Annotated in this window: 52 protein-coding genes (1 of these 52 cut by a window edge); 17 read left to right on the top strand and 35 right to left on the bottom strand. The window is 66.8% G+C overall.

Features of this window, described 5'->3' with window-relative positions; genetic code table 11:
• The 5 genes from ACFQ00_RS14220 to ACFQ00_RS14200 all read right to left on the bottom strand — a co-directional run.
• Positions 1-984 carry the 5' portion of a Xaa-Pro dipeptidase gene (locus ACFQ00_RS14220; protein WP_381492153.1) on the bottom strand. The gene continues 279 nt to the left of window position 1, outside the view, so the window shows 984 of its 1263 coding nt (coding positions 1-984); the start codon lies at positions 982-984; its stop codon lies beyond the left edge, outside the window.
• Positions 985-1008: 24 nt separating this feature from the next.
• Positions 1009-3681, bottom strand: a complete 2673-nt coding sequence (gene secA / locus ACFQ00_RS14215) for a preprotein translocase subunit SecA (protein ID WP_381492150.1) — start codon at positions 3679-3681, stop codon at positions 1009-1011.
• An 81-nt stretch (positions 3682-3762) separates the two neighbouring features.
• Positions 3763-4071, bottom strand: a complete 309-nt coding sequence (locus ACFQ00_RS14210; RefSeq protein WP_381492147.1) for an energy transducer TonB — start codon at positions 4069-4071, stop codon at positions 3763-3765.
• A gap of 52 nt (positions 4072-4123) precedes the next feature.
• Entirely contained in the window at positions 4124-4519 is a 396-nt protein-coding gene (gene cueR / locus ACFQ00_RS14205) for a Cu(I)-responsive transcriptional regulator (protein ID WP_381492145.1), read from the bottom strand.
• A complete protein-coding gene (locus ACFQ00_RS14200) occupies positions 4516-6690 on the bottom strand; it encodes a copper-transporting P-type ATPase (RefSeq protein ID WP_381492142.1) in 2175 nt (724 codons plus the stop codon). The genes cueR and ACFQ00_RS14200 overlap by 4 nt, the downstream gene beginning before the upstream one ends.
• A 97-nt stretch (positions 6691-6787) precedes the next feature.
• Here ACFQ00_RS14200 and ACFQ00_RS14195 point away from each other — a divergent pair, with 97 nt between their 5' ends.
• The 4 genes from ACFQ00_RS14195 (at position 6788) to ACFQ00_RS14180 (ending at position 10772) form a co-directional block, all read left to right on the top strand.
• Positions 6788-8488 (top strand): copper resistance system multicopper oxidase, encoded by a 1701-nt coding sequence (locus tag ACFQ00_RS14195; protein WP_381492139.1) that lies wholly within the window; start codon positions 6788-6790, stop codon positions 8486-8488.
• Positions 8485-9498 carry a copper resistance protein B gene (locus ACFQ00_RS14190; RefSeq protein WP_381492136.1) on the top strand — a complete coding sequence of 338 codons (1014 nt, stop codon included), beginning with the start codon at positions 8485-8487 and terminating at the stop codon, positions 9496-9498. Before ACFQ00_RS14195 ends, ACFQ00_RS14190 begins: the two co-directional genes overlap by 4 nt.
• A 148-nt stretch (positions 9499-9646) precedes the next feature.
• A complete protein-coding gene (locus ACFQ00_RS14185) occupies positions 9647-10240 on the top strand; it encodes a PEP-CTERM sorting domain-containing protein (RefSeq protein ID WP_381492133.1) in 594 nt (197 codons plus the stop codon).
• Between the two features lie 130 nt (positions 10241-10370).
• Entirely contained in the window at positions 10371-10772 is a 402-nt protein-coding gene (locus ACFQ00_RS14180) for an acyl-CoA thioesterase (protein ID WP_381492130.1), read from the top strand.
• A gap of 4 nt (positions 10773-10776) precedes the next feature.
• On the opposite strand, the gene ACFQ00_RS14175 is transcribed toward ACFQ00_RS14180, so the two are convergent.
• From ACFQ00_RS14175 to ACFQ00_RS14160, 4 genes are read right to left on the bottom strand one after another with little or no spacing between them, the layout of a single operon-like run.
• Positions 10777-11502: a peptidase gene (locus ACFQ00_RS14175; RefSeq protein ID WP_374596950.1), complete on the bottom strand. Its 726-nt coding sequence runs from the start codon at positions 11500-11502 to the stop codon at positions 10777-10779.
• A gap of 13 nt (positions 11503-11515) precedes the next feature.
• Positions 11516-12334, bottom strand: coding sequence for a transglutaminase family protein (locus ACFQ00_RS14170; RefSeq protein ID WP_381492125.1), 819 nt, complete (start codon positions 12332-12334; stop codon positions 11516-11518).
• On the bottom strand, positions 12334-13293 hold the full coding sequence (locus tag ACFQ00_RS14165; protein ID WP_381492121.1) for an alpha-E domain-containing protein: 960 nt from the start codon (positions 13291-13293) through the stop codon (positions 12334-12336). The genes ACFQ00_RS14170 and ACFQ00_RS14165 overlap by 1 nt, the downstream gene beginning before the upstream one ends.
• Before the next feature lie 2 nt (positions 13294-13295).
• A complete protein-coding gene (locus ACFQ00_RS14160; protein WP_374596944.1) occupies positions 13296-14687 on the bottom strand; it encodes a circularly permuted type 2 ATP-grasp protein in 1392 nt (463 codons plus the stop codon).
• A 187-nt stretch (positions 14688-14874) separates the two neighbouring features.
• Here ACFQ00_RS14160 and argJ point away from each other — a divergent pair, with 187 nt between their 5' ends.
• From argJ to ACFQ00_RS14145, 3 genes are read left to right on the top strand one after another with little or no spacing between them, the layout of a single operon-like run.
• On the top strand, positions 14875-16113 hold the full coding sequence (gene argJ / locus ACFQ00_RS14155; protein ID WP_381492201.1) for a bifunctional glutamate N-acetyltransferase/amino-acid acetyltransferase ArgJ: 1239 nt from the start codon (positions 14875-14877) through the stop codon (positions 16111-16113).
• 11 nt (positions 16114-16124) lie between these two features.
• Positions 16125-16427 (top strand): DNA-binding protein, encoded by a 303-nt coding sequence (locus ACFQ00_RS14150; RefSeq protein ID WP_381492118.1) that lies wholly within the window; start codon positions 16125-16127, stop codon positions 16425-16427.
• A gap of 59 nt (positions 16428-16486) precedes the next feature.
• Positions 16487-17725, top strand: coding sequence for a TCR/Tet family MFS transporter (locus ACFQ00_RS14145; RefSeq protein ID WP_381492116.1), 1239 nt, complete (start codon positions 16487-16489; stop codon positions 17723-17725).
• Here the strand turns inward: ACFQ00_RS14145 and trxA are convergent.
• The 10 genes from trxA to ACFQ00_RS14095 form a co-directional block, all read right to left on the bottom strand.
• Positions 17722-18069 (bottom strand): thioredoxin, encoded by a 348-nt coding sequence (trxA, locus tag ACFQ00_RS14140; protein WP_381492113.1) that lies wholly within the window; start codon positions 18067-18069, stop codon positions 17722-17724. The two genes, ACFQ00_RS14145 and trxA, sit on opposite strands and share 4 nt — an antisense overlap.
• A 112-nt stretch (positions 18070-18181) precedes the next feature.
• Positions 18182-21499: a double-strand break repair helicase AddA gene (gene addA, locus ACFQ00_RS14135; protein WP_381492110.1), complete on the bottom strand. Its 3318-nt coding sequence runs from the start codon at positions 21497-21499 to the stop codon at positions 18182-18184.
• Positions 21496-24393, bottom strand: a complete 2898-nt coding sequence (gene addB / locus ACFQ00_RS14130; RefSeq protein WP_381492107.1) for a double-strand break repair protein AddB — start codon at positions 24391-24393, stop codon at positions 21496-21498. The genes addA and addB overlap by 4 nt, the downstream gene beginning before the upstream one ends.
• Positions 24386-25147, bottom strand: a complete 762-nt coding sequence (locus ACFQ00_RS14125; RefSeq protein WP_381492104.1) for a nucleotidyltransferase family protein — start codon at positions 25145-25147, stop codon at positions 24386-24388. Before ACFQ00_RS14125 ends, addB begins: the two co-directional genes overlap by 8 nt.
• A complete protein-coding gene (locus ACFQ00_RS14120) occupies positions 25144-26160 on the bottom strand; it encodes an aminoglycoside phosphotransferase family protein (RefSeq protein WP_381492101.1) in 1017 nt (338 codons plus the stop codon). Before ACFQ00_RS14120 ends, ACFQ00_RS14125 begins: the two co-directional genes overlap by 4 nt.
• Entirely contained in the window at positions 26148-26588 is a 441-nt protein-coding gene (tsaE, locus tag ACFQ00_RS14115; protein ID WP_381492098.1) for a tRNA (adenosine(37)-N6)-threonylcarbamoyltransferase complex ATPase subunit type 1 TsaE, read from the bottom strand. Before tsaE ends, ACFQ00_RS14120 begins: the two co-directional genes overlap by 13 nt.
• Entirely contained in the window at positions 26585-29020 is a 2436-nt protein-coding gene (locus tag ACFQ00_RS14110) for a sensor histidine kinase (RefSeq protein WP_381492096.1), read from the bottom strand. The genes tsaE and ACFQ00_RS14110 overlap by 4 nt, the downstream gene beginning before the upstream one ends.
• A 51-nt stretch (positions 29021-29071) precedes the next feature.
• Complete coding sequence (gene ahcY / locus ACFQ00_RS14105) at positions 29072-30460, bottom strand: adenosylhomocysteinase (protein WP_381492093.1); 1389 nt, start codon at positions 30458-30460, stop codon at positions 29072-29074.
• 265 nt (positions 30461-30725) lie between these two features.
• The gene (locus tag ACFQ00_RS14100) at positions 30726-31172 is read right to left on the bottom strand and encodes a hypothetical protein (RefSeq protein WP_381492090.1); all 447 of its coding nucleotides are present in this window, start codon (positions 31170-31172) and stop codon (positions 30726-30728) included.
• 140 nt (positions 31173-31312) lie between these two features.
• The gene (locus tag ACFQ00_RS14095) at positions 31313-31873 is read right to left on the bottom strand and encodes a YqgE/AlgH family protein (RefSeq protein ID WP_374596920.1); all 561 of its coding nucleotides are present in this window, start codon (positions 31871-31873) and stop codon (positions 31313-31315) included.
• 108 nt (positions 31874-31981) lie between these two features.
• On the opposite strand from ACFQ00_RS14095, the gene ACFQ00_RS14090 reads away from it, so the two are divergent.
• Positions 31982-32467 (top strand): peroxiredoxin, encoded by a 486-nt coding sequence (locus tag ACFQ00_RS14090; RefSeq protein WP_381492087.1) that lies wholly within the window; start codon positions 31982-31984, stop codon positions 32465-32467.
• A gap of 6 nt (positions 32468-32473) precedes the next feature.
• Positions 32474-33913, top strand: coding sequence for an AMP nucleosidase (locus ACFQ00_RS14085; protein ID WP_381492084.1), 1440 nt, complete (start codon positions 32474-32476; stop codon positions 33911-33913).
• Between the two features lie 3 nt (positions 33914-33916).
• Here ACFQ00_RS14085 and ACFQ00_RS14080 read toward each other — a convergent pair whose 3' ends face one another.
• Genes ACFQ00_RS14080 through ACFQ00_RS14065 form a run of 4 tightly spaced genes read right to left on the bottom strand, consistent with a single transcriptional unit; the run spans position 33917 to position 37605 of the window.
• Positions 33917-35716 (bottom strand): M2 family metallopeptidase, encoded by a 1800-nt coding sequence (locus ACFQ00_RS14080; protein ID WP_381492080.1) that lies wholly within the window; start codon positions 35714-35716, stop codon positions 33917-33919.
• 56 nt (positions 35717-35772) lie between these two features.
• Positions 35773-36537: an alpha/beta fold hydrolase gene (locus ACFQ00_RS14075; RefSeq protein WP_381492077.1), complete on the bottom strand. Its 765-nt coding sequence runs from the start codon at positions 36535-36537 to the stop codon at positions 35773-35775.
• Complete coding sequence (locus tag ACFQ00_RS14070; protein ID WP_381492075.1) at positions 36515-36958, bottom strand: GFA family protein; 444 nt, start codon at positions 36956-36958, stop codon at positions 36515-36517. The genes ACFQ00_RS14075 and ACFQ00_RS14070 overlap by 23 nt, the downstream gene beginning before the upstream one ends.
• Positions 36955-37605, bottom strand: coding sequence for a 2-hydroxychromene-2-carboxylate isomerase (locus ACFQ00_RS14065; protein ID WP_381492072.1), 651 nt, complete (start codon positions 37603-37605; stop codon positions 36955-36957). The genes ACFQ00_RS14070 and ACFQ00_RS14065 overlap by 4 nt, the downstream gene beginning before the upstream one ends.
• A 79-nt stretch (positions 37606-37684) precedes the next feature.
• On the opposite strand from ACFQ00_RS14065, the gene ACFQ00_RS14060 reads away from it, so the two are divergent.
• From ACFQ00_RS14060 to ACFQ00_RS14050, 3 genes are read left to right on the top strand one after another with little or no spacing between them, the layout of a single operon-like run.
• Positions 37685-38128, top strand: coding sequence for a MarR family winged helix-turn-helix transcriptional regulator (locus ACFQ00_RS14060; protein ID WP_381492070.1), 444 nt, complete (start codon positions 37685-37687; stop codon positions 38126-38128).
• On the top strand, positions 38121-39179 hold the full coding sequence (locus ACFQ00_RS14055) for an HlyD family secretion protein (protein ID WP_381492067.1): 1059 nt from the start codon (positions 38121-38123) through the stop codon (positions 39177-39179). The genes ACFQ00_RS14060 and ACFQ00_RS14055 overlap by 8 nt, the downstream gene beginning before the upstream one ends.
• The gene (locus tag ACFQ00_RS14050; RefSeq protein ID WP_381492064.1) at positions 39179-40717 is read left to right on the top strand and encodes a DHA2 family efflux MFS transporter permease subunit; all 1539 of its coding nucleotides are present in this window, start codon (positions 39179-39181) and stop codon (positions 40715-40717) included. The genes ACFQ00_RS14055 and ACFQ00_RS14050 overlap by 1 nt, the downstream gene beginning before the upstream one ends.
• A gap of 4 nt (positions 40718-40721) precedes the next feature.
• Here the strand turns inward: ACFQ00_RS14050 and ACFQ00_RS14045 are convergent, their stop codons facing one another.
• The 11 genes from ACFQ00_RS14045 to ffh all read right to left on the bottom strand — a co-directional run bounded on the left by ACFQ00_RS14045 (position 40722) and on the right by ffh (position 50867).
• Entirely contained in the window at positions 40722-41747 is a 1026-nt protein-coding gene (locus ACFQ00_RS14045; protein ID WP_381492061.1) for an aspartate-semialdehyde dehydrogenase, read from the bottom strand.
• A 71-nt stretch (positions 41748-41818) separates the two neighbouring features.
• Positions 41819-42526, bottom strand: a complete 708-nt coding sequence (locus ACFQ00_RS14040; RefSeq protein WP_381492059.1) for a DUF502 domain-containing protein — start codon at positions 42524-42526, stop codon at positions 41819-41821.
• Between the two features lie 7 nt (positions 42527-42533).
• Entirely contained in the window at positions 42534-43589 is a 1056-nt protein-coding gene (gene leuB / locus ACFQ00_RS14035; RefSeq protein ID WP_381492056.1) for a 3-isopropylmalate dehydrogenase, read from the bottom strand.
• Between the two features lie 33 nt (positions 43590-43622).
• Complete coding sequence (gene leuD, locus ACFQ00_RS14030) at positions 43623-44222, bottom strand: 3-isopropylmalate dehydratase small subunit (RefSeq protein WP_381492054.1); 600 nt, start codon at positions 44220-44222, stop codon at positions 43623-43625.
• Positions 44222-45643, bottom strand: coding sequence for a 3-isopropylmalate dehydratase large subunit (gene leuC / locus ACFQ00_RS14025; protein ID WP_381492051.1), 1422 nt, complete (start codon positions 45641-45643; stop codon positions 44222-44224). Before leuC ends, leuD begins: the two co-directional genes overlap by 1 nt.
• A gap of 135 nt (positions 45644-45778) precedes the next feature.
• Positions 45779-46156 carry a 50S ribosomal protein L19 gene (gene rplS, locus ACFQ00_RS14020; RefSeq protein ID WP_374596891.1) on the bottom strand — a complete coding sequence of 126 codons (378 nt, stop codon included), beginning with the start codon at positions 46154-46156 and terminating at the stop codon, positions 45779-45781.
• A 1-nt stretch (position 46157) separates the two neighbouring features.
• Positions 46158-46898 (bottom strand): tRNA (guanosine(37)-N1)-methyltransferase TrmD, encoded by a 741-nt coding sequence (gene trmD, locus ACFQ00_RS14015; RefSeq protein WP_381492047.1) that lies wholly within the window; start codon positions 46896-46898, stop codon positions 46158-46160.
• A complete protein-coding gene (locus ACFQ00_RS14010; RefSeq protein WP_381492044.1) occupies positions 46895-48412 on the bottom strand; it encodes a serine hydrolase domain-containing protein in 1518 nt (505 codons plus the stop codon). The genes trmD and ACFQ00_RS14010 overlap by 4 nt, the downstream gene beginning before the upstream one ends.
• A 32-nt stretch (positions 48413-48444) precedes the next feature.
• A complete protein-coding gene (gene rimM, locus ACFQ00_RS14005; RefSeq protein WP_381492041.1) occupies positions 48445-48918 on the bottom strand; it encodes a ribosome maturation factor RimM in 474 nt (157 codons plus the stop codon).
• A 3-nt stretch (positions 48919-48921) separates the two neighbouring features.
• Positions 48922-49404, bottom strand: coding sequence for a 30S ribosomal protein S16 (gene rpsP, locus ACFQ00_RS14000; protein ID WP_374596883.1), 483 nt, complete (start codon positions 49402-49404; stop codon positions 48922-48924).
• 29 nt (positions 49405-49433) lie between these two features.
• Positions 49434-50867, bottom strand: a complete 1434-nt coding sequence (gene ffh / locus ACFQ00_RS13995) for a signal recognition particle protein (protein ID WP_381492037.1) — start codon at positions 50865-50867, stop codon at positions 49434-49436.
• A 334-nt stretch (positions 50868-51201) separates the two neighbouring features.
• Between ffh and ACFQ00_RS13990 the strand changes: the two genes are divergently transcribed.
• Positions 51202-51747, top strand: a complete 546-nt coding sequence (locus ACFQ00_RS13990) for an opacity protein (RefSeq protein WP_374596879.1) — start codon at positions 51202-51204, stop codon at positions 51745-51747.
• 34 nt (positions 51748-51781) lie between these two features.
• On the opposite strand, the gene ACFQ00_RS13985 is transcribed toward ACFQ00_RS13990, so the two are convergent.
• Positions 51782-52492, bottom strand: coding sequence for a class I SAM-dependent methyltransferase (locus ACFQ00_RS13985; RefSeq protein WP_381492034.1), 711 nt, complete (start codon positions 52490-52492; stop codon positions 51782-51784).
• A gap of 91 nt (positions 52493-52583) precedes the next feature.
• On the opposite strand from ACFQ00_RS13985, the gene dapF reads away from it, so the two are divergent.
• From dapF to ispZ, 4 genes are read left to right on the top strand one after another with little or no spacing between them, the layout of a single operon-like run.
• Positions 52584-53390: a diaminopimelate epimerase gene (gene dapF, locus ACFQ00_RS13980; protein WP_381492032.1), complete on the top strand. Its 807-nt coding sequence runs from the start codon at positions 52584-52586 to the stop codon at positions 53388-53390.
• Positions 53387-54631, top strand: a complete 1245-nt coding sequence (gene mtaB, locus ACFQ00_RS13975) for a tRNA (N(6)-L-threonylcarbamoyladenosine(37)-C(2))-methylthiotransferase MtaB (RefSeq protein WP_381492030.1) — start codon at positions 53387-53389, stop codon at positions 54629-54631. The genes dapF and mtaB overlap by 4 nt, the downstream gene beginning before the upstream one ends.
• Complete coding sequence (ftsY, locus tag ACFQ00_RS13970) at positions 54624-55589, top strand: signal recognition particle-docking protein FtsY (RefSeq protein ID WP_381492027.1); 966 nt, start codon at positions 54624-54626, stop codon at positions 55587-55589. Before mtaB ends, ftsY begins: the two co-directional genes overlap by 8 nt.
• On the top strand, positions 55589-56191 hold the full coding sequence (gene ispZ / locus ACFQ00_RS13965) for a septation protein IspZ (RefSeq protein ID WP_381492024.1): 603 nt from the start codon (positions 55589-55591) through the stop codon (positions 56189-56191). The genes ftsY and ispZ overlap by 1 nt, the downstream gene beginning before the upstream one ends.
• Positions 56192-56314: the final 123 nt, after the last annotated feature.

Raw genomic sequence — 56314 nt, 5'->3', positions numbered from 1 at the left:
CTTCACGCCCGCCTTGTGCGCGGCACGGAAGCCATCCCGCTGGATCTGGGCGATCTCGCGGTCTTTCCGCAGATTGTCCTCCAGCACGCCGTTCTTGCGGCCCTCAGCCTGCGTATACTCGGTGTTGTAGATATCCATCGCCAGCGCCGCGCCCCGCTCCTTGGCGAGGCGGATGCCCTCGGCGTCGATGAGGCTCGCGTGCTCGATCGTGTCGATGCCGGCACGAATCGCCGCCTTGATGCCGGAGGTGCCGTGCGCGTGCGCGGCGACCTTCAGGCCCCACATGTGCGCCTCGTCGGCGATGGCGCGCAGTTCGGTCTCCGAGAGCTGCTGCTGGCCGGGCTCGGTGTTGCGCGAGAAGACACCGCCCGTGGCGCACACCTTGATGACCTCCGCGCCATACTTCCGCTGCTCGCGCACGCGCAGGCGGAGTTCATCGGGCGAATCGCCGACGGCTTCACCCTTGCGATGGAACGACGGCGGGAAATAGGTCTCGTCGCAGTGGCCGCCGGTGGCGCCGAGCGCATAGGCGGCGGGAACGATTCGCGGCCCCTTCGCGAAGCCCTCCTCGATCGCCTGCTTGATGCCGACGTCCGCGTAACCCGCCGAGCCGACGTTGCGGACGGTGGTGAACCCCGCCTCCAGCATGGCGCGCGCGTTCGCCGCGCCCACCACGGTCCAGAAGCTGTCGGTAAAGACGAGGCTGTTGTAGCCGCCGTAGACGGGCGAGCCGTCGAGGTGGACGTGCATGTCGATGAGGCCGGGCACGAGCGTCATGCCGGGCAGATCGACGCGTTTCGCATCCGCCGGGATGCCCGCGCCGCCGGAGACCGAGACGATCCGCCCGTCGGTGATCACCACCACCGGGTTCGCCACCGTCCTCCCGGCAACGACATCGACCATGCGGTCCGCGGTAACGACGACGGTTTCCGCCTGCGCCACGCCTGAAAGCAGCGCGGCGGCAGCAAGTGCCAGTTTCAGCATTTCACCCCCCTCAGAAGCGAAGGCTCAGTCCTTCGCGCCGTGGCAGTGCTTATACTTCTTGCCCGAGCCGCAGGGACAGGGCTGATTGCGGCCGACGGCGCCCGCCGTCTCCGCGAGCAGATCGGGATCGGCGGCGAGCGAATCGTTTTCGCCCGTGAACGGATCGATGTGCGTCGTCAGGAACTCGGGCGGGGTGCGCGGCAGCGGCGGCGGCGCCATTTCGAACTGCGCGTGGCTGAGCATCCGCGTCACCTCCTCGCGGATGTTGACGAGCATCCGCTCGAAGAGCGCGAAGGCTTCCTGCTTGTATTCGTTGATCGGCTGCTTCTGCGCATAGGCACGCAGGTGGATGACGGCGCGCAGCGCGTCGAGCGTCGCGAGGTGCTCTTTCCAGTGATGGTCGATCGCCTGGAGGAGGAAGCTCTTCTCAATCTGCGTCCACGTTTCCGCAGGGATGTTCGCCGTCTTCGCCTCAAGCGCGTCCTTCGCGGCCGCCTCGATGCGCTCGATGAAGATTTCCTGATCGACCGCCTGCTCGCCGATCCAATCCTCGATCGGCAGGTCGAGCGCGAACAGGCGCCCAAGATCGGCCCTCAGGCCTTCGACGTTCCACTGCTCGGGGTAGCTTCCGGCCGGGCAGTGCAGCGCCACGAGGTCGTTGGCGGTCTCGGAGCGCATGTCTGAAACGACATCGCCGAGCGTTTCGGAATCCATCACGTCGGCGCGCTGCTCGTAGACCACCTTGCGCTGGTCGTTCATCACGTCGTCGTACTGGAGGAGCTGCTTGCGGACGTCGTAGTTGCGGGCCTCGACCTTCCTCTGCGCGGTCTGAATGGCCTTCGATATCCACGGGTGGACGATCGCCTCCCCCTCTTCGAGGCCGGACTGCATCATGCGGTTCAGCATCGATTGCTGGCCGAAGATGCGCAGCAGGTCATCGTCAAGGCTGAGGTAGAAGCGCGAGAAGCCCGGATCGCCCTGACGGCCCGAACGACCGCGCAGCTGGTTGTCGATGCGGCGGCTCTCGTGGCGCTCGGTGCCGAGCACGAACAGGCCGCCCGCTGCCTTCACCGCCTCGCGTTCGGCGGCGATCTCCTGGCGGATGCGTTCGACCTCCTGTTCCTTGTCAGGCCCCTCCGACATGGTCTTCAGCTCGTCGTCGACACGGAACTCGACGTTGCCGCCGAGCTGGATGTCGGTGCCGCGGCCCGCCATGTTGGTGGCGATGGTGACGGCGCCGAGCCGGCCCGCCTGCGCGACGATATGCGCCTCCTGCTCGTGGAAGCGCGCATTGAGCACATTGTGCTCGACGCCTTCCTTCGTCAGGTACTCGGAGAGCATTTCCGACTTTTCGATGGAAACGGTGCCGACGAGCACGGGCTGGCCCTTGAGGCTCGCCTCGCGGATCGCCTTCACGATCGCGCCGTACTTGTCCTGCGCGTTCTTGTAGAACTCGTCGTCCACGTCGATGCGCTTCACGGGCACGTTCGTCGGGATCTCGACCGTGTTCAGCTTGTAGATATCATAGAATTCAGCCGCTTCGGTCGCCGCCGTGCCGGTCATGCCGCCAAGCTTGGGGTACATGCGGAAGTAGTTCTGGAAGGTGATCGAGGCGAGCGTCTGGTTCTCGGGCTGGATTTCGACGCCCTCCTTGGCCTCGACCGCCTGGTGCAAGCCATCTGACCAGCGGCGCCCATCCATCATGCGGCCCGTGAACTCGTCGATGATGACGATCTTGTCGCCCTTCACGATATAGTCGGTGTCGCGGCGGAAGATGATATTGGCCTTCAGCGCCTGATTGAGGTGATGAACCACCTGCGTGTTCTCGAAATCGTAGAGATTCTCGCCAACAAGCAGCCCTGCGGCTTCGAGCGCACGCTCCGCAGCCTCTGTGCCGTCCTCGGTGAGCGTGATCGACTTCTGCTTCTCGTCGACCTCGTAGGCTTCCTTGGGAAGCTGCTTCACCACGGCGTCGACCGAGACGTAAAGGTCGGTCTTGTCCTCGGTGGGGCCGGAGATGATGAGCGGCGTGCGCGCCTCGTCCACGAGGATCGAGTCGACCTCGTCGACGATCGCGAAGTTGAACGGCCGCTGCACCATCGACTCGCGCGAATATTTCATGTTGTCGCGCAGGTAGTCGAAGCCGAACTCGTTGTTGGTACCGTATGTGATGTCCGCGCCATAAGCGGCGCGGCGGGTCGCCTCGTCGATATTCGGGACGATGACGCCCACGGACAGCCCGAGGAAATTGTGGATCTTGCCCATCCAGCCGGAGTCGCGGCGGGCGAGATAGTCGTTCACCGTGACGACGTGGACGCCCTTGCCCTCGATGGCGTTGAGGTACGTGGCAAGCGTCGCCACCAGCGTCTTGCCCTCGCCGGTGCGCATCTCGGCGATCTCGCCGCGGTGGAGCACGATGCCGCCGATGAGCTGCACGTCGAAATGCCGCATTCCGAGCACGCGCTTCGAGGCTTCGCGCACCGTGGCGAAGGCTTCGGGGAGCAGCGCATCCAGCGCCTCGCCGCCCGCGATGCGCTGGCGGAACTCGTCCGTCTTCGCCTTGAGCTGCTCATCGGAGAGCGCCTCGAAGGCAGCTTCAAGATCGTTGACCTTGCGGACGATGGGAGAGAGCGACCGGACGTAGCGATCGTTGGAGGAGCCGAAGATACGCTTCGCGAGCGCGTTAAAACCCAGCATGGAGGACCTTGTGCGCAAAGGGCGGGGCCGCACAGGCGGGCCCCAACATCGCCGCCGACATAGGAACGGTGCGCTTTATAGTCAATGAATGCGGGTCTCGGGAATCTGTGGCGGGGCCACTTCCCGCACGGGCGGCACCTGCCAACGATACGTCTCTACCCGCTCGTGGGGAACGGCCTTGCCCCCGTAACGCCTGACCTCGTAGCGCTTCGTCCGGCGCAGCAGGGAGCACGTTCTGGCATCCAGCGTCGCGTAACCGCTGGAGCGAAGCACCCGGCATTCCGAGACCCGGCCATAAGTGTTGATCTGCAGGCTGACCTCCACGACACCGTCTGCCGCCACCGCCCCTTGAGGCAGAAAGAGCACGCCAAGCAGGATGAGATAGCGCATCGAAGGTCGCTCCGGTCCGAAACATCACCGATACGTCGCGGCACGTCGCCGTTTAGTTAAGCTTCGCCGCGAGCGCGTCGATGATCGGGCAATCGGGACGGGAGTCGCCGTGGCAGCCCTTCGCGAGGTGGATGAGCGTGCTGCGCATCGCCTCGATCGCCTTCATCTTCTCGCCAAGCGCCTCGGCCTGCTGAAGCGCGAGGCGCTTCACGTCGGCGCTGCTGCGCTCGCGGTCGGACCAGAGCGCAAGGAGCGTGCGGATTTCCTCGATGCCGAAGCCGAGATCGCGCGCATTGGCGATGAAGCGCAGGCGATGCACATCGTCCTCGCCATAGTCGCGGTAGCCGGACTCGCGCCGGGGTGGCACGGGGATGAGGCCGATGCCCTCGTAGTGGCGGATCATCCGCTGGCTGACGCCGCTTTTCTTCGATGCACCACCGATGTTCACAGTCTCGCCCCCCTCAGCCGCAGCGCATTGCCGATTACCGTGACCGAACTCAGGGACATCGCCGCGCCTGCGATCATCGGGCTCAAAAGCAACCCGAACACCGGATAGAGCACGCCCGCCGCGATCGGCACGCCCGCCGCGTTGAACACGAACGAGAAGAACAGGTTCTGCCGGATGTTGCGCATCACCGCGCGGCTCAGGCGGCGGGCGCGAACAATCCCGCGAAGATCGCCCTTCACGAGCGTGACAGCGGCGCTTTCCATGGCGACGTCCGTCCCCGTGCCCATCGCGATGCCGACATTCGCGGCGGCGAGCGCGGGGGCATCGTTGATGCCGTCTCCGGCCATCGCGACGACGCGGCCTTCGGCACGCAGGCGCTCGACGGCCTTCTGCTTGTCGGCGGGCAGCACCTCCGCGATCACCGCATCGATGCCGCCGATCTTCTTTGCGACGGCTTCTGCCGTGGCGCGGCTGTCACCGGTGAGCATGACGACGTGCAACCCCTCACGCTTGAGGTCGGCGATGGCCTCCGCCGCGCTTTCTTTCACCGGGTCCGCGACCGCAAGGAAGCCCGCGAAGGCGCCGTCGATCGCGAGGTACATGACACCCTCGCCCGCTGCACGCCGGGCATCCGCCTTCACGTCGAACGCCGATGTGTCGAGCCCCGCCATCATCGCGCGGTTGCCGAGGAGGACTCGGCGGCCATCCACCGTGCCCGAGACGCCCTTGCCGGTTTCGGACGCGAAATCGCTGACGGTCGCGGACGCGAGCCCCCGTTCCTCCGCCGCATCGACGATGGCTGCGGCGAGCGGATGCTCGCTGCCGCGCTCAACGGCAGCAGCGAGGCGCAGCATCGTGTCGGGGTCGTCGCCCTCTATGCCGACCAGGCGCGGTTTGCCGAGCGTCAGCGTGCCGGTCTTGTCGACGACGAGCGTGTCGACCTTTTCCATGCGCTCCAACGCCTCGGCATTGCGGACGAGCACGCCCCCGGCCGCGCCGCGCCCCGTGCCGACCATGATCGACATCGGCGTCGCAAGGCCGAGCGCGCATGGACAGGCGATGATGAGGACAGAAACGCCAGCGACGAGCGCATGGGCGAGGCGCGGTTCCGGCCCCACGAACAGCCACACGGCAAAGGCGAGCGCCGCAACCAGCACCACCGCGGGCACGAACCAGCCGGAAACCGTGTCTGCAAGGCTCTGGATCGGCGCGCGCGAGCGCTGCGCCTCCGCCACCATGCGCACGATCTGCGCGAGCATCGTGTCGCTGCCGACGCGTGCGGCGCGGACGACGAGCATACCGGTGCCGTTCACCGTCGCGCCCGTCACCGCGTCACCGGGCGCCTTTTCGGCGGGCACCGGTTCGCCGGTAAGCATCGATTCGTCGACCGACGAGCGTCCGTCCTCGACGATGCCGTCCACCGGGACCTTCTCGCCGGGGCGCACGCGCAGCCGGTCGCCGACGGCGATGTGGCCGATGTCCACATCCGCCTCGCTGCCGTCCGCCGCGATCCGCCGCGCGTGCTTCGGCGCGAGACCGAGCAGCGCCTTGATCGCCTTGCCGGTCGCGGCGCGGGCACGCAGTTCCAGTACCTGCCCGAGCAGCACGAGCGCGACGATCACCGCCGCCGCTTCGAGATACACGGGCACCTGCCCGTGCATCGTGTGGAGGCTTTCGGGGAACAGGCCGGGCGCGAGCGTTGCGACGACGCTGTAGGCATAAGCGACGCCGACGCCGAGCCCGATAAGCGTGAACATGTTGAGATTGCGCGTGCGCAGCGACTGGATGGCCCGCTCGAAGAACGGCAGCCCTGCCCACAGCACCACCGGCGTCGCGAGCGCGAGCTGGACGAAACTCATCGTGCGCATCGGCAGCAGGTGCCAGCCGAGCATGTCCGTGCCCATCGCCAGCACGAACAGCGGCAGCGCGAGCGCAGCAGCGACCCACAGACGTCGCGTGAAATCGACCAGCTCAGAGTTCGGGGCATCGTCTAGCGACGGCGCCTCCGGCTCCAGCGCCATACCGCAGATCGGGCACGTACCCGGCCCCGCCTGCCGGATCTGCGGGTGCATCGGGCAGGTCCACATGGTGCCGGCCGCGACGTTCGCGGGATCGACCGGCGGGGCGGCGTGGTGGCCGTGATGGTGATCGTGCTTGCAGCAATCGGACACGGTGTTTCTCCTATTGCTGCACAGATTGAACCCTTACACCATGTAAGGGTCAAGACCCCTTGACCTTATCACAGTGTCAAGGTGCAGAAGCCTCGCCATGACCGGACTTCCCCTCTCGCGCCGCGCACTGATCGGCGGCATCGGCGCTTCCGCACTTTTCCCCGCATGGGCGCGCAGCGGCACGCCCGGAGTCACTGGCGGCATCGGCACGGCACTCTCCGGGCCGGAGATTCGGCTGAACGTCGGCCATACGCCGTTCACCGTCGGCGGCCGTACCGGACATGCCGTAACCGTGAACGGCACGCTCCCCGCGCCGCTCATCCGTCTGAAAGAGGGCGAGCGCGCGCGACTGATCGTCACCAATCATCTCGATGAAGACACCTCGATCCACTGGCATGGGCTGCTGCTGCCCTTCCAGATGGACGGCGTGCCCGGCATTAGCTTCCCCGGGATCGCACCGCATTCGAGCTTCACCTACGAATTCCCGGTGATCCAGTCCGGCACCTATTGGTATCACAGCCACTCGAACCTGCAGGAGGCGATGGGCCACTACGGCCCGATTGTCATCGATCCCGCAGAGGCCGACCCGGTCCTCTATGACCGCGAGCACGTGATCGTGCTCTCCGACTGGAGCTTCATGCATCCGCACGCGATCATGAAGAAACTGAAGCAGGACGCCGAATTCTTCCGCCGAGACAACCCCAACTTCGCCGAGCTTGCCGCCGGCAAGGGCCAGACCCTGAAGGAGCGGCTGGAATGGGGCGCGATGCGCATGAGCCCTGCCGACATCTCGGACGTGACCGGCGCCACCTACACCTATCTCGTCAACGGCCACGGCCCGGCTGAGAACTGGACCGGGCTCTTCGATCCCGGCGAACGCGTGCGGCTGCGCATCATCAACGCCTCGGCCATGACCATCTTCAACGTCCGCATCCCCGGCCTTCCGATGACCGTGGTGAACGCGGACGGCGAGAACGTGCGCCCGGTGGAGACGGACGAACTCCAGATCAGCGTCGCGGAGACCTACGACGTGATCGTGACGCCGGGGGACAGCGCTTACACGCTCGCCGCCGAAAGCGTCGACCGCTCCGGCATGGCGCGCGCGACGCTCGCGCCCCGGATGGGCATGAGCGCGCCAGTACCGAAGCTGCGCGAACGCCCGACGCTTTCGATGAAGGACATGGGCCACGGCAGCGGCGGGGCGGATCACGCCGCGATGGGCCATTCCATGAAGATGCGCGATCCCGAGAACGCAGCGCGCGCGGGCGTGAAGCTGAACCCCGGCGTCGACATGATCGCGCCGATGGCGGTCGATCGCGTCGGTGATCGCGGCCTCGGCCTCGAGGACGAGACGCACCGCGTTCTCGTCTACACCGATCTCGTCGCGCTCGCGCCGAACCCGGACACGCGGCCGCCCTCGCGAAATTTCGAAATCCACCTGACGAGCAACATGGAACGCTACATGTGGTCGTTCAACGGCGAGCAGTTCAGCCCGGTGACCGAGCCATTCCGCTTCGAACGCAACGAGCGGGTTCGCGTGACGCTGGTCAACGACACGATGATGGCGCATCCCATCCACCTGCACGGCCACTTCTTCGAGGTGGTGAACGGCCACGACGGCCACCATCCGCGTAAGCACACGGTGAACGTGCTGCCCGGCGGCAAGGTATCCTTCGACCTCACCGCCGACGCGCCCGGCGACTGGGCGTTCCACTGCCACCTGCTGATGCACATGCACCTCGGCATGTTCAACGTGGTGACGGTGCGGCCCCTTGATGGCGAAGGAGGCGCGGCATGAAGCGGCTTCTCACGCTCCTGCTGATCGGTGCCGCAAACCCGGCGCTCGCGCAGGCGCAGCAGGATCATGCCGCGCATCAGGCAGCCCCGGCAGCGACCGAAGCCGACCCCCATGCGGGGCACGTGATGCCGGAAGCGGCCGATCCGCACGCGGGTCACGTCATGCCCGCCGCCCCCGCCGCGGACCCGCACGCCGGACACATGATGCCGCAGGCCGACGACCCCCATGCGGGACACGGCGCTGCGCCCTCCGGCCCAGCCATTCCGAAAAGCCCACCACCCGCCGCCGCAACCAGCGGCGCGACCCACGCCGCCGATGCCGTGTTCGGCGCCGACACCATGGCCGCCGCTCGCGCCGCGCTCTACAAGGAAACGGGCGGCATGACGGTGGCAAAGACCATCGTCGACCGGCTGGAGGCCGGCTTCGGGCAAGGCCACGAGACATACCTGTGGGATGTGCAGGGCTGGATCGGCCGGGACATCGACAAGTTCTGGTGGAAGACCGAAGGCGAAGGCGCGTTCGGTGGCCCGCTCGAATCCGCCGAGGTGCAGGCGCTGTGGAGCCACGCGATCGCCCCGTTCTTCGATGTGCAGGCGGGCGTCCGCTACGATATCCGCCCGGAGCCGGACCGCGCGCACGCAGTGATCGGCATCCAGGGCCTCGCCCCCTACAAGTTCGAGGTCGACGCGGCCGCCTTCGTCTCCACGAAGGGCGACGTGACCGCGCGCATCGAGGCCGAATACGACCAGCGCCTGACGCAGAAGCTGATCCTGCAGCCGCGCATCGAGGTGGAGCTCTCCGCGCAGGACATCCCCGAATACGGCATCGGCGCGGGCCTCTCCGCGATCGAGGCGGGCGCGCGGCTCGGCTATGAATTCGTGCCGCAGTTCCGGCCCTACGTCGGCGTCGAATGGCATAGCAAGATCGGCGACACCGCAGATTTCGCGCGCGCGGCGGGCGAAGACGTGGATGCCGTGCGCTGGCTCGTCGGCGTGCGCACCTGGTTCTGAACCCCGGAACGTCGAAATTCTTAACACTTTTTACGGAGGCGTTACAAAGCGCGACTCCGTATCGCGCGGAACAGCGTAAGTTTTCCGGCATGGCATGTGCATTGCATGGTTAACGCCATCAAACCGTTGCTTTGCTTGGAGAAAAAACTTGAACATTTTGAAAGTCGCCGCTGCGACCGCCCTGCTGGGCATTCCCGCTTTCGCTGCCCCCGCCAATGCCGGCCTCGTTTTCGACGTCGATCACGGCGGCTCCAGCCTCACCGTCGACACGAGCGGCTGCCTCGGCTGGTGCGGTGTTTCCGGCGGGCTCGCGTTCGCCAACGATTTCTCGTTCTCGCTTGAGGAAGGCGAAGGCTACACGTTCACCTTCGGCCAGATCACGCCGAGCGGCATCGGCGCGGGTCACGCGACGTTCACCGCGACGCTCGCCTTCTTCGAGCCGATCGCCGGTTCGGCCTCTTCGGGCGGTGAAGCCTACTACGTGACCGCCGGCGGCATCATCACCGGCGGCTGGCTGATCTGGGACGACATTCCCACGATCGTCACCGCCGACGGTTCCGAATTCTCCGTGGACTTCCACGACCTCGCCGGCATCGATTTCTTCGCGCCGATCGGCGTGAAGGCAACGGTCAAGGCCGTGACGGTCGTCGCGCCCGTGGAAGTGCCGGAACCGGCCGCGCTTGCGCTCTTCGGCCTCGGCCTCGTCGGTATTGGCGCCGCGCGCCGCCGCAAGGCCGCGTAACCGACCGCTTCGTCACGCAAGAGTGCCGCCGGAGACCTCTCCGGCGGCACTTTTCGTTTGCGCCTGCGGCATTCTGTCCGGACCCGCGCGCCGCTCGCAAAACCGCCGCGCGCCTGCTATCTTCAGCGGTATGAGCAGCCCCACCCCTTTCAGCTACGCGATCGAGATCAGCCCCGCCGATATCGATTTCATGGGGCACGTGAACAATGCGAGCTACCTGAAGTGGGTGCAGGACGCGGTGCTCAGCCACTGGCAGCGCTTCGCACCGGCCGAGGCGGTCGCCGCGCACCTGTGGGTGGCACTGAAGCACGAGATCACCTACCGGCGCCCCACCTTCCTCGACGACGAGGTCATCGCCACCGTGCTCCTCGAAAAGGTGCACGGCGCCCGCGCGTTCTACGAAACCATCATCAAGCGCGGCGAGGAGGTGCTCGCCGAGGTGAAATCGAGCTGGTGCTGCGTGGACGCCGAAACGCTGCGCCCCGCGCGCCTCGCGCAGAACGTGATCGACCGCTTCTTCGGGAAACCCTGACCGGTCAGATCTCGATCCGCGAGAAGCCTTCGCGGAGTGTGCGGCTCCATGCATCGGACATCGCAGAGAAGCCCGGGTCGCCAGGCTCGAAACGGTGCGTTTCGGAAACCTTGAGTTCATCCTTGCGCAGCACGGTGAGATCGAGCGGCATCCCGACCGAGAGGTTCGAACGCAGCGTCGAATCCATCGAGAGCAGCAGCGCCTTGCGCGCGTCGTCGATCGGCATGTCCTTCCGCACCACGCGGTCGAGGATGGGCTTGCCGTATTTGTGCTCGCCGATCTGCAGGAACGGCGTGTCTTCCGTGGCCTCGATGAAATTGCCCTCGGGGTAGATCAGGAACATGCGCGGGCCGCCGCCCTTGCGCTGACCGGCAAGGATCATCGAAGCGGTCGCGCCCTGCTTCATGCGTTCGAGCTTTTCCGAAACCTCCGCCGTAACGCGCGAAAGCGTGTCGCCCACGATCTGCGCCACCTCCAGCATCGTCGCCGCCTTCATGATCGATGGCGTTTCGGTCTGGTCCGGATCGTCGATAGCGTCGCGAAGGCGCGCAATCACCGTTTGCGTGACAGACAGGCTGCCCGCCGTCATCAGCGCGATCACGCGCTCGCCGGGCGCCTCGAACACGAACATCTTCTTGTAGCTGGCGATGTTGTCGAAACCGGCATTGGTGCGCGTGTCCGAAAGGAGCACGATGCCATCATTGAGGAGGACGCCGACGCAGTATGTCATGGTGCCGCAACCTTTATTGCTGCACCGCGGTAACCGCAACGGTCACATCGAGATCTTCGTTTGCAAGGCCAAACGAAACACCCCTTATGGGCGCCGCCGCCACGGAATCGACACCTGAGCCGAGGCGGATATAGCGTTCATCCGGCGAGCAGCGGTTGGCGGGATCGAAGCCGACCCAGCCGAGTCCCTCGATATGAAGCTCCGCCCAGGCATGGCTCGCCTCGTGCGGCGCACCATCGCCGCTGGCGAACAGATAACCCGAAACATAGCGCGCCGGGATGCCCACCGACACCGCACAGGCGATGAGCGCGTGCGCGTGGTCCTGACAGACGCCGAGCGCGAGATCGAGCGCTTCAGCCGCCGTCGTATGCGCGTGCGTTTCGCCCGGCGCATACACGATGCCGTCCGAAACGGCGGCGGACATGGCGTGCGCACGGTCGAGGCGCGCGGTTTCCGGAATGCCCGACACCGCCTTCGCGGCAAGCTTCCGGAGCGCCGCGTCGGGCCGCGTCGCGCGCGTGGTGCGCAGATAGACGAGCGGCGAGATGCGCTCGCGGTGGTTTTTCAGCACACCCGCGAGATCGACGGTTTCCACCGTACCCGTCACGTGGATATCGATCGCCTCCACCAGACCGTGCAGCGACATGGTGCGGATGCTGTCCCCCGCCCCGTCGGTGAACGGCTGCGAGAAGCGCCCCCCCTCCACCTCCACTTTCCAGTCGAGCGTGCGCTGACCGGCAAAGCGCGACGGCGTGAGGCGATGGCTCTGCACCACCTGCCGGATCGGCGCGGCATAGCGGTAGCGTGTGACATGCGAGACGGAGAGACGCATCAGCCGCCCCCGAACAGATACGTGTCCGCGATCTCGCTGCCGAGCGCGGCGGTGCGGCCGATATGGCCGGTGAGGAACTCGTGGAGACCGGAAAAGACGACATCGTCGATGTCGGCGTCGGCAAGCTCGGCGAGGATCGTGCGCGCCGTCTGGTGCGGCTTCGTGCGCTGACCATAGGCGCGGGAGAGGCGCGCGAGGTGATAGTTGGTCTGCTCGGCGCAGTGGATGAGCGAGCGCGGGCAGGATTTGTTGAGGATCAGGAAGTGCGCGATCTTCCCCGGCGTATAGTCCCCACCGTAAGCCCAGTGGAACGCACGGAACACCGACATGGCGCGCAGCAGCGTCGTCCACTGGTAGTTGTCGACGCCGCCGCCGACACGGTCCGTCACCGGCAGCAGCACGTAGTATTTCACATCGAGCATCCGCGCCGTGTTGTCGGCGCGCTCGATGTAGTAGCCGAGGTTCATGAAGTCGTAGCCGTCCTGCTGCAGCTGCGTGCTTTCGATGGCGCCGCGCAGCAGCGCGGTCTGCCGCTTGGTCCAGTCGCAGAGCGTCATCAGGTCGGTGCGGCCCGGCCCGCGCCGCTCGAAGCTCTTCAGGTCCTGGAAGGCGCCGTTCAGCGCGTCCCACACCTCGCTGGTGACGGCGGTGCGGACGACCCGCGCGTTGTCGCGCGCGCGGGCAATGCAGTTCGCCACAGACGAGGTGTTTTCGCGGTCGAAGAACAGGAAGGCTTCGACCGTGGCGGGCGTCGTCTCGCCATCGTAGCGCGAGGCGAAATCCGCCGCCCCGCCCGAGGCGGAAAGGATAGAGGCCCAGTCGTTTTGATGCCCAGCGCCGACCGAGGGCATCAGCGCGATCCGGTAGCCGACCTCCAGCAGCCGCGCCATCGTTTCGGCCCGCTCCATGTAGCGGGTCATCCAGAAAAGGTTCTCGGCGGTGCGGCTCAGCATGGTCATCTTCAGTCCGCCAACACCCACGTGTCTTTCACGCCGCCGCCCTGCGAGGAGTTGACGACGAGCGAGCCCTCGCGAAGCGCGACGCGCGTGAGGCCGCCCGCGCACAGGTGGATGCGTTCGCCGACGAGGCAGTAGGGCCGGAGATCGACGTGGCGCGGCGCAAGGCCGCTGTCGACGAAGGTCGGGCTCGTCGAAAGCGCAAGCGTCGGCTGCGCGATGAACTCGCCGGGATTGGCCTTGATGCGCCGGGCGTAGGCCTCGATCTCGTCCTTCGTCGAGGCGGGGCCGACGAGCATCCCGTAGCCGCCCGAGCCGTGCACCTCTTTCACCACCAGCTCGGGCAGATGTTCGAGCACATAAGTGAGTTCATCCGGCTTTCCGCACTGCCACGTCGGCACGTTGGAAAGCACCGGCTCCTCGCCGAGGTAGAAGCGGATCATCTCGGGCACGTAGGTGTAGATCGCCTTGTCGTCCGCGACACCCGCGCCGGGCGCCGAGGCGATGGCGACATTGCCCGCGCGGTACACGTTCATCAGCCCCGGTACGCCGAGCATCGAATCGGGGCGGAAGCAGAGCGGATCGAGGAAATCGTCGTCGATGCGGCGGTAGATCACGTCCACGCGCTTCGGCCCCATCGTGGTGCGCATGTAGACATGGTCGCCGTCCACGAAGAGATCCTGCCCCTCGACAAGCTCGACGCCCATCTGATCGGCGAGGAACGAGTGCTCGTAATAGGCGCTGTTGAGCGAGCCGGGCGTGAGCAGCACAACCGTGGGCTCCCCTTTGCAGCTTCCCGGCGCGACGCTCATCAGCGTGCGCCGGAGCTGGTTCGGATAGTCCTCCACCGGCTCGACGCGGTTCCGCTGGAAGAGGTCCGGGAACATGCGCATCATGATTTCCCGGTTTTCCAGCATGTACGAAACGCCCGACGGCGTGCGGCAATTGTCTTCGAGCACGAAGAAATCGCTCGGGCCGGTACGCACGAGATCGACGCCCACGATGTGGCTGTAGATGCCGCGCGGCGGCTGGATGCCCACGACCGCCGGTTCATAGGCGGCATTCTGGAAAATGCGCTCGGCCGGGATGCGCCCGGCACGGACGATTTCGGCGCGGTCGTAAACGTCGCGGAGGAAGGCATTGAGCGCCTGCGCGCGCTGCTTCACGCCGCGCTCCAGCCGCCGCCATTCGTGCGCGGTGAACACGCGTGGGAAGATGTCGAAAGGGATGAGCCGTTCGGGATCGCCGCCCTCGCCGTAAACCGCGAAGGTGATGCCGATGCGACGGAACAGGGCGTCAGCCTCGGCACGCTTCAGATCGAGGAGGTCGGGCGGCATGTCCGTCACCCAACCCGAAAGGTCGAGATAGGGTCCGCGAACCGTTTCCCCGTCGTACATTTCGTTGAACGTCGAAATGCGTTTCCCCCTTAAAACCTGCGCTCCTTCGTCTCTGCTCGCCGTTTGATCCTTATCGTTGGACATGAGCCTAACGCGGCGGAATCGGGTTGGCGAGTCCCCTCTTGCGGCTCGACCAAAACGCCGCAGTGGCCTAAACGCAGGATCAGTTCCATTCACGAGGACGATGATGCACGACCGTTCGCCGCTGGCCCCCGAGAAATTCCCCAAGCTGCCCGACATCGAAGGCGTACGCCTTGCGACCGCGCGCGCGGGGTACAAGAGCTGGGACCGGGCCGACCTGCTGCTCGGCGAGTTCGCCGAAGGCACCGTGGTGGCGGGGCTGACGACGACATCGAAGTGCCCCTCGCCTGAGGTCGAATGGTGCCGCGGTGCGCTTTCCGGCGGAAAGGCCCGCGCGCTCGTCGTGAACGCAGGCAACTCGAACGCCTTCACCGGGCGCCGCGGCAAGGCCGCGTGCGACACGATCCTCGCAACCGTCGCCGGCGAACTCGGCATCGCGCGCGATGAGATCTTCCTCGCCTCGACAGGCGTGATCGGCGTGCCCCTCCCCGAAGACAAGGCGAAGGACGGCCTCCGGCAGGCGTTCAGCAAGCTCTCCGTAGGCTCCGACGCAAGCTGGCTCCACGCCGCCTCGACGATCATGACGACCGATACGTTTGCGAAGGGCGCCGGCGCCACCGCCATCATCGGCGACCGCACCGTCGCGGTCGTCGGCATCGCCAAGGGCTCGGGCATGATCGCGCCCGACATGGCGACGATGCTCGCCTTCGTCTTCACCGACGCCGCCGTCTCCCCCGCCTACCTGAAGACGATGCTCGCGGCCGCGACCGACCTCAGCTTCCACGCCATCACCGTCGACAGTGACACCTCGACCAGCGACACCCTCCTCGCCTTCGCGACCGGCGCGGCGAAGAACGCCGAGATCACCGGCCCGGACTCTCCGGGCGCCGACGCCCTCCAGGCCGCGTTCACGCAGGTCTGCCGCGACCTCGCGCAGCAGGTGGTGCGCGACGGCGAAGGCGCGCAGAAGCTGATCGCCGTGAACGTCGAAGGCGCGACCGATGACGCCTCCGCCAAACGCATCGCACTCTCCATCGCCAACTCGCCGCTGGTGAAGACAGCTGTGGCCGGCGAGGACGCCAACTGGGGCCGCGTCGTGATGGCGGTCGGCAAGGCCGGCGAACCCGCCGACCGCGACAAACTCTCGGTGCGCTTCGGCGATACGGTCGTCGCGAAAGACGGCATGGTCGTCGACGGCTACGACGAGGCGCCGGTCGCCGCGCACCTCAAAGGCCAGGAAATCGAGATCGGCGTCGACCTCGGCCTTGGGCAAGGCCGCGCCACGGTGTGGACCTGCGACCTGACGCACGGCTACATTTCGATCAACGCCGACTATCGAAGCTAGGGAGACCCGCCGTGACGATCATCGGACCGCAGGCCCGGGCAGCAAGGGCGCTGGTACGCTGGCCTCGCGATCATGTCGCCAGGGCCGCCGGGCTGGACGAAGAGGTCCTGCTCGCGTTCGAGACCGGCGGCACCGACCTTGATCCCGATGCGCGGCACCGCCTGCGGTTGGCGCTGGAAGCGGGCGGCGCCGTGTTCCTGCCGGAGAACCGTGATGGCGGCATGGGCGTCCGCCTCAAGTTCACGACGAAGGATGTGCGCGCCATAGACCGCATGGAAAATGAAGGCGGCGCCTACGGCAGCGACGACGTCTAGACCTCGTCCCTAATCTCCCGCGTGACGCCGCGCCCGCGCGCGGCTATGAGCGCCCGGCCATGTCGTCCGCGTCATCCCGTCCCGCAATCGCTTTCATCCTCGCCGTCGCCGTGCTCGACGTGATGGCGATGGGGATCGTGATTCCCGTTCTGCCCGCCCTCATCGAGGGCTTCGTGGGGTCGGAGGCTGCGGCCGGCTACTGGAACGGCATCATGGTCGCGATCTGGGCGGGGATGCAGTTCCTCTGCTCACCGATCATCGGCTCGATCTCCGACCGCTTCGGGCGGCGGCCGACGATCCTGATTTCGACCGCCGGCCTGACACTCGACTGGATCCTGATGGCGCTGGCGCCAGACCTCTGGTGGCTCGCCGTCGGCCGCATGATCGGCGGCATCACCTCATCGAGCTTCACCGCCGTGTTCGCTTACATGGCCGACATCACCGAGCCCGATCAGCGCGCCCGCGGCTACGGGCTCGTCGGCGCGGCATTCAGCGCGGGGTTCATCGCGGGGCCGCTGATCGGCGGCGTCCTCGGCGAGATCAGCCCCCGCGCGCCCTTCTGGGCAGCGGCGGTGCTCTCCGGCATCACCTTCCTCTACGGTCTGTTCATCCTGCCGGAATCGCTGCCGCAGGAGCGGCGCATGGCGTTTTCGTGGACGCGCGCGAACCCGTTCGGCGCGCTCAAACTGCTGCGCTCGCACCCGGAACTCTCAGGGCTCGCAGTCGTGAACTTCCTGCTCTACTTCGCGCACCACGTGTTCTCCGTGGTGTTCGTGCTCTACGCCGCGCACAAGCACGGCTGGACCCCGATGTACCTCGGCTTTGCGCTCGCACTCGCGGGCATCCTCGAGATGATCGTGCAGGCGGGGCTGGTCGGCCCGGCGGTGAAGCGCTGGGGCGACCGGCGGACGATGGTGACAGGGCTGGTGATGGGGAGCCTCGGCCTTGCGAGCATGGGCCTCGCGCCCACCGGCCTCCTCTTCACGCTGGCGCTGTTCCCGAACGCACTCTGGGCGCTCGCTATGCCGACGCTGCAATCGCTGATGACGCGCCGCGTTTCCGAAAGCGAGCAGGGCCAGCTTCAGGGCGCGAACATGAGCGTCGGCAGCATCGCGGGCATCGCCTCGCCGCTGTTCTTCGGCTGGATGTACGAAATGACCGTGGGCGATGCGCCCGGCGTCAGCTTCCTGATCGCGGCGGGCATTCTTGCGGCAGGCGCCGTGCTGGCGGCGTTCGTTAGCCGCCGCGCAGCACTGGCGGAAACCGCAACGGGAGCGGAAACGCAGACCCCTGCTTAGCCCTGCTGTCTGGACACATCTTCGGCGAGCTCGCCGACCAGCCAGTCCTTGATCATCGATTTCGGCTGCGCGCCCACCTTGGTGGCGGCGGGTTTGCCGTCCTTGAACAGGATCATCGTCGGGATGCCGCGGATGCCGAACTGCGAGGCAAGCTCGGGATGATCGTCGGTGTTGAGCTTGGCGATCGTCACCTGATCGCCGAGTTCCTCCGAAAGCTCCTCGAGCGCCGGGGCGATCTGACGGCACGGCCCGCACCACGGCGCCCAGAAATCGACGAGAACCGGCTTTCCGGCGTTTGCGACCTCGGCCTCGAAATTTTCCGGGGTGATGGCGGTGGAACCCATGACACGTCTCCATAAACGACTTATTCCGCCGCAATCTGGAGACTGAACCGCACCGCTTCAAGGCCAAATATCCCGAGGCTTTTCTGACAGGACGGAAAGCCGGGCTTTCAGATCAATCGACGCGGATCAGGCGCAGGGCGGCCGTATAGAACAGCGCGATTTCGATGCGGCGGCCGGGAAAGATGCGGGCGAGCGCATCGCGGTAGGCGCGCATCTGGCGCAGGTGCGGAGACGGCACACCCGCAAGATCGGAAGGCGGGTTGCGGCCGGTCTTGAAATCGAGTGCACGCACAACGTCTTCGCCCACGATCAGCCGGTCGATCGTGCCGGTGATCACGACGTCCTCCACAACGGCCGATAGCGGCGCCTCCGCATAGGCATCCGCTGCGAACCATGGGCCAAGCGCCGGATCGGCAAGCGCGCCCGCAACTTCGATCGTGATCGCGTCCGCATCCAGATCGGGCGCATTGCGGCGAAGCCACGCACGCATCGCCGCCGCGCGATTCTCAGGCGCCACTCCGCCGATCCGCTCGAAAAGCTGGTGCAGCACCTGCCCGCGTCGCGCCGCAGCGCGCAGCGCCGGGCCGGGCGGCGGCTCCGCCGGATCGTCATCCTGCGGCGCGGAGGGCGCGAGAGGGCGCGGCGGGCGCTCCTCCTCCGGCGGCATCGCGAGCGCCCATGCGGGTATCGCGGTCGCGGCGCGTGGCTCCGCTTTGGCGGGCACCGCAACGGGTACGGGCATGCCGCTGGCATGGCGCAGCACGCCGCCCCACACGGCATCATCGACAGTCTCGGCACCCAATGCCGCGAGCGCATCAGCGACATGGCCGTGCCAACTCTTCGCCTTCGAGGGCCGCTTGCCAAGCGCGCCGCCGACATAGAGCCGGTCCTCGGCGCGGGTAAGCGCCACGTAGAGCAGGCGCATGTGCTCCTCGCCCTCGGCACGCGTCGCGGCCTCGTAAGCCTCGCGCGCGGGGCCGACGAGCATCTTCGAAGAGCCGAAGAACAATGGCGCGGGGCCGAGGCCGGGCAGATCGAGCGGCAGCGGCGCCCTTGCGCCCTTGGGCACGGCGGAGGCCGCGTCGGCGAGGATGACGATAGGCGCCTGCAGCCCCTTCGAGCCGTGCACCGTCATGATGCGGACGGCATCGTGCGCGGCCTCGGCGTCGCGCTTCACCTCCACGTCGTCCGCCTCGATCCACGACAGGAAGCCCTGCAGGGACGGCGTGTTCGCGCCTTCGTAAGCAAGCGCCTGATTGAGCAGTTCCTCGATCGGATCGCGCGCCTCCTCGCCGAGCCGCGCGATCAGGCGCAGACGGCCCTGCGGCTCGCCGGACAGCACGTATTCGAGGAACTCGTAAGGCGCCATGTAATCGGCGCGGGCGAGCACCCTGCCGAGCCAGTTTTCCGCGGCGCGGGCCTTGTCGTCGCCCTCACCCGTGCGATCGCGCAACGTGCGCCAGAGCGTGCCGCGCCGCTTGAACGCGAGGCCATAGAGATCGTCCTGCGACCAGCCGAGGAACGGCGAGACGAGCAGCGCGGCGAGCGAAAGATCGTCGCCCGGCTGGAGCGCGAAACGGACGAGTGCGAGCAGATCCTGCACCGCGAGCGGCTGGGTAAGCCGCAGCCGATCCGCGCCCGCCACCGGCACGCGCGCCGCCATCAGCGCCGAAACGAGCGCGGGCACGAGGCTGCCGCGCGAACGCACGAGCAGCATGATGTCGCCCGCCGCGATCGGCCGGCCCTTCGAGGCCAGTATCTCGCCGCGCTCAAGCCAGCCGGAGACCTGCCGCGCGATGCTCGCCGCAAGCGTGCGCTCGGCATCCTCGGGGACGGCGTCCTCCGCCTCATCCTCCTCAAGCGCGCCGGTCACGGGCGCCCACAGCACCACCTCCCCGGCCGCACCAGCGCGGTGCGCAGTGTGGCGCGGGATGTCACCCTCGATGCCGAAGGCCGCAGGCCCGACGGTTTCCACCACCGTATCGACGACATCGAGCACGGCGGGCGCGGAGCGGAAGCTGAGCGCGAGGTCGATCGTTTCGAAGGGCTTGTCCGCACCTAGCGCCCGGTGCTCGGCAGCGGCCCGCGCCGCCTCGAACGCGCGCGGGTCAGTGCCCTGAAAGCCGAAAATCGCCTGCTTGTAGTCGCCGACCGCGAACTGCGTGCGCGCGAACGTCTCCGCCTCGTCGCGTGTGCCCGTCCCTGCGAAGAACTCGTCCGCGATCGCCTCCACGATCGCCCACTGCGCGGCGTTCGTGTCCTGCCCCTCGTCGACGAGGATGTGGTCGATGCGCTGGTCGAGCTTGTAAAGCACGAACGGCGCGGCGAGCGTCGAGAGCAGCCGCGCGGCCTTGACGATAAGATCGGCGTAGTCGAGCGCGCCCGCGGCTTCCTTGCGCGTCTCGTATGCGGCGGCGAGCGCATGGCCAACGCGCAGGTGCAGCGCCGCCGTCTCGGCAAGGTCGAGTCCGGCGGCGAGATCGCGCACGGCACCGACGGCCGTGCAGAACCGCTCATGCAGATCGCCGAGTCCCTTGGGCGCGGCGCGACGTTCGCCATCCTTGCGGAAACCGGCGCCGACCAGATCTTCGAGGAAATTGGGCCGCACCTCCGCCGCCGCACCCAATACGCGCGCCAGCGCATCTGCGGCCTCAAGGCCTGTCTTCGTGCCCCATGCCGCCATCGCCGCCGCATATTCGCGCACGGTTTCCCAGTCGAAGGCCTCGTCGGCGAGCGCGGCGGCGAGCACCTCGTCTCGGCTGCCGCTGCCCGGAAGGCCAAGCCCCCGCCGCACGAGGCCGCGCCAGTCGACAGCGGTGTTGTAGACATTTTCGAACACCGCGCGCCCGGCGAGCAGCTTCGCGATGACCTCCTGCACGCGCGCCTCTCCACCCTGCACGGAGAGGTCCGCGAGATCGGCGAGCAGCGCCGCGTCGCCGCTGCCGATCCGTTCGGCGAGCGTTTCGGCGTGGATGCGAAGCGCGCTCCGATCGTCGAGCGTTTCGTAGCCGGGCGCGATCCCGGCTTCGAGCGGGAAAGCGGCGAGCAGCGCGCTCGCGAAGCTGTGCAGCGTCTGCACCTTGAGGCCGCCGCGCGTCTCCAGCGCCTCGGCGAACAGCGCGCGGGCGCGGCGGCAGGTGGCTTCGTCGGACGGTGCACCAATCGCGGCGAGTTCGGCAGCAAGCGTTTGATCATCCGCGCGCACCCAGCGCGACAGGGTTTCGAAGATGCGCGTCTGCATCTCCGCCGCCGCCGCCTTGGTGAAGGTGAGCGCGAGCAGCCCGTCCGGCCGCGCGCCCGCGAGCAGGAGACGCAGCACACGCGCGGTCAGCACCTGCGTCTTCCCCGTGCCCGCCGAGGCCGAAACCCATGCGCTGAGTTCAGGATCGGCAGCGCGTTTCTGTTCGGGGAGCAGGGGCCGGATGCTCATTTGCGCCCCCACCATTCAGCGAGGCGCGCGAGGTGATCGTAGTCCTGAAGGTGGACGGCGTATTCCGGCTTCACCTTCGCCTCGAAGGGGCGGCTGCCCGCGAGATATTCGCCCACCGCTTCACGGAAGGCGGCACGGCAGGTTTCGATGAAGGCGGGGAGATCGGCCCACGCGTCCTTGTAATGGCGTGCGCTCGTCGTCTCCCTGCCTGCCTCCCTGCCGCCCGAGAGCTTCCAGTAGGCGACCTCGACGACGCGCGAGGCCGGGCCGTCCAGCGCGCCTTCCTCGGCAAGCCACGCAAGGAGGCCAAGCTGCGAGGCGAGCCCATCCGAAAGCCGCGCCTGCCGGGGAACGGCGCCGGTCTTGAAGTCGGCGATCAGCAGGCCCCCCGGCCCGACTTGCACGATGTCCGCCTTGCCTTTGAGTTTGACACCGGAGACCTCCAAGTCCCCTTCGACTTCCGAGCGGACCTCACCCCAACCCCCGGCGGCACGCGCGGCCATAAGCTCTGAAACCCAATCGAGCATCCGCACGATGCGCGGTTTCCACAGCGCCGCGACCAGCGGCTGGTCGGCGTGCACCGCGATGGCCGCGTCGATCGCGGCTTCGCGCGCGGCGGTGTCATGGAGCGTGCCCGCGCCGAGCAACGCTTCGATGACAGCGTGGACGATGGTGCCGCGCTCCGCCGCCGAGAGATCGGCGTCGAGCGGATCAAGCGGCCGCAGCCGCAGCATCTTCTCGGCATAGAAGCTGTAGGGGTCGATGAGCAGGCGATCGACCTGCGTGACGCTGATCTGCTTCGGGCGATCGGCAGCGGGCGGCGAGGGGCGCGGGCGCTCGGCGGGCGGCACCGTCTCGCGTGCATCGAGCGCGGCAGCAAGCGCAGGTAGGTCCGTTTCCCACGCGACATGATCGCCCGCGAAGGCGAGCAGCCGCAGCCAGAAGCGCGAGGCGACCGTAGGCGCGGACGCATCGCGGCGCGCGCGCGTCAGCAGCACCTGGGGTGCGGCGGCGGCGAGTACGAAGTCGTGCGCGGCGAGGCCGATCGCGCGTTCGGTTTCGGGAAGCCCGAGGCGGCGGCGGATCGCAGGCGGAATCCACGGATCAAACGGATCGCCGCCGGGCCAGACACCTTCATTGAGCCCGCCGAGAATCATCAGGTCGGCTCGCTGCAGCCGGGCTTCGAGAAGGCCGTAGATGGCAAGGCGCGGATGCTTGCCAAAGGGCGGGCGCACGGCGACATCGTCCAGCATCGCGCCGAACAGCGCAGGCAGGTCCATTGGCGGAATGGGGAGGCCGATCCCCCCGTGCTGCACCATCTCCGCAACTGTTTCCGAAGCTGCGCGCCCGGCGGCACCTTCCCACGCGCGGCCTTCGGAGATATCCTCGGAAAAGGCACGGAGACCATCCGCGAAATCGCCGAGCGCACGGGGCTTCGCCATCAGCGCTTCGAGCGCATCGAGCCGAGGCCGAAGCGCCTTCCACCACGCCGCGAGTTGCGTGCGTTCGCTCTCGGGAAGCGTGCCCTGCGGCGGCGATTTGACGCGCGCAGCGATGCCTTTGAGCCCTGCGGCGGGCCGCACTCCGCGCAAGGCGAGATCGAGACGGCGTACCTCATCGAGCCAGTTCAGACGCGCCCTGCCCTCGCCCGGCCCGGCCAGCGGATGCTTCAGAAGCGCGAGCAGCGCGCCCGGCGCGAAACGCTGCGCACCCGCCTCCAGCGCGGCTAGCAACAGCGTGCCCGCAGGCGCGCGCGCGAGCGGTGTGCCCGCCGAATCGTCGACCTCGATCTCCCAGCGCCGAAGCTGCGCGGCGACGCGGCGGGCGAGGCCGCGATCGGGCGTGACGAGCGCGGCGGTGGCCCCCGGCGTGTCGAGTTGGCGCCGCATCGCGAGCGCGATGACACCCGCCTCCTCGGCCGGGTTCGCCGCCTCTGCAAAGCGGAGTCCGGGGAGCGGACCTGCGGGCGGCCAGTGCGCCGTGCTGCCCGCGAGCGAGAGCGCCGCGCCGATGGCCTTGGCGCGCGGCTCCGGGCCATCAAGCGCGCTATCCGCATCCCACAGCCGCACCTCTTCGCGCGCGATGCTCATCCGTTCGAGCAGATGCCACAGGCCGCACTGCGGATGCGCCGGGAAGCCCCCGATCTCGCCCCAATCAGCAGTATCCAAATCGAGCCCGGGCAGTACCACCGCCCCCTGCGGCAGGCCCGCGATGACCGCGAGCACCTCGGCAACCGCCGGATCGGCGCTCGCCATGCCCGCCGCCACGATCGGCCGCGCGGGTGGTGCCCCTCGCCAGCGGCGGGCGATAGCGGCGAGCAGCAACTGCCGCCGCGCCACGCGGTCCATGAGGCCACGCGCCGCAAGCTGCGGCGGCCACGCCTTCACCACGACCTCGACGAACTTCAGCGTCGCCTCCCAATGCGCGCCAAGCTCCGCCATCGTCTCGTGGAGCCGCGCGGGGTCGATGCCTTCGAGCTGGAGCTGGTCAAGCGTACGTGCGAGCGCATCGGCAAGGCGCAGCGTCTCGACACTGCTGCGCGCGCGGCCACCCAGGCTCTGCCAGCGGTGGACGAGCGGCATCAGCAGCATCCGCCGCTCGAACGCCGCGATCGCCGGCTGCACCTCCGCCTCCAGCGCCATCGCCTCGTCGAAAAGGCCGAGCGCCTCGTTCTCGCCGACGTCGCCGATGGGGAGCATCCGGGGCAGCAGCAGCGCACCGCCCGAAGCGCGCACGAACGCCTCCGTCACGGCGCGCACGGCGCGGCGGTTGGGGAGCAGCAGCAGCGCGCGCGGTAGATCATCCCTGCCGATACGGCCGAGCATCCCTGCCGCGAGCGCATCGGCGAAGGCGCGGTGCGCCGGGATCGTGAAGACGGCTTTCCGCTCAGCCATTGCCGAGCAGCGCCTCCGTCTCCTTCACGGCCTCGGGCGTGCCGACGTGGAACCACTGCCCAGTGTGCGCGATGCCATACAGGCGCCCGCTTTCGATCAGCCGATCGTAGATCAGATTGAGCGAGAAAGCGCCGTCCGGCACGTCCTCGAACAGCGAAGCCTTCAGAAGCTGCACGCCCGAGAATACGAACGGCGCCACACGCGCACCGCGCCTGCGTGCAAGCAAGCCCTCGGGCGTCATGTGGAAATCACCGCGCCCCTCATAACCGTGCGCGCGGGCGAGCGGCACCACGAGCAGTAGCGCATCCATGATCTCGGGATCCCAGCGCCGCGCCATCTGCCGCAGCGTGTCGATCGGGCCGTCCACCCACATGTTGTCGCTGTTCACGACGAAGAACGGGTCGGCGCCGATCAGCGGCAGCGCCTTCGCGACACCGCCGCCGGTTTCCAGCAGCGCCTCGCGTTCGTCGGAGACGACAATGTCGAGATCGGCGGCACTCCGCGCGAGGTGCGCCTCCACCTGCCCGGCGAGATAGTGGACGTTGACGACGACACGCCGCACATCCGAACCGCGCAAATTATCGAGCGCGTGATCGAGAAGCGTCTTGCCATGCACGCGCACGAGCGGCTTCGGCCGTGTCGCAGTGAGCGGCCGCATCCGCTTGCCGAGCCCCGCGGCGAGCACCATCGCTGCGGCGGGAAGCGGGCCTTCGGGATTGGGACGGAGCGACAGCGGCGCGCGGTGCGTCTTCATGCCGCCCCCGTGAAATCGCGCCGCGCCGAGCGCGGCAAGTTCGCCTCGAACCACTGCGCGACGGGCGCGAGCGCCGGGTGCGCGAGATTGCGGTCGAGCAGCGACCAGACGCGCGGGATGTGCTTCAGATAGCCGGGCTTGCCGTCGCGTCGCCACAGCCGCACGAACACGCCGAGAATGCGCGCGGCGCGCTGCGCGCCGAGCACGGCGTAGCTCGCAGCGAACGCCTCGCGGTCGAATTCCGGCCGCGCGGCGAGATAGCGCGCGACGAGTTCCGGTTCCAGCGTGGGCGGCACATCGCGGCGCGGGTCCTGGATCAGTGAGACGAGATCGTAGGCGGCGGGGCCCCGCATCGCGTCCTGAAAATCGAGCACGCCGACGCGGGCGAGGCCTTCACGCTCCGGCAGCCACATCAGGTTCGGCGAGTGGTAGTCGAGTTGGACGAGCCGGTCGTCGTGCGCGCGGGCGAGCGGCCAAACCTCTGCCCATGCGGTCGCATAGGCGGCACGCAGAGCATCATCCGCCGCACCCCCCATCAGCTCCGGCCAGTGCCAGTCGAGCACCAGCGCGACCTCGCGCGCCATGCGCTCTTCGGCATAGGGCCCGACCGCATGGCCGCCGACCGCGTCAGCCATCGGCTCGGCATGGAGATGCGCGAGCACGTCCGTCGCCGCGCGGTACAGCGCGGCCTCGTCGGCACCGCCTTCGATGGCGCGCACGAACATCGAATCCCCTAGGTCTTCGAGGAGCGCGAGGCCCTCGTCCGGCGCAGAAGCAAACACGCGCGGCACGCTGATTCCACGCGCGGCGAGATACGCATCGATAGCAACGAACGCCGCGCAGTTCTCATTGGGCGCCGGCGCATCCATCAGCACCGCGCGGCGATCGCCATCGCGTACGCGGAAGTAGCGGCGGAAGGAGGCATCTCCGGCGAGCGGCGCGATTTCCGCACCGCCCCATCCGTTCGCCTTCAGGAAAGCGCTTGCCCCTTCGGGCAGGTTCAGATCGGCCATCGCGCTTCCCAAGCGGGCGGCACGCGTGCTGTCAAGCGGCGGCTGCCTTCACCGCTATCGGTGAGCGTCAGATGCAGAGCCTCCGGCCAGCGTCCGCCCGCGCGTTCGGGCCATTCGATGATGAGCGCGCCATCCGCCAGAATTTCGTCGAGCCCGAGTTCCTCCACCTCGTCCGGGTCTTCGAGCCGATAGAGATCGACATGCCATACGGGGAGGCGCACGCCCGGCACATCGTAGCTCTGCACCAGCGTAAAGGTCGGGCTCGGCACCTCGCCCACATGCCCCAGCCCAGCAAGAATACCGCGCGTAAGCGCCGTTTTCCCCGCGCCGAGATCGCCCGACAGCAGCACGACATCACCCGGTGCAAGGCGCGCCGCAAGGCGGCGTCCGAACATGTCCGTCGCCGCTTCGTCGGCAAACACCGTCACGCCTTGTCCCCATGCCGGCGCGGAATGTGGAGGCTGACCGTCGTGCCCTCACCGAGCCGCGAGTCGAGCACCACCCGGCCGCCGTGCAGATCGATGACATCGCGCACCAGCGACAGGCCGAGCCCGACGCCCTGGCTTGCCGTGGCGTTGGAGCCCTTGCGGAAGCGATCGAACACCAGTTCCTGCTCGTCATCCGGAATCCCGATGCCATTGTCGCTGACACGGATCACGACGCTGTCGGAGAGACTTTCGACATAGATGGCAACGCGCCCCCCGGAAGGCGTGAAGCGGATCGCATTGTTGACGAGGTTGAACAGCGCCTGTTTCAGACGCACCGGATCGCCGTCGATAGCACCGATATCGGCCGGAACGTTGGTCTCGAACGCAAGGCCGCGATCCTCGGCGAACCCGCGCGTCATCGTCGCAACGCTTTCAACGAGTTCACCCACCGCCACCGCGCGGATATCGAGCGCGAGCGCGCCCGCTTCGGTGACGGCAAGGTCGAGGATGTCGTTGATGAGAAGCTGCAGCCGATCCGACGAGATCAGGATCGAACGGATATAGTCTTCCTGCTTCGGCGAGAGCCCGCCGACATAGCCCTGCGCCAGCATCTCGGCGAAGCCGCTGATCGCGGTGAGCGGTGTGCGCAGTTCATAGGACATGTTCTCGACGAACGCCGACTTCTGCCGGTCCGCCGCCTCCAGCGCCTCGTTGCGTTCGCGCAGCGCATTCTCGATGCGCGTCGAATCGGTGATGTCGAGAAACGTGATGAGTGCGTTGCCATCCGGCAACGGCACCGCCGAATACTGGAGCACGCGCGCACCCGTGAAGTCTACGCGGCCCGCCTTCGCCTGCCGCCCTACCGTGGAGGCCTGGATGAGATCGCGCAGCAGGCCGAGATAGGCGTGCTCTTCGCGCGGCGGCGCGACGGGATCTGCGAGTTCGTCGACGTGCGGCTTCATCGCGAGGTGCGCCTCGTCGATGTTCCAGAGATCGGCGAACACGCTGTTGTAGAGCTGCACGCGCCCGTCGGCGGCGAACACGGCAACGGCTTCGTGGAGGTTGTTGAGCGTCGCTTCCTGCACGCGCAGCAGCGTGTCCCGCGAACTCGCGAGGCGAAGCTGCTCGGAACGATCCTCGAAGATCAGTAGCAGCCCGCCGTCGGGGCTCGGTTGCGCGATGACGCGGAGCACGGTTGTGTCGGGGAGAACCCACGTCTCCTCGGCATTGTCCATCTGGCTCGTGAACCACGCGCGGCGCGCGCGGCGCCAGCTCGGGAAATCGCGCTGCTCGGGAAGGCGGTGCTGTTCCTGCATCCGCTCGAACAGCCGGTCGAACTCGGGGCCTTCATCGAGGAACGAGGCATCGAGACGGAAGAGCGCCGCGAACGCCGTGTTCCAGAACACGAGCGCCCTGTCCGCGCCGAAGCGGGCGACCCCGGCGGAGAGACGGTCGAATGTCGCAGTCTGCGCGGCGACGAAGCGTTCAAGCCCCCCCACCGCCTCGTCGCGCTCGCTGATGTCGATCGCGTAACCCGCCACCTCGCCGTTTTCGAGCGACTTGTCGATGATCCGCATCATGCGGCGCTCGCCGCCGACGATCGCCGGCTCCTCGCGCACCTGCGGCACGCCGGTCGCAAGCGCCATGCGCGCCGCCGATTGCGGCGTTGCCGAGAGAGGATTTGAGACGAGCTCGATGCCGAGCCGCACGGCAGCGGCGGGGCTTTCCGCCTCCACCGCGTCGGCATAGGCGCGGTTCACCTGAACGAGGCGCTGATCGGCACCGCGCCGCCAGATCGGGATCGGCGCGGCATCGATCACCGCCGTCGATGCGCCGAGCGTGGCGCGAAGACCGTCGCGGTCCGCCTCCAGCGCCTCCGTCCTGCGGTGTGCGCCGCTCGAATCCGAGAACCACACGACAGTGCCGCGATCGCCCGCAAGCTGCGGCGGAGCGGTCTTGCCCTCCGCTGTCAGCACGCGATCTCCGGCCGCTGAAACGGAAATGCGGAACGGCGCGCCTGAAATGGCGAGCGCCTGGATCGCCGCGCCGAGCGCCGAATAGTCATCCGGGGAAAGGCCGCTTTCGCCGGTGCCGAGCAGGTCGTCGAGCCGTGCCACCTTGCGGTCGAGCCCCAGCCACGAGCGGAGGGTGTCCGAACACGAGGCCGCACCGTCTTCGCCAACGACGAGATAGGCGCCGGGCGTGGTGGTCAGGAGCCCGCGCAGCCGGAGGCCCCATTCCTTCGCCGTTTCCGCCTGCACGCGTGCACGCGCCGAGCGGATCACCGCCCACACGGCGAACGCCAGCCACGCCGCGCCGATAATTGCCGTCGCCGTCACCGGCCAGCCGCGCTGCATCAGCGACACGGCAGCCGATGCCGGCGCCGCGGGCAGCATCAGAAGCGCAGCAAGAGGAGCGAGACGAAGGATCACGGCGGCGACCTTAGACGCAGTCGCCGCCGGTTTGAATCCCTGTTGATCGCGTCAGTAGCGGTATTGGTCGGTCTTGAAGGGACCGGCGGCATCGATGCCGAGGTAAGCGGACTGCTCGCCGGAAAGCTTCGTAAGTTCCACGCCGAGCTTTTCGAGGTGCAGCGCCGCCACTTTCTCGTCGAGGTGCTTCGGCAGCACGTAGACCTCGTTCTTGTAGTCGCCGCCGCGCGTGAACAGTTCGATCTGCGCGAGCACCTGGTTGGAAAAGCTCGCCGACATCACGAAGCTGGGGTGACCGGTGGCGTTGCCGAGGTTGAGCAGGCGCCCCTGCGAGAGCAGCAGGATGCGCTTGCCGTCCGCGAATTCGATCATGTCGACCTGCGGCTTCACCTCGGTCCACTTGTAGTTCTTGAGCGCGCCGACCTGAATCTCGTTGTCGAAGTGGCCGATGTTGCCGACGATCGCCATGTCCTTCATCGCCCGCATGTGATCGAGCGTGATAACGTCCTTATTGCCGGTCGCGGTCACGAAGATGTCGGCGAGCGGCGCCGCCGTCTCCATGGTGACAACCTGGAAGCCGTCCATCGCCGCCTGCAATGCGCAGATCGGGTCGATCTCGGTGACCATGACGCGGGCGCCCGCGCCCCGCAGCGAGGCGGCCGAGCCCTTGCCGACATCGCCGTAACCCGCGACGACGGCGACCTTGCCCGCCATCATCACGTCGGTGCCGCGGCGGATGCCGTCGACGAGGCTTTCCTTGCAGCCGTACTTGTTGTCGAACTTCGACTTGGTGACGCTGTCGTTCACATTGATCGCCGGGAACGGCAGCTTGCCTGCCTTCGCCAGCTCGTAGAGGCGGTGGACGCCGGTGGTCGTCTCTTCCGAGACGCCGCGAATGCTCTTCAGCGTCTTCGTAAAGAAGCCCGGCGAGGCGGCCGCGCGCGCCTTCACGACGCGCTGGAATTCCTCTTCCTCCTCGTTGGTCGGCGCGGGGAAGCTCTCCCCCGCCTCGAGACGTGCGCCCCAGAGGATGAACATCGTGGCGTCACCGCCGTCGTCGAGGATCATGTTGGCGGGCTCACCCGGCCACTGGAAGGTGAGGTCGATGTAGTCCCAGTATTCGGCGAGCGTTTCGCCCTTCACGGCGAACACGGGGATGCCCTGCGCGGCGATGGCAGCGGCGGCATGGTCCTGCGTCGAATAGATGTTGCACGAGGCCCAACGCACCTCGGCGCCGAGCGCGGTCAGCGTCTCGATCAGCGCCGCGGTCTGGATCGTCATGTGCAGCGAGCCGGTGATGCGCGCGCCTTTCAGGGGCTTCGACGCACCATATTCGGCGCGGAGCGACATCAGGCCCGGCATTTCGGTTTCCGCAATGGCAAGTTCCTTGCGGCCCCAATCGGCGAGCGTGATGTCCCGGACGATATAATCCTGCGCCATGATCTTTTTCCTGTCTCTGTGCGCGCGGGCGGCCGCGCGGATATCATGAGGCGGGATTACGAGAGGGCTCGGCTCAAGGCAAGAGAGAATATAAAGAACTCTTTATGTCCACAAAGAAAGGCGGCCGCGCGAGCATGAACCCGCGCAGCCGCAAGAAACCGCCCGCCACCGCCGCAAAAGGGGAGGAAAAACAGCGGCGACGGGTCAGGGGGACTGGGAAAACGGTAAGCGACGCGACGAGACTGAAACGCTTGCAGCGCCCGGCTCAGGAGCAGGTGCGGCCGACACCCTTGGGCGAAACGAACATCCGGTCGGCAATCGCCTCGACCTCGGTGCGGCCGAGTCCGGCGACCTGTTCGGCGAGCGCGGCGGTTTCCCTGCAGAATTCCGGATTGGCGGCGCCGGCCGAATGGCCGTTCGCCATCGCGGTGGTGAAGCGGTCGTAGTCGCGCGCTTTGCCGGCGCGGACGAAGTGCGTTTTCAGCACGTCGTTGTGCGCGGAAATCGTCGTGCGGTGCGCCTTCACGAAGCGATTGTAGTGGCCGAGCACGTCATACTGCGTGGAACGGCATTGCAGCGCGCCGACCATCAGCAGCGTCTGCAGGTCGCGCACCTTGGCGGCCTTCACCGCTGCGCCGTTCCAGCAGTTCTGCGCGGCCGCCGGCGTGGCAAGCGACAGGGACAGCAGCGCGGTGGCGCTGCTGACCAGCATTTTCGAAACTCTTTTCATGACGTGACCCCCAGTTGACACGCTGGGATGGACCCTCTTCTCCCGGCGGCAGGCGAAGAGTGCGACTCGGGTGTAAATCAGGCCTTAAACGGAACGGTTGCCGAACAATTAAGCGCGAATGCCTATGCGTGTCCGGCGCTCGCGCTGAGGAGGCCGACATCGATGCCCGCGCCTGCGAAGGCGGAGGGCCAGCGGCTTTCCATCGGCGCATCGAACAGCAGTTCGGGGGTTCCCGGCACCGCGAACCAGCCGTGGCGCGTCATTTCCTCATCGAGCTGGCCCGGTCCCCAGCCCGCGTAGCCAAGCGCGATGAGCCAGCGTTTCGGCCCCTTTCCGGCGGCGATGTCGCGCAGGATATCGAGCGTTGCGGTCAGCGCCCAGCGCCCGCCCACGGAGAGCGTCGACTGGCCCTCGTATTCCGGGCTGTGCAGCACGAAGCCCCGGCCCGGCTCCACCGGGCCGCCCGCGAACACCGGCACGGCGGGCGCGATGCCGGGATCGACATCGAGCTGTTCGAGCAGGCTGCGCACATCGATGTCGTCGCGGACCTTGTTGACGATCAGCCCCAGCGCCGATTCGGCATCGTGAACGCACATCGCGATCACCACGCGCTCGAATCGCGGATCGGCCATGCCGGGCATCGACAGCAGCAGCTGTCCCGAAAGATAAGGCGCGACGTCCATGGCGGAACTATAGGCAATCCTACTGGCTTATGCCAACGGACGCTTGGCGATCGGCGGGGGACCGGCTACGAAGCGCGTCCAGATTCCCCCGTCCAAGGAGCAAGTGTCATGACGATTTCGGTAGGCGACAAGGTCCCGAGCGCAACGCTGATGACGATGACGGACAGCGGCCCCGCGCCCGTCCACACCGACGAGTTTTTCGCAGGCCGCACCGTCGCGCTCTTCTCGGTCCCCGGCGCGTTCACCCCGACCTGCTCGGCGAAGCACCTGCCGGGCTTCATCGACCATGCCGAAGAGCTGAAGGCGAAGGGCGTCGACGAGATCGCCTGCATCGCCGTGAACGACGCCTTCGTGATGGGCGCGTGGGGCAAGAGCGCCGGCGCCGACAGCAAGGTGACGATGCTCGCCGACGGCAACGGCAGCTTCTCGGAAGCGCTCGGCCTCACCATGGACGCTTCCAAGTTCGGCATGGGCAAGCGCGGCCAGCGCTTCTCGGTGCTCGTGAAGGACGGCGTCGTCAGCGAACTCAACATCGAAGAGCCGGGCGCCTTCCGCGTCTCCAGCGCCGAGCATCTGCTGGGCCAGCTGGCCTAAGCCAATATGCAGGACGCCGCAGCCGTCGTCGCGGAACTCGATCGCCTCTACGAGGCGTCCCGCGAACGGCTGCGAACTGCCCTGCAAGCCTATATCGCAGACGGCACCCGCCCCGACGCGGCAGCGCGCGAGGCGGGTGCCTTTGCATACCCCGAGCTTCGCCTGACTTATGGCGGCGAGCGCGCGGCGCGGCCCGCCTCTCACGCCTGGGGGCGGCTCACCGCACCGGGCACCTACGCCACCAGCATCACGCGGCCCGCGCTGTTCCGCGACTATCTCGCCGAACAGATCAATCTTCTCGTCCGCGACTACGGCGTGACGTTCGAGGCCGCGCCCGGCCGCCAGGAAATTCCCTTCCCCTACGTGCTCGATGCCGGCGGCGTCGATCTCGGCGAGGTGACGGCGGAAGAGCTGGCGCGCTGGTTCCCGGCAACCGAACTTGCCTTTATCGGGGACGAGGTCGCGGACGGCCTCTGGAACCCGGCGCTCAGCCCGGCGCGGCCGCTCGCGCTGTTCGACGCGCTGCGCACCGATTTCAGCCTCGCGCGCCTGCGCCACTATACCGGCACGCCGCCCGAGCACGTGCAGCGCTACGTGCTGTTCACCAACTACCACCGCTACGTCGACGAGTTCGTGCGCTGGGCCTGCGAGCAGCTGACGCCCGGCGGCCGCTACATCGCGCTCTCGGGCGCTGGCGGCGTGGTGATGACCGCGGGCGACGCCGACCCTGAGCGTATGGCTTCCGACGCGGCATGGCGGCGCCACCAGATGCCCGCGTGGCATTTGATGAGCGAGGACGGCACCGGCATCAGCCTCGTCAACATCGGCGTCGGCCCCTCGAACGCCAAGACGATCACCGACCATCTCGCCGTGCTGCGACCGGAGGCGTGGCTGATGATCGGCCACTGCGGCGGCCTTCGCCCCACGCAGACGATCGGCGACTACGTGCTCGCCCACGCATATCTACGCGACGATCACGTGCTCGACGACGTGCTGCCGCCGGAGATTCCCATACCCGCCATCGCCGAGGTACAGCAGGCGCTGCAGCAGGCTGCGCTGGATGTGACCGGCGAGAGCGCCGATGCGCTGAAAAGGCGCCTGCGCACCGGCACCGTCGTCACCACCGACGACCGCAACTGGGAACTGCGCTACTCGCTCTCGGCGCTGCGCTTCTCGCAGTCGCGCGCCGTCGCGATCGACATGGAATCGGCAACGATCGCCGCGCAGGGATACCGCTTCCGCGTCCCCTACGGCACGCTGCTCTGCGTCTCAGACAAGCCACTGCACGGCGAACTCAAGCTGCCGGGGCAGGCGAACCGCTTTTACGAACGCGCCATCCGCGAGCACATCCGCATCGGCATCGCCACTTGCGACCTGCTCCGCGCCGCCGGTTCGCGGCTGCACAGCCGCAAACTCCGGGCCTTCGACGAACCGGCGTTCCGGTAGCGGCTACCAGCCGCAGGTCTTGCCCTTGTTCTGTCGCTGAAGCCACGTCATCAGCGGCTGGAAATAGGCGATCATCGCCTTGCCATCCATCTGCCGCGAACCCGTAAACGCCTGTAGCGCATCCGGCCACGGCTTCGAAGCGCCCATCGCCAGCATGGCGTTCAGCTTCTCGCCCACCTTCTTGTCGCCATAGATCGAGCAGCGATGCAGCGGCCCCTTCCAGCCCGCCTGTTTGCACGCCGCCTGATGGAACTGGAATTGCAGCAGCCGCGCGAGGAAATAGCGCGTGTAGGGCGTATTGCCGGGGATGTGATACTTCGCTCCGGGATCGAAATCCGCCTCGCTGCGCGGCACCGGCGGCACGATGCCCTGATACTGGAGGCGAAGGTCGTTCCACGCCGCGTTGTAGGTGTTGGGTGTGATCTGTCCCGAGAACACGCCCCAGCGCCATTTGTCGATGAGAAGCCCGAAGGGGAGGAACGCCACCTTGTCCATCGCTTGCTTCAAAAGCAGCCCGATGTCCTTGTCCGCGCTCGGCACCGCCTTCGGGTCGAGAAGCCCGATCTTCACGAGGTAATCCGGCGTCACGGAAAGCGCGATGAAATCGCCGACCGCTTCGTGGAAGCCGTCGTTGGCGCTGTTCATGTAGAGATACGACTGCTGGTTATAGGCGCGCTGGTAGTAGTTGTGCCCAAGCTCGTGATGGACGGTGACAAAGTCGTCGCCGTTCACCTTGGTGCACATCTTGATGCGGATATCGTCCTTGTTGTCGACGTCCCACGCGCTCGCATGACACACCACCTCGCGGTCGCGCGGCGCTGTGATCATCGAGCGCTGCCAGAAGCTCTGCGGCAGCGGCGCGAAGCCGACAGACGAGAAGAACGCCTCGCCCGTCTTCACGATCTGCTCCGGCGTATAGCCCTTGGCGGCAAGCAATTCGGTGAGATCGTAGCCGACATCGCCCGCGCCCTTCGGCGCGACGACGTCGTAGATATTGCCCCATTCCTGCGCCCACATGTTGCCGAGCAGGTCGGCACGGATCGGGCCGGTCTTCGGCTGCACGGCATCGCCGTATTTCTCGTTGAGCTTCGTGCGCGTGTAGCAGTGCAGCTGATCGTAGAGCGGCTTCACCTGCTTCCACGTGTCGTCGGTGAGCTTCGCGAACGCGTCCGGGTCCATGTCGTAGCCCGCGCGCCACTGTGCGCCGGTGTCGACATAGCCGAGTTCCTTCGAGCCCGCGTTCGAGATGGAGACGAACTGCGTATAATCATTCCGCATCGGCACGCCGATCTTGTGCCAGGAAATCCACATCTCCTTCAACACCTCGGGATCGCGCTCGGTGCCCATCAGTTCTTCGAGGTCGTTGCCGCTCTTCGCCTCGCCTTTGTAGGTGCCCTTGCCCTTGCCGTACGTGGATTGCAGCCCGGTGAGCAGCGTGGATAGCGTGTCCGCCGCGCCCGGCGTATTCGGCGCGGGCGCGACAAGGCCCTGCCGCAACATGTCAAGCTTGCGCTTTGTGTCGTAAGAGAGGCCCGGCAGCGGCGCATATTTCGCGGCTTCCGACGCGTAGCGCACGGCAGCTTCCGTGTAAGCGGCGCCCGTTCGCGCAGCGAGGATATCAGTGTCGTCGGTAATGTAGGTCGCATTCACCCACGCGGCGCGCGCCGCGAAGATGCCCAGCTCCTCCAGATCCTTTTCCGCCTTTGCGACGAAGGCGTCAGCCTCGGCCGCTGTCGGCGCGGGCGACGCGCCAGTCGCGAGCAGCATGGCGGCAAGTGCGAGCGCGGAAGTCAGGCTTTTCATGGTCGAAATCTCCCCTGAACCGTTATGGCATCAGGGTAGAACAGCCCATCCGGGGGTCAAGCAGCGAAGACGTCCGCGAGCGACGAGCCGAGTTCGGGGCGCGTAACGCTCGACATGTGCGTGCCGGGAATTTCGCACCACGTCGCGTTCGGCAGCGCTTCAGACAGCGCGTGCGCCTCGGCATTGTAGTGATCCTCCGCGCCGCACAGGACGAGCGCAGGCAGCGTGATCGCCTCGACATCGGCAAGCGCCGAGTCGACCTGTGCGTTCAGAAGGTGGATCGCGGCTTCCGGATCGACCTTGTTGGTGCGCATGAACTGGATCGCGAAATAGGCCTCGCTGCCGCGGGCGTGGGTATCGGCATTGCGCACCGTATCGATGAACCAGTTCGTGCTGGGCGCAACATTCACGACCGCGCCGAGCCCCATGCCGATAACGGCGATACGACGCGGCGTCGCCCCGCGGACCACTGCGCGCAGCGTCTGCCGCCCGCCGAGCGAATAGCCACCGAGATCATAGTCGGTGAGGCCGAGATGATCGATGAGCGCAAGCACGTCGCTTGCGAGCACGTCCGGCGGATAGGCGGCAGCGTCCGTGGGCGCCGCACTTTTCCCGTGTGCACGGAAATCCGGCATGATCAGGCGCAGGCCGGTTTCGGCGATGCGGGCCGCCGTTCCGAACTTCAGCCAATTAACGTGAGCGTTCGAAAACAGGCCGTGGAGCAGCACGAGCGGACGCCCGTCTTCCGGCCCTGCCTCCGTCCACGCGATGCGGACGCCATCGAACGATTCGAAATCCCTATCCCGCGTCTGGAGAGACACCCGCTTCCTTCCAACGTTTGTTCAGCGCCTCGTACTCATCACAGCGCTGGCCGGGAAGAGCGGACGTGTCGCTCCATGCGTCATGGCGGCTCTCGATGCCGAAATTGGAGGTCGGGAAAAACGGCGCGGGGTCGTCGAACGTGCCGACGGTGAGGTCCATGTGGTCGCTGTCCGGGAACGCGAAGCCGAGTGGGGTGCCGCAGGCGGAGCAGAACGGCCGCTTCGCGATCGGCGAGGAGGCGTACCAGTCCGGCTCCCGATTCCAATGCACCGCCGCCTTGGGCAGGTTCTTGAACGCGATCGAGACGCCGCCCGTCGCACGCTGGCAGTAGCGGCAATGGCAGAGATAGGCCTCGTAGTTCTCGATCTCCGCCTCGTAGCGGACGCGGCCGCAATGGCAGCCGCCAGTCACCTTTGTCATCGCGCCTCCAATCCCGCCTGCTTCATGCGCCAGACGGCAATGTCGATGCGATCCTGCCCGAAAAACGGCTCGCCGTCGAACACCAGCGTCGGCACGCCCCAGTGCCCGGCCTTTTCCAGCGCCTGCTGGTTCGCGGCGATCTCAGCGTCGAGCGCCTCCGCATCGGCTGCGGCTTCAGCCTCGATCTCCGCGAAATCGAGCCCGGCGCGCGCTGCCGCCCCGGCAAGATGATCGCCTTCGTGCCAGTTCTCCGTGCCACCCCAGATAAGCCGGGAAGCTTCATCCGCGAACGCCAGGCTTGCGCCTCGCCGTGCGGCGGCCTGTCCGAGCCGCGTCAGGCGAAAGATATAGGGCTGCTCGGCGGCAATCTCACGCGTGAACATGTTCTGCACGATAGGATCGGGCCGCGGCGGCGCCACAGGTATCTCCAGATACTGCGCCACGCGCACGAAATCGCGCATCGTGTAGCCAAGCCAGTTCGGGTGGTTCGTCTCGAAGAAGCCCGGCTGGCGGATCGCGAGCGGATAGACGGGCCGGAGGTTGATCCGAAGATCGTATTCCTGCGTCAGCGCGCGATAGCGCCGCGCCGCGAGATACGAATAGGGCGAGCGGAACGACCAGAAGACGTCGGCGGAAAGTGTCGGCATGGGCGACAAATTACACCGCTTGCCCGCGCACGCCACCCTGCCATTGCACATAGTAACTATGCTTACTATATGTACGCTCATGAGCGAATCACTCGGTTTTCTGCTTGCAGACAGCGCCCGTTTGCTGCGGCGCGAATTCGACGCGCGCGTGCGCCCGATGGGCATCACCCGCCCGCAATGGCGTGTTCTCACCATCCTGAAGCGCCGCGAAGGCATCAACCAGGGAGAGCTTGCGGAACGGCTTGAGGTGGAGGCGATCACCGTCGGCCGCATGGTCGACCGGCTTCAGGACGCCGGCTTCGTCGAACGCCACGCCGATCCGCAGGACCGGCGCGCGTGGCGACTGTTCCTCACCCCCCGATCCCACGCGATCATCAAGGAACTGCTGCCGATTTCCGACCGCATGATCGAGGATACGCTGGAAGGCTTCACCGCAGAAGAACGCGCAGCGTTCGTGGGTTATCTGGAACGCGTGTGCGCAAATCTCTCGCGGCGCGTCGAACAGGAGGCCGTCAATGGCTGACCTCGGCTTCGAAGTGAACGACGACACGGCACTGTCGCGCCGCCGTTTCCCCGCGTGGCTGCGCCCGCTGCTGATGCTGTCCGTGCCGCTGCTGCTGATCGTAGGCGGCACGTGGCTCTACATCGCCGGGCAGGCGCATGAATCGACGGACAACGCCTATGTCCGGCAGGACAAGGTTTCGATCGCCCCCGAGGTGAGCGGCCGCGTCGTCGAAGTGACGGTGCGCGAAAACATGCGCGTGCAGGAAGGCCAGCTCCTGTTCCGCATCGATCCCGAGCCCTTCCGCATCGCGCTCAGGCAGGCGGAAGCCGCACTCGCCAAGGCGAACGTCGAGATCGACGAACTCGGCGCCGAAGTGACGGTCGCCGACGTCGACATCGCCGCCGCACGCGACGAGATCGCCTTCGCGAAGGCCGAGTTCGATCGGCAGGCCGAGCTCCTCGACCGCGGCTTCACCACCCGCGCCCGCTATCAGGCAGCGCAGCTCGCGCTCGCCAAGGCGCGCGAGCAGATGAACACCGCCACCTCCGAGGCACGCAAGGCGCGCGTTGCGCTCGGCAGCGGTGCCGCGGCCTCCAGCCGGCCCGCAGCGGTCGAGGCCGCGCTCGCCGCGCGCGAGGAAGCAATGCTCAACCTCTCGCGCACGGAAATCCGCGCGCCCGCCAGCGGCATCATCAGCCAGACCGAGCGGCTGCAGGTCGGCGCGATGCTTCCGGCCGGGCTTCCCACGCTGAGTCTCGTTGCCGACGGCCATTCGTGGGTCGAGGCGAACTTCAAGGAAACGCAGCTTCGCAAGATGCACCCCGGCCAGAAGGCGACGGTCACGATCGATGCCTACGGCAGGGCGCTCAGCGGCCATGTCGAAAGCATCGGCGCGGGCACGGGCAGCGAATTCGCGCTGCTCCCGGCGCAGAACGCCAACGGCAACTGGGTGAAGGTGACGCAGCGCGTGCCCGTGCGCATCGCGATCGATTCGAAAAGCGACCGCCCGCTGATCGCCGGCCTCAGCGCCGAGGCGAGCGTCGACGTGCGCGACACCGACGCACGCTGATGTCCGCCAGCGCCGCAGGCGCGCACGGCCAGCCGGTCGTCGCGGTTCACAACAGACCGCTTCTCATCATCGGCATCATGATGGCGATGATCATGCAGGTGCTCGATTCGACGATCGCCAACGTCGCGCTCCCCCACATGCAGGCCTCGCTCGGCGCAACCTTCGACAGCGTGTCGTGGGTGCTGACGAGCTACATCCTCGCTACCGCCATCGCAATGCCGCTCACCGGCTGGCTCTCCGACCGGTTCGGATCGCGCAAACTGTTCATCGTCTCCGTGGCAGGGTTCATCATCACCTCGATGCTCTGCGGCATCGCAGTGAACCTCCCCGAGATGGTCCTGTTTCGCGTGCTCCAGGGCGCATCCGCGGCGTTCGTGGGGCCGCTGTCGCAAACCGTGATGCTCGATATCACGCCACGCGAGCAACACGCGAAGGCCATGGCGCTGTGGGGCATGGGCATCATGGTGGGGCCGATCATGGGGCCCATCCTCGGCGGCTGGCTCACCGAGAACTACAACTGGCGCTGGATTTTTTACATCAATGTACCGATCGGCGTCGCCACGCTCGCGATCCTGATCGCGCTGCTTCCCTCGCGCCCGGTGCGTCGCCGCGCTTTCGACCTGTTCGGTTTCTCGATGCTCGCCATCGGCCTTGCCGCTCTGCAACTGATGCTCGACCGCGGCCAGCAGGAAGACTGGCTGCAATCCTGGGAAATCCGCATCGAGCTTGGAGTCGCGATCGTCGGCATCTGGCTGTTCCTCGTCCACATGGCAATGGGACGACGGCCGATGTTCGAGCGCGAGATGCTGACCAATCGCAACCTCCTGATCGGCCTCATCTTCATGATCAATATCGGCGTGATCATGATGGCAACGATGGCGCTGCTGCCGCCGATGCTGCAGGCGATCTATGGTTATCCCGTGCTCGACACGGGACTCATGCTGGCCCCGCGCGGGATCGGCGTCCTCATCAGCATGGCGATCGCCGGCCAGCTCGCGGGGCGCGTCGATCCACGTGTGATGATCGGAGGCGGCATGGCGCTTGCCGCAACCTCGCTGTGGTGGATGACGCACTGGTCGCTCGATATGGACTGGCATCCCGTGATCTGGAGCGGCCTGCTGCAGGGCCTCGGCCTCGGCTTCATCTTCTCGTCGATCAACCTCGCGGCGTTCGCAACGCTGCCGCCGCGTTACCGCACGGACGCGGCGAGCCTGCTTTACCTGATGCGCAACCTCGGCGCCTCCGTCGGCATTTCGATCGTCACGGCGCAGCTCGCACGCACCGTGCAGACGAGCCACGAACTCATGGTGGGCAACATCACCGACACATCACTTGCGCCGCTTGACCTGCGCATGATCGAAGGTGCGGGCGGCGCGGGCGCGGGCCTGTATTCGATGATCGACGCGGAGATCACCCGGCAGGCGACGATGATCGGCTACATCAACGATTTCTACCTGCTGATGATCGTGACGCTGCTCTCGATCCCGCTGGTGCTGCTCTTGAAACGGCCGCAACCGACGCCCGGTACGGGGCGCTGAAGCGTTACGCCTTCTTGAGGTGCCGCCGGCCGAGCAGTTCGGCGATCTGCACGGCATTCAGCGCCGCGCCCTTGCGGAGGTTGTCGCTCACGCACCAGAGGCTGAGGCCATTCGCGACGGTCGAATCCTTGCGGACACGGCTCACGTAGGTCGCATATTCGCCGACACATTCGATCGGCGTCACGTAGCCGCCGTCCTCGCGCTTGTCGATGAGCATGATACCCGGTGCCGTACGCAGCGTTTCCTGCGCGGCTTCCACCGAAATCGGGTTCTCGAATTCGATGTTGATCGCTTCCGAATGGCCGACGAACACCGGCACGCGCACACAGGTCGCCGTCACGCCGATATCGGGATCGAGGATCTTGTGCGTCTCCGCGACCATCTTCCACTCTTCCTTGGTGGAGCCGTCCTCAAGGAACACGTCGATGTGCGGAATGACGTTGAAAGCGATCTGCTTGGTGAACTTGCGGGTTTCCTTGGGGTCGCCCACGAAGATCGCGCGGGTCTGCTCGAAAAGCTCGTCCATGCCTTCCTTGCCCGCGCCCGATACCGACTGGTAGGTGGAAACGACGACACGCTTGATCGTCGCAAGGTCGTGCAGCGGCTTCAGCGCGACGACCATCTGCGCGGTCGAGCAGTTCGGGTTCGCGATGATATTGCGCTTCGTATAACCGTCGATCGCGTCCGGGTTCACCTCCGGCACGATGAGCGGCACGTCCGGCTCCATGCGGTAAAGCGACGAATTGTCGATGACGATGCAGCCTGCCGCAGCCGCCTTCGGAGCGTAGATTTTCGTCGGCCCGGAACCCGCCGCGAACAGCGCGATGTCCCAGCCCGTGAAGTCGAAATGCTCGACGTTGCGGACCTTCAGCTCCCGCTCCGTCTCGCCGAAGGGGATCATGTCGCCCGTGGAGCGCGCGCTCGCGAGCGCGGCGATCTCGTCGATCGGAAATTCGCGCTCGGCGAGGATGTTCAGCATTTCGCGGCCGACATTCCCGGTCGCGCCCACAACGGCAACCCTGTAACCCATCTTGCACATCCTGCCTGAAACCGACGCGCGGCGTTCTGCGCCGCCGCGTCCGCGCTGGCAAGGCCGATTTGTCAGGCGGCGGGCAGGGTCGGCGGTTTGGCGCGCAGCCCTTCGGGCGGCAACATGCCGAGCGAGATGTAGTATTTGAACAGCTCATCGACGCTGACGCCCGTCACCTCGATCACCGACGCGGGCGGCACGAGGATCAGTCCCCCGGTCATCGGCAGCGGTGCGGTGGGGATATAGATCATCATGCGCGGCTCGCCGCCCACCATCAGCGGCTCGGGCGAGGCCAGCAGCGCCAGCACATCCGTTCCGCCTTCACCGAAGCGACAGGCGACGACGCGCATCGCGACGAGATCGCTCTCGCTCTTGGTACCGATCATGCGGATCAGCTTGGAGATCGGGCGGTAGACATCGCGCAGCACGGGAATGCGCCCGATGATCGCATCAAGCCGCCGCTCGATACTGCGCCGCGCGCGCTCCTGAAAGGCGAAGCCGATCGCCCAGATCCCGACGACGACGAAGATCAGCAGCAGCCAGAACCCGACCGTGCCGTCGCCGAAGATGAACGCGCCGCCGCTCGTCAGCGCGGAGCCGAGCAGCGTCTCCTCGCCGAACAGCCCCGCGACCTGCCGTACCAGCCAGTCGAGGATCATCAGCGTCAGAATGAAGGGCAGCAGGAACAGGAGCCCCGTGAGGAACTGCGCGACGATTCGGTCGAACACAATGCGCCACGCCGGACGCGGCGGTTCGGGGAGGTCGTCAGCGGGTGTCATGCGCCCCTTATAGCGCCGCGATGATCGCCGCGCCCATCTCCTGCGTCGAAAGCGTGCCGCCGATGTCGCGCGTGCGCGCGCCGCCGGTCAGCGCCTTGTCCACCGCCGCTTCCACACGGTCCGCAGCAGCAGCATCGCCAAGGCTGAATCGCAGCGCCATCGCGAAGCTGAGGATCGCCGCGCAGGGGTTGGCAAGGCCCTGCCCCGCGATGTCCGGCGCCGAGCCGTGGATCGGCTCGTAGAGCCCCGGCTTCCCCGCCTCGCCGATCGCGGCGGAGGGGAGCATACCGAGCGAGCCGGTGAGCATCGCCGCTTCGTCCGAAAGGATGTCGCCGAAGAGATTGTCGGTGACGATCACGTCGAACTGCTTGGGGTTCTTCACGAGTTGCATCGCCATGTTGTCGGCAAGCATGTGGCTGAGCTCCACGTCGGCGTATTCGGCCTTGTGCAGCGCGGTCACCTCTTCCTTCCAGAGCAGACCCGCTTCCATCACGTTCGACTTCTCCGCCGAACAGACCCGATTCGAGCGCCCCCGCGCCAGCTCGAAAGCCGTCCGCGCCACACGGCGAATCTCGGACGACGTATAGACCTGCGTGTTGACCCCGCGCCGCTCGCCGCCACCAATGTCTTCGATGCCCCGCGGCGTGCCGAAATAGACGCCCCCGACAAGCTCGCGCACGAACAATATGTCGAGCCCCTCGACGAACTCGCGCTTCAGGCTGGAGGCATCGGCAAGCGCCGCAAAGCAGCGCGCCGGGCGCAGGTTCGCATAGACGCCCATTTCGGAGCGCAGCCGCAGCAACCCGGCCTCCGGCCGCTTGTCATAGGCCTGTCCAGCCCACTTCGGCCCGCCGACCGCGCCCATCAGCGCTGCGTCCGAGGCAAGCGCGCGCGCGACCGTCTCGTCCGTGATCGGAAGCCCCGTCGCATCGATGGCCGCGCCGCCGAACAGCGCCTCTTCCACCGCGATGTCGAGCGCGAGCACTGCAAGCAACCGCTTCACCTCCCCGATCACCTCCGGGCCGATACCGTCGCCAGGAAGCAGGAGCAGGGATTTCGTCATCGGGCTTGATCCTTTTTTCGGTGTTACGCGGTTTCAGGCGGCCTGCGCGGCGCCTGCTATCCACGGCTGCTCGGCGGCGAGTTTCGCCTCGAACGCGGCGATATCCTTGTCCATCGCCTGCGTCAGGCCGATCTCGTCGAGGCCGTTCAGCAGGCAGTGCTTGCGGAAAGGATCGATTTCGAAGGCGAAGCGGTCCTGATAGGGCGTCGTCACCACCTGGTTTTCGAGGTCGACCGTGATCTCGTCGGTCTCGGCGACCTCCATCAGGCGGTCGATCTGTTCCTGCGGCAGGGCCACCAGCAGCATCCCGTTCTTGAAGGCGTTGCCCGAGAAGATGTCGGCGAACGACGGCGCGATCACGACGCGGAACCCCATGTCGGTGAGCGCCCAGGGCGCGTGCTCGCGGCTCGAACCGCAACCGAAATTGTCGCCCGCGATGAGCACGGGCGCGCCCTTGTGACGCGGCTGATCGAAGATGTTGTCGGGGTTCTCGCGGGTCACCGCGAAGGCGCCCTTGCCGAGGCCTGCACGCTGGATCGTCTTCAGGAAGCGCGCCGGGATGATGACGTCGGTGTCAACGTTCTTCGCGCCAAACGGCACGGCGATGCCGGTCAGGGTCTTGAAGGCATCCATCAGGCGGCTCCCATCAGCTGGCGCACGTCGGTGAGGCGACCGGTGACAGCAGCGGCAGCGGCCATCGCAGGCGACATCAGGTGCGTGCGTGCGCCCGGCCCCTGCCTTCCGACAAAGTTGCGGTTGGAGGTGGAGGCGCAGCGCTCGCCCGCAGGCACCTTGTCCGGGTTCATACCGAGACACATGGAGCAGCCCGGCTCGCGCCAGTCAAAGCCCGCCTCGATGAAGATGCGGTCAAGCCCCTCGGCCTCCGCCTGCCGCTTCACCAGCCCGGAGCCCGGCACGACGAGCGCCTGCTTGATGTGGCCCGCGACATGGCGCCCCTTCGCGACGGCTGCGGCCGCGCGCAGGTCTTCGATGCGACTGTTGGTGCAGCTCCCGATGAAGATATTCTGCACCTCAACATCCTCAAGCCGCGTACCGGGTGTGAGCCCCATGTAGTCGAGGCTCTTCTGCGCCGCGTCCTGTTTGGTGGGATCGGCGAAACTCGCCGGTTCGGGCACGACACCGGTGATCGGCACCACGTCCTCGGGGCTGGTACCCCAGGTGACGAGTGGGGCAATCCTGGTGCCGTCGATCACGATGCTCTTGTCGAAGCGCGCGTCGCGATCGGTGGCGAGCGTGCGCCAATACGCCACGGCCTTTTCCCAGTCAGCGCCCTTCGGGCTGCGCGGGCGATCCTTGAAGTACGCAAACGTTTTCTCATCGGGCGCGATGAGACCCGCGCGCGCGCCGCCTTCGATCGCCATGTTGCACACGGTCATACGGCCTTCGATGGACATCGCCTCGATCACCGGCCCGCGATATTCGATGACATGCCCGGTGCCGCCACCCGTGCCGGTGTGGCCAATCACGGCGAGCGTCACGTCCTTCGGCGTCACGCCGTGGCCGAGGCTGCCCTCGACGCGGACCTCCATGGTCTTCGCGCGGCGGAGCAGCAGCGTCTGCGTGGCGAACACGTGCTCGATCTCGGACGTGCCGATGCCGAAGGCGAGCGCACCGAATGCGCCGTGCGTCGCCGTGTGGCTGTCGCCGCAAACGACCGTGGTGCCCGGCAGCGTGAAGCCCTGCTCCGGTCCGATCACGTGGACGATGCCCTGCCGCGCGTCGTTCATCTCGATGAGTTCGACGCCGAAGTCCTTCGTATTGCGCAGCAGCGCATCGAGCTGCGCGGCACTTTCCGGATCGGTGATCGGCTCGAACCGGTGGTTCGTCGGCACGTTGTGATCCGGCACGGCGAGCGTCAGGTCCGGGCGGCGCAGCCGGCGACCCGCCGTGCGCAGGCCTTCGAAGGCCTGCGGCGTCGTCACTTCGTGGATGAGGTGCCGATCGATGAAGACGAGCGCGGTACCGTCGTCGCGCTCGGCAACGACGTGAGCGTCCCATATCTTCTCGTAAAGCGTGCGCGGAGTCTGTGTCATGCGCGCGGAATTAGGCGATGATGCGCAGGAGCGCAACGGGGCGCCCCTCATATTATTAGAATGCTATGCATTCCCGAAACGGCAAGGGCCGCACCGGTCGCCCGGCACGGCCCTTTCGAACGGCTCGAAACGCTTTTACTGAGCGCTGTCGCGCGTGTCGCGGCGCTCGGCGATGCGCGCCGACTTGCCGCTGCGGCCACGCAGGTAATAGAGCTTCGCGCGGCGGACGGCACCGCGGCGCACCACCTCAATCGAATCAACGTTCGGCGAATAGAGCGGGAAGACGCGCTCGACGCCCTCGCCGAAGCTCACCTTGCGAACGGTGAAATTGGAGCTGACGCCCTTGTTCGAGCGGGCGATGCAAACGCCCTCGAAGTTCTGGACACGTGTGCGCTCGCCTTCGACGACGCGCACACCGATACGGAGCGTGTCGCCCGGGCGGAATTCCGGAATGGTCTTGCCGGCGGCAAGCTTTTCAATCTGCTCGGCTTCGAGCTGCTGGATGAGGTTCATCTCATTCGTCCTTGTTCTCACGCCGCGCGCCAGAGGGCTCACCAACCCGAGCGCCACCATGGCGCTCCCATAGGTCCGGCCGCCTTAGCCGTGTATCGGTCTCCGCCCGACTTTGACGCCAGGCCCCGATCCGCGCATGATCCCCCGATCGCAGCACTTCGGGGATCGTGCGCCCTTCCCAATCATTGGGCCGGGTATATTGCGGATATTCGAGGAGGCCGCTTTCGAAGCTTTCCTCGGTTCCGCTCGAAGCGGCGCCCATTACGCCGGGAACGAGCCGAATGCAAGCATCAAGCAGCGTCAAAGCCGCCATTTCTCCGCCCGAAAGCACATAGTCGCCGATCGAGACCTGTTCGATGGGCCGCCCCTCGAACAACCGCTCGTCGATGCCCTCGAAGCGCCCGCAGAGGATGGAGACGCCAGGCCCCGCCGCAAGCGCCCTGACACGCGGCTGCGTCAGCGGCACGCCGCGCGGCGTCATGGCAAGCAGCGGGACATCCGGGCGGCGCGTCAGCACATCATCCACCGCGCGCGAAAGGACGTCCGCGCGCATAACCATGCCCGCGCCGCCGCCCGCGGGCGTATCGTCAACGGAGCGGTGCTTGTCCGTTGCAAAATCGCGAATCTGCAGGGTTTCCAGCGACCAAAGGCCTTCCGCCAGCGCTCGCCCCGCAAGGCTGTGCCCGAGCGGACCCGGAAACATCTCCGGGTAGAGCGTGAGGACAATGGCGGCGAAGGTCACGGCTGCGGGAGATCGAAACGCAGTGCCTGCAGCGTCGGCGGCAGCGTCGGTGCAAGCAGGATTTGCCCGCCGAGCGCGCCCTTCTCGCACGTCCAGCGGAAGGTCGCCGACAAGGCTCCGGTGGCGCGCAGCGATTCGACTGCCGTGCACGCGCCCGTCAGCGTCTTCAGCCGCGCGAACTCTCGCGCCCAGTTTTCGGCGGACCGATCGAGCGGGAAATTCATGGCGAGCCGCCCTTCGAGCGGCGCCAGCGTGCCGGCGGCATAGGCGGCGCGCGCCGCTTCGTGCATCGCCGCCACCTCGCCGCTCACCGGCGTTTCGGCCGGACGGATCGCACCTGCGCGTGCCATCGCCCACAGCGACTGCCACACCGGCACCGAAGGTGCCTGATAGGTGCGGCTCGCGAAGCCGAACGCCGCCGTCCCCGTTTCCGGCGCAAGCACGACGAAACTGCCGTAGCCCGGATAGCCGCCGGCATGGAAGAGCGCGAGGCCGAGATCGCAGTCCGGCGAAGACCGCAGGCCCATGCCGTAAGCGACCGCGTGCTGGCACTTGTCGTCGGCGGGTGCGCCGGGGCGCGGCATGATCCGCACGAAATTGAGGCCCTGCGCCATCTCGCGCACGGTGGCGCGGCGCACCGGCCCCGTCTCCGCCCCACTGCGCGGCGGCCATGCCGAAAGCAGGAACGATACCCACTTCGCATAGTCGTTCACGGTGGTGTTGAGACCGCCCATTGCACCGAACGTACCGTCGCGCATCGACGGTTCCTCCACCCACTGCTCGTTTTCCCAGCGGTAGCCGACAGCGAGCCGGTCCTTGGGCACGTCGGCGATCTCGTAGCCCGTGTTCGTCATGCCGAGCGGCGTGAGGATCGTCTGCCGGATATAAGCCTGGTAAGGCATCCCCGAGACATTCTTGATGATGCGCCCAAGGAGGGCGTAGCCGAAGTTCGAATATTCGTGCTGCATCTGCCCGGTGCGGCTCCACGGCACGCCCGCGGCGATCATGCGCGTGAAATCGGCTTCGCTCAGCACCTGCTGGCGGTCGCCCCATGGATCGTCGGTGACGAACCCGGCGACGTGCTGGAGGAGGTCGCGCACACGGATGCGCGGCGCGTCCGTGGTCGGGTAGGTCCAGCCCTTCATCTCGGGCACGTGCGTTTCGGCAAGGTCGTCGAGCGAGAGCTTGCCCGCATCGCGCAGCGACAGAATCGCAAGCGCGGTGAACGCCTTGCTCATCGACGCGATGCGGAAATGCGTATCCGCCGTCACCGGCCGCTTGCCGCCGATCGTCTGCACGCCCCAGAGGCCCTGGTGCACGATCTTGCCGTCCTTTACGACAGCATAAGCGAGCCCCGGCACCGGTGTACGTTCACGATAGGCCGCGAAGGCTGCGTCGATCTCGGCGGCGAGCGGCGCAGGGATCGCGGTGGCGGCAGGCACCTCGGCGCGCGCGGTTCCTGAAACAGGAACGGCCAGCATCACGGCGAGTGCGGCAGCTGAAATACGGCGCATGAGTCCCCCTTCGAAAAGACCGAAGCTTCGGATTATGCGACGAAGGCCGCGTTGACCACCAGCCGCTGATCGTCCCAGGCCGGCACGGCATCGGCGTTCATAGGCACCATGAAGCGCTTGCCGCCCGGTCGCTCGATCTCCAGCACGTCTCCCGCGCCGAAGTTTTCCACCGCGACGACATGGCCGAGAGCGGTGCCCTCATCGGTTTCGGCGGGAAGGCCGATCAGATCGAAATGATAGTATTCGCCCGCCTCGAGCGGCGGCAATTCCGAGCGGGGGACGGTAAGCGCAGTACCCCGCAGCGCCTCGGCAGCGTTCCGATCCGCAACCTCAGCGAAGCGCGCGATCGCACCCTTGGGAATGATGCGCAGCGACTTCAGCGTCAGCGCGCCGTCGTTGAAGCGCGTATAACGGCCGAGATCTTCAGCGAAGATCTTCAGCCGCACTTCGCCGGTCACGCCATGCGCACCGGTGACGGCGGCAAGCGTGACGCGGCGTTCGGACATGATTTACGCGGCCGTCTCGTCGGTAGCCGGCGCCTCTTCGGCAACCGCTTCCGGAGCCGCTTCAGCAACAGCTTCCTCGGCGGGAGCTTCGGCAGCCACTTCCGCAGGCGCTTCTTCCTCGGCCGGCGCGTTCGCGGCGGCTTCCGCCTCGGCGGCCTTCGCGGCACGCTCTTCGGCGCGCTCCTTGGCCTTCTCGCCCGGCTCGGCCTTCTTCGGGTTGTTCTTCGCAGTGCGCTTCATGAGGCCCGCGGCATCGAGGAAGCGGGCAACACGGTCAGACGGCTGCGCGCCGACCTTCAGCCAGTGCGCGGCGCGCTCGGTGTCGAGCTTCACGCGCTCGCCCGAATCCTTCGGCAGCAGCGGGTTGTAGGTGCCGAGGCGCTCCAGATATTTGCCGTCGCGCGGGTTGCGCGAATCGGCGACGACGATGCGGTAGACGGGGCGCTTCTTGGCGCCGCCGCGGGCGAGACGGATGGAAATAGCCATTTTCTTTGTTTCCTTGCTTGAACTGAACTCTAACGCTTGTTGAACCTGTCGAAGCCGGGCGGCAGCTGCGGCATCCCGCCTCCCCCCAATCCTCCGAGACCACCAAGGCCGGGGAGACCCCCGCCCATTTTCCCCATGAGACCGGCGAGCCCCTTCATGCCGCCCATCTTCCGGATCTTCTTCATCGCCGTGGACATTTCCTGGTGCATCTTCAGGAGCTTGTTCACCTCCTGCACCGTTGTCCCCGCGCCGTTCGCGATGCGGATTTTGCGCTTCGCGTTCAAAAGTTCGGGCTTGCCGCGCTCCTTCGGCGTCATGGAGAGGATCACCGCCTCCATGCGGCCGAGCAATTTGTCGTCGGCGCCCGCCTTCTCGGCCTGCGCGGCGAGCTTGCCCATGCCGGGAAGCATCCCAATGAGGCCCGCCATGCCGCCCATCTTCTGCATCTGCTGAAGCTGCGCGCGCAGGTCGTTCATGTCGAACTGACCCTTGGCGAGCTTCGCCGCCATGCGCTCGGCGTCTTCCTGCTCGATCGTCGCCGCGGCCTTCTCGACGAGGCTGACGACGTCACCCATGCCAAGGATGCGGCCCGCGACGCGCTGCGGATCGAACGCATCGAGCGCATCGAGCTTTTCGCCGACGCCCACAAACTTGATCGGCTTGCCGGTCACGTGCCGCATCGAAAGCGCAGCACCGCCGCGCGCGTCGCCGTCCATGCGGGTGAGCACGACACCGGTCAGATCGACCTGCTTCGAGAAGCTCTCGGCGACGTTCACGGCGTCCTGACCCGTCAGCGAGTCGACGACGAGCAATATTTCCTGCGGCACCTGCACGGCAGCGACGCTCTGCATCTCCGCCATCAGCGCGGCATCGACGTGCAGACGGCCCGCCGTATCGAGCATCAGCACGTCAAAGCCCTGCAACTTCGCGGCCTGCAAAGCGCGGCGGGCGATATCGACCGGCTGCTGCCCGGCGATCACCGGCAGCGTCGCAACCTCGGTCTGCTCACCGAGCACGCGAAGCTGCTCCTGCGCGGCCGGGCGGTTGACGTCGAGCGACGCCATCAGGACCTTCTTGCGGTCTTTCTCCTTCAGGCGCTTCGCGATCTTCGCGGTCGTCGTCGTCTTGCCCGAGCCCTGGAGGCCGACCATCATGACAACAGCGGGCGGCGTCACATCGAGCTCAAGCCCTTCGGCATCGCCACCGAGCATCGCCGCAAGCTCGTCGTGCACGATCTTGACGACCTGCTGGCCCGGCGTGACCGAACGGGTGACCTCGGCGCCGACGGCCCGTTCCGTGACCTTGTCGATGAAGCTCTTGGCGACGGGGAGCGCGACGTCGGCTTCCAGAAGCGCGACGCGAACCTCGCGCATCGCTGCGCGCACGTCCGCCTCGGTCAGCGCACCGCGACCGCGAAGGCGATCGAAGACACCGCCAAGACGCTCTGAAAGGCTTTCGAACATCCAACTTCCCTATGCCGGACGCCCCAACGCAAAACGCGCCGGTGGGCGAATCTTCGCTGACCGGCGTGCATCCGTGGACGCGTCTCGTACTCGTGCTTTCAAGAAAAAGCGGGGTTCCCCTAGGCCTACGCACACGCGATGTCAATGCAGCAGGCCCGCAATGTGGCCGCCCCGCAACACTACGGGCCGGTTTCGCCCCGCCGATGCAACCGGACACCCAACCCGCCAGTTATGTCCGGGTCGCCGGTTCAACCGGGCAATAGGCCGGCGAGGTGTTCAGCCCCGGGCCATGGGTTTCGCCCCATGGAGCCCCAAGCGTAAGAGGACAAATTCCATGAAAGCCATTCTGATCGCAGCGCTCGCCGCTGCCACCCTTCCTGTTGCCGCCGCGAGCGCTCAGGAAGCGCCGGACGGCAGCCGCGCCTTCGGCATCGAGCCCTATGTCGGCATTGGTGGCGGCTGGCATGATTTCGACACCGGCAACAAGGGCCTGCTGCAAACGCAGGGCAGCGCCAAGGGCGGTCTTGTCACCGGTTTCGCCGGCGTCAACATCCCGCTCGGGCCGTTCGTCACCGGCGTCGAGGGCAACGTCGCCAAGGGCTTCAACGACATCGACTGGGAGTATGGCGTCACTGGCCACCTGGGCATCCGCATCGGCGAGAGCGGCATGTTCTTCGGACGTGCCGGCTATCAGTGGGTCAACACCGATATCGGCGATGATCGCAACGAGTTGTATGGCTTCGGCGTCGAGGTCGGCCCGAAGGACATCGGCCTTGGCGGCGTGACCGGCGAGAGCGGCGTGCGCCTGCGCCTTGCTGTCGATACGTTCGACGTATTCCAGAGCATCCGCCCGACTGCGGCGGTCGTGTTCCACTTCTAACAAGCCTCACGGCGCCGTGGACGCCTCCGGGCGTTTACGGCGCCGACCGGCAGGGCTGGATGTCGATCGGACGTGGACGCGGCTTCGTCGCCGCGTAAATCGCAAGGTACGACTTGCCGTCCAGCTCGTGCAGCGCCTGCCGCTCGAAACCGATCGCCAGCACCTCGCATTCCAGCAGCCACGGCGGCGTGCCGTGGTTCCGTGTCGGCCGGTCGGCGTCGACGATACCCACGAGTGCGCCAGGCTTCAGGCTGGTGCGCAGGTTCCAGAGCAGTTCGTAAGGATTCTCGATCTCGTGATACATGTGCACGAGGAGCGCGCGGTCGAGGCTCTGCGGCGGCAGCTTCGGATCGCCGGGCGTGCCGAGCACCACCGAGACGTTGCTGAACCCCGCAGCGTGCACGCGGCCGCGCAGGTCGTTCACAGTGTTCTCGAAAATGTCCTCGGCATAGACGCGGCCGGCTTCGCCCACACGGCGCGAGAGGTTCACCGTGTAATAGCCCCGCCCGGCACCGATATCGGCGACAATTGAGCCGGGCGCGATACCCATCAGGTCCATCACGCGGCGTGCCTCGCCCGCCTGCTCGCGGCTTTCCTCGTCTGAAAACTGGGCGCTGACGATCTCGGCGACGGGCCGCTCGACGGACGGAAAGCTGTCCTCGCCGGGCGGTGACGGTGGCGCGGGCGGCGCCTTGCAGGCCGCCAGCAGCACGAGCGAAGACAGCAGGAGGACGCGGCGATTCATTGCGCCCTGTCTACCGCGAACGCTGCCGCGCAGGCAATGCGACGGGCACGTGCATGGACTTGCGCGTGTGCAATCCTTACATGCGGGCGCGATGACTCGCCCGTTTCTCAAGATGCACGGCCTTGGCAACGACTTCGTCGTGTTCGATGCGCGTCGCGATCCGCTGTCGCTGACGGCGCAGCAGGTGCGGGCCATCGCGGACCGGTATACGGGCGTCGGCTGCGATCAGCTGATCGTCATCGAACGATCCGACCGAGCCGATGCGTGGATGCGGATCTGGAACGCTGACGGGGGCGAGGTGGAGGCGTGCGGCAACGCATCCCGCTGCGTGGCGCAGGTGATCGGGGCGAATGCCGTGATCGAAACGGCTGCCGGCCTCATCGAGGGCACCGCGACGGCGGACGGCGCCAGCATCGACATGGGCGCGCCGCGCTTCGGCTGGGACGAGATCCCGCTCGCCTACGCGATGGACACGCTGCACATGCCCGTCGGCTGGGAAACGCTGGAGAACCCGGTCGCGGTGAATGTCGGCAACCCGCACGTCGTGTTCTTCGTGCCGGATACGGACGCGATCGACCTCGAACGGCTGGGGCCGATCATCGAGCACGACCCGCTGTTCCCGGCGCGCATCAATGTGAACGCTGCAAGCATCGTTTCGCGCGAACACATCCGCCTGCGGGTGTGGGAGCGCGGCGTCGGCCTGACGCGCGCCTGCGGCACCGGGGCGTGCGCCACCGCGATCGCGGCGATGCGGCGCGGACTCGTCGGCCGCGCTGTGACGGTGACGCTGCCCGGCGGCGATCTCTCGATCGCATGGCGGGACGACAACCACATCGTGATGACCGGCCCCGCGACCACCGCCTTCACCGGCGAGATCGACCTCGAGGCCTACGCTTGAGCGACCATCAGGTCATCAACCTCGGTTGCAGGCTCAACATCTACGAGGGCGAGATCATCCGGCAGCACCTCGCCGCCGCCGGAGACAGCGACACCATCGTCATCAACAGCTGCGCCGTCACCGGCGAGGCGGTGCGGCAGGCGCGGCAGACGATCCGCCGCCTGAAGCGTGAACGCCCGGAGGCGCGTGTGATCGTCACCGGCTGCGCGGCGCAGGTGGAGGCGGCGGGCTTCGCCGCCATGCCCGAAGTTTCCCGCGTCGTCGGCAATGCCGAGAAGCTGGACGCCGCCACGCTGCTGGGCGGAGAGCGCGTGCGCGTCGGCGACATCATGGCGGTGCGCGAAACGGCGCCGCACCTGCTGGACGGCTTTTCCGCCAACACGCGCGCCTTCGTGGAGGTGCAGAACGGCTGCGATCACCGCTGCACCTTCTGCATCATCCCCTACGCGCGCGGCAATTCGCGGAGCGTGCCCGCAGGCCTCGCCATCGACCGCATCAAAAGGCTGGTGGACGGCGGCGCGCAGGAGGTGGTGCTGACCGGGGTCGATCTCACCTCCTACGGCCCCGATCTTCCGGGCAGCCCAACGCTCGGCAGCCTCGTGCAGCGCATCCTCACCCACGTGCCGACATTGCGCCGCCTGCGCCTCTCCTCGATCGATTCGATCGAGGCCGACCCCGCGCTCGTCGAGGCGATCACGGGCGAGGCGCGCGTGATGCCGCACCTGCACCTGTCGCTGCAATCGGGCGACGACATGATCCTGAAGCGCATGAAGCGCCGCCACACGCGCGCCGACGCCGTGCGCTTCGTGGAAGCGGTGAAGACGAAGCGCCCGGAGATCGCCATCGGCGCCGACATCATCGCGGGCTTCCCGACCGAGACCGACGCGATGTTCGAGAACTCGCTGCGCCTGATCGACGACTGCGACATCGTGTTCGGCCACATCTTCCCCTACTCCGCGCGCACCGGCACGCCCGCCGCACGGATGCCGCAGCTTACCGTCCCTGAGCGCAAGGCGCGCGCCGCGCGGCTGCGTGAAGCGGCGGCCCAGAGGCTCGCCGCCCACCTCGCCGCGCAACAAGGCCACGTCATCGACATGCTCGTGGAGAAGGACGGGCGCACTGGCCACGCCGCCGATTTCACGCCCGCCGCACTCGATCAGTCCGCGCTACCGGGCAGCATCGTGCGCGCACGCGTGACTGGCGCGGAGGCGTCGAGGCTGCTAGCGACCCCACGTGAGTGAAGATTTGAGCGAAGAACAGGCAGAACCCAAAGGCTGGCTCGCGCGGCTCCGCGCCGGGCTTCAGCGCACCTCCGGCAAGCTCGGCGACAATCTCGCCGGGCTCGTTTCGAAGCGACCGCTCGACGACGCGATGCTGGAGGAGATCGAGGAGGCGCTGATCGCCTCCGACCTCGGCCCCGCCACCGCCGCGCGCATCACCGCGAAGCTCGCCGCCGACAAGTTCGATCGGCAGGTAAGCGACGACGAAGTGAAAACGGTCGTCGCCGCCGAGGTGGAAGCCGTGCTGGCGAAGGTGGCGCATCCGATCGAGGTGACGGCCTTCCCGCGCCCGCACGTGATCCTCGTCGTCGGCGTCAACGGATCGGGCAAGACCACGACCATCGCCAAGCTCGCGCACCTGTTTCAGGAGCAGGATTATTCGGTGATGCTCGCCGCCGGAGACACGTTCCGCGCGGCGGCCATCGAACAGCTTTCGATCTGGGGCGGGCGGCTCAATATCCCTGTCGTTTCCGGCACCGTGGGCGGCGACGCTGCGGCGCTTTCGTTCGAGGCGCTGACCAAGGCGCGCTCGGCGGGCGCGGACGTGCTGATCATCGACACCGCCGGACGCCTGCAGAACAAGGCGGGGCTGATGGACGAACTCGCCAAGATCAAGCGCGTGCTGAAGCGCCAGATGGAATCCGCGCCGCATGACGTCGTGCTCGTGCTCGACGCCACAACGGGGCAGAACGCGCTCAATCAGATCGACGTTTTCAAGGAAGTCGCCGGTGTGACCGGGCTCGTAATGACGAAGCTGGACGGAACCGCACGCGGCGGCGTTCTCGTCGCGGCGGCGGACCGTTCTAAACTCCCCGTTCACGCGATTGGCGTAGGGGAACAGATCGACGACCTGCGCCCGTTCGATCCGGCGGAGTTCGCCCGCGCGCTTGCGGGCATGGGTTCGAAGAAGGACGCGTAATGGCGGAAGACAAGACAGCGGCTTCGAAGAGCGGGGGTTCGGGCCTGCGCATGGCGCTCGATTTCGGGCCGCTGCTCGTGTTCTTCGCGGTGAACAGCCTCGCCCCCGGCGACGATGTCAATCAGGCGGTGTGGGCGACGGCGGCGTTCATGATCGCCACCGCCATCGCCATGGTCGTCTCCAAGGTGAAGACGGGCCGCATCGGCCCGATGCAGTGGTTCACCGGCATCGTTGTGGCGGTGTTCGGCGGCATGACGATCTACCTGCGCGACGAAAGCTTCTTCCAGATCAAGACGACGATCATCTACGCGATGTTCGCCGCGATCCTGTTCTTCGGCCTCCTGACCGGCCGCCCGCTGCTCAAGCTCGTCATGGAAAGCGGCTTTCCCGAAATGGACGACCATGGCTGGAAGAAACTGACGCGCAACTGGGCGTTCTTCTTCCTCGCGATGGCGATCCTGAACGAAGGCCTGCGCGCGTACCTGACCTTCGACCAGTGGGTCGCCTTCAAGGTGTGGGGCGTGCTCGTGATCTCGATGATCTTCGCCGCCTCTCAGGCGCCGATCCTGATGAAACACGGCAAGGATGGGAGCGCGGATTAGGTTATTTCTGGAAAGATACGCCCGAGTGTTTCCAGCCGGTAATGCCGAGATATTTATTGGGGGCGACTTTAGTTCGTGCGGTTTCCATCTTTGAGATGGCAAGGTCGACGTCTTTGACGGGGG

It is taken from the genome of Sphingosinicella xenopeptidilytica (genome assembly GCF_042676985.1).
In the GTDB taxonomy this organism is placed as follows: domain Bacteria; phylum Pseudomonadota; class Alphaproteobacteria; order Sphingomonadales; family Sphingomonadaceae; genus Sphingosinicella; species Sphingosinicella xenopeptidilytica.
The sequence above is the reverse complement of the archived record's forward strand: the minus strand, read 5'-3'. Positions and strand labels throughout refer to the sequence as shown.

Bases quoted from the DNA above. Each gene is read 5' to 3' on its own strand.
- ACFQ00_RS14095 (WP_374596920.1), bottom strand. From the start codon at position 31,873: ATGGACGTCGCGCCTTATCTTTCGGGACAGCTGCTGCTGTCGATGCCC.
- ACFQ00_RS14080 (WP_381492080.1), bottom strand. From the start codon at position 35,716: ATGAAAAGCCTGACTTCCGCGCTCGCACTTGCCGCCATGCTGCTCGCG.
- addB (WP_381492107.1), bottom strand. From the start codon at position 24,393: ATGGCTGAGCGGAAAGCCGTCTTCACGATCCCGGCGCACCGCGCCTTC.
- ACFQ00_RS14050 (WP_381492064.1), top strand. From the start codon at position 39,179: ATGTCCGCCAGCGCCGCAGGCGCGCACGGCCAGCCGGTCGTCGCGGTT.
- ACFQ00_RS13990 (WP_374596879.1), top strand. From the start codon at position 51,202: ATGAAAGCCATTCTGATCGCAGCGCTCGCCGCTGCCACCCTTCCTGTT.
- ahcY (WP_381492093.1), bottom strand. From the start codon at position 30,460: ATGGCGCAGGATTATATCGTCCGGGACATCACGCTCGCCGATTGGGGC.
- ACFQ00_RS14160 (WP_374596944.1), bottom strand. From the start codon at position 14,687: ATGTACGACGGGGAAACGGTTCGCGGACCCTATCTCGACCTTTCGGGT.
- rpsP (WP_374596883.1), bottom strand. From the start codon at position 49,404: ATGGCTATTTCCATCCGTCTCGCCCGCGGCGGCGCCAAGAAGCGCCCC.
- ACFQ00_RS14175 (WP_374596950.1), bottom strand. From the start codon at position 11,502: ATGACATACTGCGTCGGCGTCCTCCTCAATGATGGCATCGTGCTCCTT.
- rplS (WP_374596891.1), bottom strand. From the start codon at position 46,156: ATGAACCTCATCCAGCAGCTCGAAGCCGAGCAGATTGAAAAGCTTGCC.
- ACFQ00_RS14065 (WP_381492072.1), bottom strand. From the start codon at position 37,605: ATGCCGACACTTTCCGCCGACGTCTTCTGGTCGTTCCGCTCGCCCTAT.
- ACFQ00_RS14055 (WP_381492067.1), top strand. From the start codon at position 38,121: ATGGCTGACCTCGGCTTCGAAGTGAACGACGACACGGCACTGTCGCGC.
- ACFQ00_RS13985 (WP_381492034.1), bottom strand. From the start codon at position 52,492: ATGAATCGCCGCGTCCTCCTGCTGTCTTCGCTCGTGCTGCTGGCGGCC.
- leuC (WP_381492051.1), bottom strand. From the start codon at position 45,643: ATGACACAGACTCCGCGCACGCTTTACGAGAAGATATGGGACGCTCAC.
- rimM (WP_381492041.1), bottom strand. From the start codon at position 48,918: ATGTCCGAACGCCGCGTCACGCTTGCCGCCGTCACCGGTGCGCATGGC.
- ACFQ00_RS14060 (WP_381492070.1), top strand. From the start codon at position 37,685: ATGAGCGAATCACTCGGTTTTCTGCTTGCAGACAGCGCCCGTTTGCTG.
- argJ (WP_381492201.1), top strand. From the start codon at position 14,875: ATGCACGACCGTTCGCCGCTGGCCCCCGAGAAATTCCCCAAGCTGCCC.
- ACFQ00_RS14045 (WP_381492061.1), bottom strand. From the start codon at position 41,747: ATGGGTTACAGGGTTGCCGTTGTGGGCGCGACCGGGAATGTCGGCCGC.
- ACFQ00_RS14070 (WP_381492075.1), bottom strand. From the start codon at position 36,958: ATGACAAAGGTGACTGGCGGCTGCCATTGCGGCCGCGTCCGCTACGAG.
- ACFQ00_RS14040 (WP_381492059.1), bottom strand. From the start codon at position 42,526: ATGACACCCGCTGACGACCTCCCCGAACCGCCGCGTCCGGCGTGGCGC.
- ACFQ00_RS14180 (WP_381492130.1), top strand. From the start codon at position 10,371: ATGAGCAGCCCCACCCCTTTCAGCTACGCGATCGAGATCAGCCCCGCC.
- secA (WP_381492150.1), bottom strand. From the start codon at position 3,681: ATGCTGGGTTTTAACGCGCTCGCGAAGCGTATCTTCGGCTCCTCCAAC.
- ACFQ00_RS14090 (WP_381492087.1), top strand. From the start codon at position 31,982: ATGACGATTTCGGTAGGCGACAAGGTCCCGAGCGCAACGCTGATGACG.
- ACFQ00_RS14125 (WP_381492104.1), bottom strand. From the start codon at position 25,147: ATGAAGACGCACCGCGCGCCGCTGTCGCTCCGTCCCAATCCCGAAGGC.
- ACFQ00_RS14120 (WP_381492101.1), bottom strand. From the start codon at position 26,160: ATGGCCGATCTGAACCTGCCCGAAGGGGCAAGCGCTTTCCTGAAGGCG.
- ispZ (WP_381492024.1), top strand. From the start codon at position 55,589: ATGGCGGAAGACAAGACAGCGGCTTCGAAGAGCGGGGGTTCGGGCCTG.
- addA (WP_381492110.1), bottom strand. From the start codon at position 21,499: ATGAGCATCCGGCCCCTGCTCCCCGAACAGAAACGCGCTGCCGATCCT.
- ACFQ00_RS14085 (WP_381492084.1), top strand. From the start codon at position 32,474: ATGCAGGACGCCGCAGCCGTCGTCGCGGAACTCGATCGCCTCTACGAG.
- trxA (WP_381492113.1), bottom strand. From the start codon at position 18,069: ATGGGTTCCACCGCCATCACCCCGGAAAATTTCGAGGCCGAGGTCGCA.
- ACFQ00_RS14170 (WP_381492125.1), bottom strand. From the start codon at position 12,334: ATGCGTCTCTCCGTCTCGCATGTCACACGCTACCGCTATGCCGCGCCG.
- ACFQ00_RS14100 (WP_381492090.1), bottom strand. From the start codon at position 31,172: ATGCTGGTCAGCAGCGCCACCGCGCTGCTGTCCCTGTCGCTTGCCACG.
- dapF (WP_381492032.1), top strand. From the start codon at position 52,584: ATGACTCGCCCGTTTCTCAAGATGCACGGCCTTGGCAACGACTTCGTC.
- ffh (WP_381492037.1), bottom strand. From the start codon at position 50,867: ATGTTCGAAAGCCTTTCAGAGCGTCTTGGCGGTGTCTTCGATCGCCTT.
- leuD (WP_381492054.1), bottom strand. From the start codon at position 44,222: ATGGATGCCTTCAAGACCCTGACCGGCATCGCCGTGCCGTTTGGCGCG.
- ACFQ00_RS14195 (WP_381492139.1), top strand. From the start codon at position 6,788: ATGACCGGACTTCCCCTCTCGCGCCGCGCACTGATCGGCGGCATCGGC.
- ACFQ00_RS14210 (WP_381492147.1), bottom strand. From the start codon at position 4,071: ATGCGCTATCTCATCCTGCTTGGCGTGCTCTTTCTGCCTCAAGGGGCG.
- ACFQ00_RS14010 (WP_381492044.1), bottom strand. From the start codon at position 48,412: ATGCGCCGTATTTCAGCTGCCGCACTCGCCGTGATGCTGGCCGTTCCT.
- leuB (WP_381492056.1), bottom strand. From the start codon at position 43,589: ATGACGAAATCCCTGCTCCTGCTTCCTGGCGACGGTATCGGCCCGGAG.
- ACFQ00_RS14145 (WP_381492116.1), top strand. From the start codon at position 16,487: ATGTCGTCCGCGTCATCCCGTCCCGCAATCGCTTTCATCCTCGCCGTC.
- ACFQ00_RS14165 (WP_381492121.1), bottom strand. From the start codon at position 13,293: ATGACCATGCTGAGCCGCACCGCCGAGAACCTTTTCTGGATGACCCGC.
- ACFQ00_RS14190 (WP_381492136.1), top strand. From the start codon at position 8,485: ATGAAGCGGCTTCTCACGCTCCTGCTGATCGGTGCCGCAAACCCGGCG.